Origin of the sequence: Bradyrhizobium macuxiense (genome assembly GCF_001542415.1) — a bacterium.
Taxonomy (GTDB): domain Bacteria; phylum Pseudomonadota; class Alphaproteobacteria; order Rhizobiales; family Xanthobacteraceae; genus Bradyrhizobium; species Bradyrhizobium macuxiense.
Map to the genome: position 1 here is coordinate 68,605 of NZ_LNCU01000030.1, position 57,671 is coordinate 126,275.

Consider the following 57,671-nt stretch of genomic DNA (forward strand, 5'->3'; position numbering starts at 1 on the left):
CCCGCCGCTCTTCATCGCGACGACAAGCTCGACTTCGTGATGCAGGTCCTTGGTCAACGGCGGATAGGGGATGGTGGCGCCGTCGGGCACCAGCATGTCGGCATGCTTGGCGAAGAAGAACGGCGGGGCGCGCTCGTCATTGCCCATCTCGCGGATGTGCTCGAGATAGTTGCGGCCGACGCACCAGATGCGGCGCACCGGATAGGCGCCCGCCTCGCCGACAACGGGAAGCGAGGCTTGCGGTGGAAGCGGGATGACATAGGAGGCGGCGTTCATGAGGCGGGTCTCGCTGCTCTTGAGGTGGAATTGCTCTAGCCGGTGGCGCTGATCGGCGCCAGCGCCAGCGGGGACGGGTCGTGATAGTGCTGCAGGCGGAAGAACGAGGCGTAGCGGCCGCCGCGGCGCAGCAGCTCCTCGTGCCGGCCGCGCTCCACGATCTCGCCGCCCTCGACCACCAGGATCGCGTCGGCGTGCATGATGGTGTGCAGGCGATGCGCGATCACGATGGTGGTGCGGTTCTGGCAGAGATGCTCGATCGCCTCCTGCACCTGCTTCTCGGATTCGGAATCGAGCGCGGCGGTGGCTTCATCAAGCAGGATGATCGGCGCGTTCTTGATCAGCGCGCGGGCGACCGCGATGCGCTGGCGCTGGCCGCCGGAGAGCTGGGTGCCGTGCTCGCCGACCGGGGTGTCGTAGCCGAGCGGGAAGCTCATGATGAAGTCGTGCGCGCAGGCCGCCTTCGCCGCCTCGATGATCTCGGCCTCGGTGGCGCCCTGCTTGCCGAAGGCGATGTTGGCGCGGATGGTGTCGCGGAACAGATAGACGTCCTGGCCGACATAGGCGGTCTGCTCGCGCAGCGACCTGCGCGACACCGAGAGGATCGACTGCCCGTCGATCAGAATCTCGCCTTCGCGCGTTTCGTAGAAGCGCAACAGCAAGGCGAGCACCGTCGACTTGCCGCCGCCGGAGGGGCCGACCAGCGCGGTGACCTTGCCCGGCTCGGCGACGAAGCTCATGCGGTTCAGCACCGGCTCGCCCTCGCGATAGGCGAAGCTGACGTCGCGCAATTCGATCCTTGCGTCGGAGAGCTTCAGCGCCGGCTTGTCGTCGTCGCACTGCTCGCTCGCCGGGCTGTCGACGACCTCGAGCAGCATCCGTGCGCCGACGAGCTGGCTGTTGAGGTCGATATTGAGCCGGGCCAGGCGCTTGGCCGGCTCGGTCGCCATCAGGAAGGCGGTCAGGAAGGAGAAGAACTGGCCCGGCGTGGCGCCGAGCGCCACCACGCTGTAGCCGCCATAGAGCAGACAGCCCGCGACCGCAAAGCCGCCGAGCATCTCCATCAGCGGATTGGAACGGTTGGCGACGCGCGCCATCTTGTTGGCGTTGCGCTCGACGATCGCGATGTTCTCGTCGATCCGCTGCTGCATGGTGTCTTCGAGCGTGAACGCCTTCACGGTGCGGATGCCCTGCAGCGATTCCTGCATCGTCTCCAGGATGTCGGCGGTGCCGGTGAATTGATTGTAGGCGAGCCCCTTGATCCGCTTCACCAGCTTGCGCAGCACCAGCATCGCCGGCGGTACCGCCACGAGCCCGATGAACGACATCAGCGGGTCCTGCCATACCATCACACCGATCATGGCGACCAGCATCAGGAAGTCGCGGCCGATCGCGTTGACCAGCATGTTGAGCACGTCGGTGATCGACTTGGCGCCGGCCGTCAGCCGCGCCAGGAACTCCGACGAATGCCGCTGCGAGAAGAAGCCGATGCTTTCGTTCATCAGCTTGGCGAACAGCCGCCGTTGATTGCTGGCGAGGATGGCGTTGGAGATCTTGTTCAGGATCACCATGTGGCCGTAGGTCGCGACGCCCTTGATGAACAGCAGCACGACCGTGATCCCGGCAAACATGGCGATGCCGCGGATGTTCTTGTCGATATAGGCCTGATTGATCACCTGGCCGAGCACGTAGGTGGCGCCGGCGGTCGAGCCCGCCGCAACGGCCATGAACGCGAACGCCATCAAATAGCGCCGCCAGTAGATGATCCCCTGTTCCGTGACCAGGCGGCGAATCAGGATCGCCGCGCCGTAGGGATCGTCGGTAATTTTCTTTGGAAACTGAGCCATCCGCGTTCCATTGACGGCTGGCCACGCCGGCCGTCAGGGTTGCGGAAACCTCCTTGCCCGCTTGTCGGGGCTTTTTCAAGCCCAATAACGGCTTGATTTCAGGCCGATTCTGCCTGCAGCGGCAGGCCGCCACGCTCCCTGAACAGCTTCTCCTCCCAGGCCAGCGCATGGGTCGCAATGGTCTCGAGATTGTCGTAGCGCGGCGTCCAGTCGAGGGTCGAGCGGATCCGGGCGGTGTCGGCGATCATGGTCATGATGTCGCCGGGCCGCCGTGCCGCATAGGCGACGGCAAAATGGCGCATCGATACGCGGCGTACCGCCTCGATCGTCTCGAGCACGGAATAGCCGCGGCCATAGCCGCAGTTGAGCGTCACCGATTGGCCACCGGCGCGCAGGTAGGACAGCGCTGAACGATGGGCGTCGACGAGGTCGCTGACATGGATGAAATCCCTGATGCAGCTGCCGTCCTGCGTCGGATAGTCGGTGCCGAACACATCGATCTTGGCGCGCTGCCCGGTCGCGGCCTCGACAGCGATCTTGAGCAGGTGAGTGGCGCCGACGGTGGCAAGGCCGGCGCGTCCTTTCGGGTCGGCGCCGGCGACGTTGAAGTAGCGCAGCACGACATAGCCCATGCCATGGGCGGAGGCGACATCGTGCAGCATGATCTCGGTCATCAGCTTCGACGAGCCGTAGGGCGACAGCGGTCGCGTCGGCGCGATCTCGGGCACCGGCACCTGGTCCGGATTGCCGTAGACCGCTGCGGTCGAGGAGAAGATGAATCTGTTGACGCCGCCTTTCACCGCCGCATTGAGCAGGCTGCGCGTCGTCATGGTGTTGTTGCGGTAATAGCCGAGCGGATCGCGCATCGAATCCGGCACCACGACGGAACCGGCGAAATGGATGATGCTCTCGACCTGATGCTGGGCGATCACGCCCTCGACGAGGTTCTCGTCGCCGGCGTCGCCGATGAACAGCGGCACGCCCTCCGGCAGGAACGCAGAGAAACCTGTGGAGAGATTGTCGATCACGACCACGCTCTCACCGGCATCCACCAGCGCATGAACCATGTGACTTCCGATATAGCCGGCCCCGCCGGTTACGAGCACGGTCATGGATGCAGCTCTCCCGTTCTATTTGCCGGGAATGCTAGCGGCGTCGCGGTGAAGAGGGAGTTTCGTCGCGGCTGAACTGGCCACTATGCTTAATGTTGCGTATAGGAACTGGCGCGAAACGGAGACTTGCGTGCCGATCGAGAACACATCTGCCGGCGAGCTCGAGCTCATCGTGCCGAACCTGCACAGACGCTATTCGGGCGTCACCGCGACCAACCGCATGGTCGCGCCGAAACTCGCACGGATGTTTCGCGCGGCGTGGTTGGGAACGCATCGGCCCGACGGCATCGCAGCGATGGGATTTGCTGATCTGCTACGATTATGGCGCCGCCGCACGCCGCTCATCTGGCACGCCCGCCGCAACGACGAGATGATCGCTGGCCTCTTGCTGCGCGGGCTCGGTTGGCCGCTGAAGCTCATCTTCACTTCAGCGGGGCAGCGTCACCACACCTGGCTGACGCGCTGGCTGATCGGCAAGATGGACGCGATCATCGCGACCAGCCCGCTGTCGGCATCCTATCTGAAGCGTGAATCGACAATCGTGATGCACGGCGTCGATACCGATCGCTACGCGCCGCCGGCCGATCGCGCGGCGGCCTTTGCCGAGAGCGGATTGCCGGGCCGCTATGCGATCGGATGCTTCGGCCGCGTGCGCGCGCAGAAGGGCACTGACGTGTTCGTCGACGCGATGTGCAGGCTGCTGCCGCGCTATCCCGATTTCACCGCCGTCATCGTCGGCGCCGTCGTGCCGGAGCAGCAGGCATTCGCGAATGACCTGAAACGGCGCATCGAGGCCGCGGGTCTGCAGTCGCGCATCATCATCACCGGCGAGCTGCCGATCGAGGATGTCGTGCGCTGGTACCGGCGGTTGACGATCTACGCCTTCACTTCGCGCAACGAGGGCTTTGGCCTGACCTTGATCGAGGCGATGTCGGTCGGCGCGGCGCTGGTAGCGGCGCGCGCGGGGGCCGCGGAGTTCGTGGTCGAGGACGGCGTCACCGGTGTGCTGACGCCGACCGGCGACGTCGACGCGCTGGTGACTGCGCTGGAGCCGTTCATGCGTGATCCGGCCGCGGCGACGGCGATAGGCGCACGGGCGCGAGCGAGAGTTGTGGAAAAGTTCAGCCTCGATGCGGAAGCGAATGCGATCGCTGCGGTCTATCGAACGCTGATCTGAGCCAGCACGCGTTCGGCGGCCTCAACAACCTCGACTGCGGAGAGGTCGCGCATGCAGCGATGGTCGTTCATCCGGCAGATGGTGCTCTGGCACGGCTGGCACGAAAGCTTGGTCTTGGTCTGCTGCATGGTTGCGGCGAGACCATTGATCGGAGCCCAGAGGTAGGGGCTGGTCGGGCCGAAGATGCCCATGGTCGGCGTACCGATCGCGGCCGCGATGTGCATCAGCCCTGAGTCGTTCGAGATCGCGACGCTGGCCGCGGCCATCGCCAGCACGCCGTTGCGCAGATCGGTGCCGGTGAGGTCGCGGACCCGCGCGCCGCCGACGGCGACGATCTCCTGTGCGAGCGCCTTTTCGGCGGGGCCGCCGACCACCCAGACGTCAAATCCGCCTTCGGCGAACAGCCGCGCGGCCTCCGGATAATAGGTCCAGCGCTTGGAGGCGCCGACGGAGCCCGGCCCCAGCGCGATGGCCGGTCCGATGCCGAGGCCGTTGGCCTGCCGCCATCGTGCGACCTCGTCGGCGGGGACCTGGAGCTGAGGCACGGGCCATTCCGGAGGCAGCGCCGCGCCGTTGGGCAGCGCCAGCGATGCATTCTGGTCGATGAAGCGCGGCAGCTTCTTCTCGCCCCATCGCATGGCATTGATCAGGCCGAACCGGCCTTCGCCGAAGAAGCCGGTCCGCTCCGGGATACCGGCCAGGGTCGGCGCGATGGCCGCCTTCCAGGTGCCCGGCAGCACCAGGGCGGTGGCGTAGTTCCGGGCCCGGAGCTCGGCCGCGAGCGTCCGCTGTCGGCCCAGTGCGAGCCGGCTGCGGGGCAGGTCGGACACGATTCCGGCACGAACGCCCGGCATATAGCCCACCAGCGGGGCGCACTGCCGGGTGGCCAGGAGGTCGACCGGTCGGTTGGGCCAACGCTTCCGGAGGACCCGGACCACGGTGTGGCCGCGGACAAAATCCCCGATCCACATATAGGGGACGATGAGAATGGGGCGCGTATCCGCCTCATCCTCAGTCTCAATTCCTAATACTGAATCATTGTTCATATTTAAAGTTGTGCCAAGCCGACCCGGTTCTTGTCCCGTCGGTAACCGGTTCGCGTTTGGAGGTAAAGCCGTCGTTGCTTGCGGCGCAGGAGTGGGGCAAAGCTGGCGGCTGCAGTGGACTTGGGTGGGATTTCGCAATGTTTCTGGTAACCGGGGGTGCCGGTTTTATCGGATCGAACGTCGTCGCCGCGTTGAATGACGCCGGGCGCAGCGACGTTGCGGTCGCCGACATCCTTGGGCACGACGGCAAGTGGCGGAATCTGGCCAAGCGCGAGCTCGCCGACGTCGTGCCGCCGGCTGAGCTTGGTGACTGGCTGAAGGGGCGGCGCCTCGACGCCATCATCCATCTCGGCGCCATCTCGGAGACCACCGCGACCGACGGCGACCTGGTGATCGAAACCAATTTCCGCCTCTCGGTGCGGCTGCTCGACTGGTGCACTGCCAACGCCACGCCGTTCATCTACGCTTCCTCGGCCGCCACCTATGGCGACGGCGACCAGGGCTTCGACGATGATCCATCGGTCGCCGCGCTGAAGCGGTTGCGGCCGATGAACCTCTACGGCTGGAGCAAGCAACTGTTCGACCTCGTGGTCGCCGAGCGCGCGGCGAAGGGAGAGCGCCTGCCGCCGCAATGGGCGGGGCTGAAGTTCTTCAACGTGTTCGGCCCGAATGAATATCACAAGGGGTCGATGATGAGCGTGCTGGCGCGCCGCTTCGACGACATCAAGGCGGGCCGCACCGTGCAGCTGTTCAAGTCGCATCGCGACGGGATCGCGGACGGCGACCAGCGCCGTGACTTCATCTATGTCGACGACGTCGTGCGGGTGATGATGTGGCTGCTCGCGACGCCGTCGGTCAGCGGGCTCTTCAACGTCGGAACCGGCACGGCGCGCAGCTTCAAGGATCTGATCGTCTCGGCGTACAGCGCGCTCGGCGCGCATCCGAATATCCAGTACGTCGACATGCCCGAACAGATTCGCGGCAGTTACCAGTACTTCACCCAGGGCGAGGTCGATCGTCTCCGGCGCGCCGGATATAACGGCGGCTTCACTGCGCTCGAAGATGCGGTCGGCGCCTATGTGAAGGGTTTCCTCAACCGCCCAGATCGCTATCGCTGAAGCGGGTCACGGTCACAGATGTTCGATTTTGAAGCCCTGTTGCATGCGATTTCCGGCCAGACCGTGCTCTGCGTCGGCGACCTCATGCTCGACGAGTTCGTGTACGGCGACGTGTCGCGAATCTCGCCGGAGGCGCCGGCGCCGGTGATCGCGGTCCGGCGCAGCGAGACCAATATCGGCGGTGCCGGCAATGCCGCGCGGATCGTCGCCTCGCTTGGCGGGCGCTGCATCTTCGTCGGTCTGATCGGCGAGGACGACGCGGGCGCGAAGCTGCAAGCCGTGCTGGGGCGGGAAGGCGGGATCGAGAGCATCCTGGTGCGCGATCCCGGGCGGCCGACCACGCGCAAGGTGCGCTTCGTGTCCGAGCATTTCTCGACGCATATGCTGCGCGCCGACTGGGAACAGGCGGTGCCTGCCGTCGCCGAGATCGAGCAGAAGCTGATCGACGCCATCCTTCCGCAATTGGAGCGCGCCGATATCGTCCTGCTGTCTGACTACGCCAAGGGCGTCCTGACCGCGCGGGTGATCCGCAATACCATCGATGCCGCGCGCAAGCTTGGCAAATCCGTGATCGTCGATCCGAAGAGCCTCAATTTCGCGATCTATCGCGGCGCCACGCTGCTCAAGCCGAACCGCAAGGAATTCGCCGAGGCGACCCGCAGCCGCGCCGATTCTGACAACGCGATCGAAGCAGCCGCGCAGGACGCGATGCGACTCGCCGACTGCGAGGCCTTGCTGGTGACGCAGGGCGAACACGGCATGACGCTGGCGCTGCGTGATGGTGGCGTGGTCCATGTGCCGGCGCTGCCGGTGAAGGTGCGCGACGTGTCCGGTGCGGGCGACACCGTCGCGGCGACGCTGGCGCTGTCGCTCGCCGCCAAGGCGGACTGGGAGGCGGCGCTGAGGATGGCGACCGCGGCGGCCGCTGTGACGGTCGGCAAGACCGGCACCGCAATCGTCAAGCCGGACGAATTGCGGCGGCGAATCCTGCCGCATGCGTCGCTTGCGGCGGAGGACAAGATCGTCGCAGCCGGCGGCGATATCGACGCGCATCTCGCGGAATGGCGCAGGCAGGACTTGCGCATCGGCTTCACCAATGGCTGCTTCGACATCCTGCATCCCGGCCACGTCAAGGTGCTGACCGCGGCACGCGGCACCTGCGACCGCCTCGTCGTCGGGTTGAACAGCGACGCCTCGGTGAAGCGGCTGAAGGGCGAGGGGCGTCCGGTGCAGGACGCGCAGGCGCGGGCCGAGGTGCTGGCGGCGCTGGAAGCCGTCGACCTCGTCGCGATCTTCGAGGAGGACACGCCGATCAACCTGATCACGAAGGTGCGGCCGAGCGTCCTGGTCAAGGGTGGCGACTACACCCGCGAGCAGGTGGTCGGCCACGAGATCGTCGAGGCATCCGGCGGCGAAGTGGTGCTGGTAGATATCTTGCCCGGGCACAGCACGACGTCGCTGGTCGATCGGGCCCGCGGGGGCAAGACGTGAACGCGAGCATGGCCTCCTCGACATCGGCTGCCGCTGTCCCCGTCTGGCGCGATCCGGCGCGGTGGGCGATGACGACCGATGTGATCGCGGTCCTGATTGCGCTGTCGCTGCCGTGGTCGACCTCGCTGGTCGGCATCTTCGGCGTGCTGTTGCTGATTGCGATCGCGCCGACGCTGGACCTGAGGGCCTTCTGGACGTTGTTGAAGCAGCCGATCTGCGCGGTACCGGCCGCGTTGTTTGGTCTCGCACTGGTCGGCACGCTCTGGTCGGACGCCGCCTGGGGCGCGAGACTATATGCGGTCGAGCCGACGGCGAAGCTGCTCGTGCTCCCGTTCCTGTTCTATCATTTTCGGCGCTCGACGCGCGGCACGTGGGTGTTCACGGCTTTCCTCGTCTCCTGCACGCTGCTGATGATCATGTCCTGGCTGGTGCTGGTACATCCCGGCCTCTCGCTGAAGCCGCCGGGCGGTGAGCGCGGCATCTTCGTCAAGGACTACATCAACCAGAGCCAGGAATTCACGCTCTGCGCCGTTGCGCTGGCCTATCCGATCGTCATGACGCTGCAGGCCAGACGCATCGCGCTGGCGGTGCTGCTGATCGCGATCGCCTTGAGCTTCTTCGCCAACATGGCCTTCGTGGTGGTGTCGCGCACCGCGCTGGTCACGGTCCCGATCATGTTCGCTGTGTTTGCGCTGCTCCATCTGCGCTGGCGCAGCATCGTCCTGATCCTGTGCGTGACCGCCGCGTTCGCCGTGGTGGTGTGGCACACCTCGCCACAATTGCGACGAACGGCCGAGTCATTTACTCGCGAATATGAGCTGTACAAGGCGCACAACTCGCCCACATCGATCGGTCTCAGGCTCGAGTTCTGGCGAAAGTCGCTTGGCTTCTTCGCCGAGGCACCGATCATCGGCCATGGTACAGGAGCCACGCGAGGTTTGTTCGAGCGCGTCGCGACCGGTGGCGTGGACCATGCCTCGGGCGAGGTAATCGGAAATCCGCACAATCAAACGTTGAACGTCGCGGTACAGTGGGGCATGGTTGGGGTTGTGATCCTTTATGCAATGTGGATCCTGCACCTCTTGCTGTTCCGCGGCGGTGGGCTAGCCAATTGGGTCGGGCTCCTCGTCGTGGTGCAGAATGTTTTTACTTCGCTGTTCAATTCGCACATCTTCGATTTTCACGAGGGCTGGATGTACGTTCTGGGCGTCGGGGTCGCCGGTGGCATGGCGCTGAAGGCGCGGTCTCCAGCGAGCGTGGAACCTGAACGTCCAATCCATCCATGATCGCTGGCATGAGTGCCGCAGATACGCTATCAGCCTTGAAGTCCTGTCACAAAACCCGTAGTTGCCGCTGAGCCGCCCGCATACATGACCCGCCTTTCACAATTCACTCTGCGCAACTTCCTGATTCTGATCCATGACGCGCTTGTGACGGCGTTTGCGCTGGTAGCGAGCTTTTATCTGCGTTTCGAGGGCAGCCTTCTCACGGACCGGTTGCCGCTCCTGATCCATGTCCTGCCGTGGTTCGTGCTGTTCAGTGTCGTCGTCAGCTATCTTTGCAACCTGACAACGGCGAAATGGCGCTTCACGTCGCTGCCGGACGCAGTGAACATCCTGCGTGTCGCCGGTGTATTGACGCTGGCGCTCGTGGTACTGGACTATGTCTTCATCTTCACCGAAACGAGTTCGCGCGGCGCCGTTTTTCTCGGGCGTGTCACAATCATACTGTTCTTCTTCCTCGAGGTGTTTGGGCTGAGCGCGCTGCGCCTCGGCTATCGCTATTTCCGCTACTCGCGCACGCGACTCCATGCCCGCTCCGACAACGCCGCACCCGCGCTGCTGATCGGGCGCACCGCGGACGCTGAGGTGGTGCTGCGCGGCATCGAGAACGGCGCGATCAAGGGGCTGTGGCCGATCGGTGTACTATCTCCTTCGGCCTCCGATCTCGGCCAGAAGATTCGCAACATTCCGGTCGTCGGCGGCGTCGACGACATCGAGCCCGTGATTCGCGACTTCGGTGTTCGCCAGCGGCCGATCAAGAGGGTCGTCATGACGCCGTCGGCGTTCGAGCCGGAGGCTCATCCGGAAAGCGTGCTGATGCGCGCCAAGCGACTCGGCGTGATCGTGAGCCGCCTGCCATCGCTGGAAGGCGGCGACACGCCGCGGCTCACCAACGTCGCGGTCGAGGATCTGCTGCTCCGTCCGAGCCNAGCCACAAGATCGACTATGCCCGGCTCGAGACCCTGGTGAAGGGCAAATCCGTCATCGTGACCGGTGGCGGCGGCTCGATCGGCGCGGAAATCTGCGACCGGGTCGCGACCTTCGGCGCGGCGCGTCTGTTGGTGATCGAGAATTCCGAGCCGGCGCTCTACGCGGTCACCGAGGCACTGTCCGCGCGTGATACCGGCCCGGTGATCGAGGGCCGGATCGCTGACATCAGGGATCGCGAGCGCATCACGCGCCTGATGAGCGACTTCAAGCCGGACATCGTGTTCCACGCCGCGGCGCTGAAGCACGTGCCGATCCTGGAGCGCGACTGGAGCGAGGGCGTCAAGACCAACATCTTCGGCTCGGCGAACGTCGCCGACGCGGCACTCGCCGCCGGCGCCTCCGCGATGGTGATGATCTCGACAGACAAGGCGATCGAGCCGGTGTCGATGCTCGGGCTGACCAAGCGGTTCGCGGAGATGTACTGTCAGGCGCTCGACCATGACCTGATGGCCAGTGCCGACGGCAAGCCGCATATGCGCCTGATCTCGGTGCGGTTCGGCAACGTGCTGGCCTCCAACGGCTCGGTGGTGCCGAAGTTCAAGGCGCAGATCGAGGCCGGCGGCCCGATCACTGTGACCCATCCAGACATGGTCCGTTACTTCATGACGATCCGCGAGGCCTGCGACCTCGTGATCACGGCGGCCACGCATGCGATGACGCCGGCACGGCCCGACGTCTCGGTCTACGTCTTGAACATGGGACAGCCGGTCAAGATCGTCGATCTTGCCGAACGGATGATCCGCCTGTCCGGCCTGCAGCCCGGCGTTGATATCGAGGTCGTGTTCAGCGGCATCCGCCCCGGCGAGCGGCTGAACGAGATCCTGTTCGCGAGCCAGGAGCCGACCATCGAGATCGGCGTTGCCGGCATCATGGCCGCCAAACCAAATCAGCCGCCGATGTCGACCTTACGCACGTGGCTTGCCATGCTCGACGACGCCGTTAGCAGGGAAGATCGCGCCACGATTATGAATGTCCTGAGGAACGCAGTGCCCGAGTTTGGCCAAGTCGCTTGACCTAACGGATCGCGCCGGATTCACCATCCCAGCTGCCGTATCTGAAGGATACGCCTGGCGAATCTTAGAAAGAATGCAGCATCAATTGGGGGCGCGTTCAAGTGGGTACGACGCGACCGCAGGCACTCAAGATTTCCCCGGATCGTCACGCCGAGCCCCTGAGTGCTGATCCCTCCCATTTGGAAATCTGCGATCACGCGCGGCAGGTAACGCACTCGGAAATCGTTCAGCGCCATCGCACGCAACATGTAGTCGTAATCTGCGGTCGTCTTGTAACTTAGATCGTAGTCGCCGACTTTTCTGATGACTTCGCGGCGCACGTAAAAGGTCGGATGTGGAGGAACCCAACCAAGCTGAAATGAATAGCGTCCGAACTTTCCACCGCGCCACTTTCGGACGATGCGTTTCGAAAGGTGATCCGTGACCATGTTGAGATCGCCATACACGATATCGGAATCCGACACGCCGGCGGCAATGTGCGCGAGCGTCGATGAATCGTGAAAGGTGTCGTCCGAATTCAGGAAGCCCACAACGTCACCCTCGAACAAGCGTAGGCCCTTGTTCATTGCGTCGTAGACGCCGGCGTCTTTTTCCGAGAAGACACGAATTTCATCGGATTGAAATGACTCGACGATCCTCAGCGTTCCATCGGAGGATGCCCCGTCGATGACGAGCATCTCCTTCTCTCGATGATTTTGTGCCAGGAACGACTCGATTGTGTGGCCAATCGTTGCTTCGGAATTGTAACTGGCAGTTACGACGCTTATCTTCATTGCAATCTCGTAACGCAGTGCGCCTTGTCGCCTCAAGATTCGGTTGCAGCTTAGTCTCTAGATTTTTCCGGTCGAGCCGTCGACGGACGCTCAATCCCGGGAGTTTGCCAGCGAATCCGTCGGGCGCCAGCCTGACTTTTCATTGTCGAGCGTTTTTTCTGGACTCGATATCCATACGAGACCACCAAATGCTCCGACCAGGAACGACACTGCGCCGAACAGCAGCGAGACGTTGACGCCTTCGTTGGCGATCAATCCGGCATATCCGAAGGCCAAGCCCATTGTGGCTTCGCGCACGCCCCAGCCCGCGATCGAGATCGGCATCATCGTGATCAGCATCACCGGCGGCAACAGCTGGAATATCTGCCCGAACGTGACCGGAGCCGCAATCGAGCGCACCACGCACCAGCCGATCACGGCGGTGACCACATGAATCGCCAGGGAGAAGACGATGACCTTCAGTCCCCGCTTGCGGCTGAACAGCACCCGGTTCGTGATGACGGCGCAAGCATGGACATGATGGGTTCCCCACCACTGTTTCAGCCACGGCCACGGCAGCACGCCGATCAGAAGGAAGCCGAATCCGGCCGCGAGCGCGGCAAGATCCAGCAGCAGCAAGGCCGTCCAGCCGTGAGGATCGGAAATCAACCTATAGCTCCACGGCAGGGTCGCAGCGATGAGAACGGCAAGCGCAATCAGTCCGATGGCGCGATCAACGAAAATCGAATAGGTGGCCGCGCGCCAGCCTGCGCCATTGCGCGCGACTAGCCACAGCCGCACCGCGTCGCCGCCGATCGAGGACGGCAGCGTCTGGTTGAAGAAGGTGCCGATCATGTTGAAGCGCATCGCTCGCCTGGTCTCCAGCGGCGCGCCGCACTCCGCGCTGATCTCCTGCCAGCGCAAAACGCCGAGAAAGATCTGGCCGAGCGTGACGGCGATCGCGAGCCCGAGCCAGCCCAGGCTCTCGACCCGGACACGCGAGGCGAGGTCATACAGATTGACCTTGCGCAACGAGAGATAGAGCAGCGCGGCCGAGATCAGTATCTTGAGGGTAGAGAGCAGGATTCGGCGCATTTCGTCCGCGCTTGCCAGGTTTCGGAATGTGTCAAAAACCGCGCAAAACGCCTTCGCGCGCCCAAATTCGCCGCCTTGGTATGGTTTCCGGGCCGATCTGGCAATAGCCGTCCGGTTGTTATTGCGGCCAGCTTGACGGGGCGGGTAAAGAGGCTGGAACGGGGACTGCCAACCGCACACCGCGTGTTTACAATACCGGTAAAATCCGACCGGGCGCACGGGATCGCGTGATGCCGCGTCGTGATAGTGCTTCCCGGGCAACAGGGGCGTCGATCATGGCCGCCTTCGCGCAATTTTGATGTGTCATCCGCGGACACGACAGGACTTGAGGCATCGATGGACCGACGAATTATCCCCCTGATCATGTGCGGCGGTGCAGGTACGCGACTGTGGCCTGCCTCGCGCGAGGTGCATCCGAAACAGTTCCTGTCGCTGTTCGGGGCGCGCTCGACCTTCCAGGAGACGCTGCTGCGGGTGTCGGACGCGACGCTGTTCGCGCGGCCGATCGTGATCACCAACGAGGCCTATCGCTTCATGGTGCAGGAGCAACTCGCCGAGATCGGCCGCGAGGCCGACGTGCTGCTCGAGCCGATGCGGCGCGACTCCGGTCCGGCGATCGCGGCCGGCGCGGTGTTCGCGAATGCGCGCGAGACGGACGCGATCGTGCTGGCGCTCGCCGCCGATCATCTGGTTCGCGACACCAATGCTTTCGTCGCCGCGTGCCGCGAGGGGCTGGTGGCGGCGGAGCAGGGCCGCATCGTGACCTTCGGCGTCAGGCCGGAACGGCCCGCGACCGAGTACGGCTATATCAGCCCGGGCGAGGTGGTCGCCGGCGAGGTGAGGGCGGTCGCGAAGTTCGTCGAGAAGCCGGACGAAGCGACTGCGGCCGGCTACATCGATGCGGGCTATCTCTGGAACAGCGGCAACTTCATGTTCCGCGCCGCTGTCCTGCTCGATGAATATCGCAATGTCGATGCGGACAGCGTCTCCACCGTCGAGCAGTCGGTTGCCGAGGCCGCGCGCGATCTCGGCTTCGTCAAGCTCGACCCGTCGGCGTTCGGTGCGGCCAAGGCGATTTCGATCGACTATGCGGTGATGGAGAAGACCGCGCATGCGGCCGTGGTGCCGGTGGCCTGCGGCTGGTCCGACATCGGCTCGTGGCGCCAGGTCTGGGAGCTCTCCGACAAGGACAGCCAGGGCAACGCGGCGCGCGGCACGGCGGTGTTCGAGGATTCCCGCAACTGCAACGTCACGACCGACCGTGCGCTGGTGGCGCTCGAAGGCGTCGACGACCTCGTCGTGGTCGCGACCCAGGACGCCGTGCTGGTGTCGCGTCAGCAGGACGCCAACGGGCTGAAGCGACTGGTTGCAAAGCTGAAGGTCACGGCGCCCGAGGTCACCGAGAGTCACGTCAAGGTGCATCGCCCCTGGGGGTCCTACCAGTCGGTCGACAATGGCGACCGCCACCAGGTCAAGCGCATCATCGTCAGGCCGGGCGGGCGGCTCAGCCTGCAGAAGCACCATCACCGCTCCGAGCACTGGATCGTGGTGCGCGGCACCGCGCAGGTGACGGTCAACGAGCTGATCAAGACGGTGCACGAGAACGAATCGATCTACATCCCGATCGGCGCCGTGCACCGGCTGGAGAACCCCGGCAAGATCCAACTCGAGTTGATCGAGGTGCAGACCGGCAGCTATCTGGGCGAGGACGACATCATTCGCATCGAGGACGACTACCGGCGCACCTGAAGGACGGGCTCCCGTGCTCAAGAAGGGCACACGGGACGATGTAACTCTTTGAATCAAAACGTGTCCGGATTTCGTGCTTGGCAATCGCCACATTTATGGCGCCGTGCTATAGCGGCTGCCAACGAAGCGGGTCGTGGTTCGCGCCAAAGCGCCAAACATGGGATGCAGCCGTGACGCTGATTCCCCTCGGAGCCGGGGTGGCTCCCTGAGAAGCCGGGACAACCGCCAGAACGTTACTTGGGGTCTACAATATGAATGCAAAAGTCTCCGCATCGGGCGCGAAGGCCGACATCAAGCGCGCACTGCGCGTCGGCGTGATCGGCGCCGGCGTGATGGGCAGCAATCATGCCCGCGTGCTGGCCGGGCTGCCGGGTGTCGTGCTGATCGGGATCGTCGACCCGCTGCCGGAACACCGCTCGCGCGCCACCGATCTGGTCGGCTGCCGCGCCTTCGAGACCCTCGATCAGCTGCTTGCCGAAGGCGTCGATGCGGTCACGATCGCGGCCCCCACCCATTTGCATCACGACATCGCGCTCGCCTGCATCGCGCGCAACATCCACATCCTGGTGGAGAAGCCGGTCGCATCCACGGTCGATGAGGGCCGCGAGATCGTTGCTGCCGCGCAGCGTGCCGGCGTGACCCTGATGGTCGGCCATGTCGAGCGCTTCAATCCGGCGGTCGCCGCGATCAAGCAGGCGATCTCGGGCGAGGACATCCTGTCGATCGGCATCACGCGTGTCGGCCCGTTCCCGCCGCGGATGTCCAATGTCGGCGTCGTGATCGACCTCGCTGTCCACGACATCGACCTGATCCGCTGGTTCACAGAGTCCGATATCGTCGAGGTGCAGCCGCAGCTTTCGAGCGCGGTGGCCGAGCGCGAGGACATCGCGCTGCTCCAGTTCCGCACCGCCTCCGGCGTGCTTGCCCACATCAACACCAACTGGCTGACGCCGTTCAAGGCGCGCAACGTCACGGTGGCGACCCGCGGCAAATACGTGATGGGCGACCTGCTGACGCGCCAGGTCACCGAGTGCTTCGGCTTCAAGCCGGACGGCAGCTATTCGATGCGCCATCTGCCCGTCGGGCACGACGAGCCGCTGCGTGCGGAGCTGATCGCCTTCCTCGATGCGGTACGCACCGGCAAGCTGCCGGCGGTGTCCGGCGACGAGGGCGTGGCCAGCCTCGAGATTGCGATCCGCTGCCTGGAATCGCCTGCCAGGCCTGCCGCCACGACGGCGCTCAAGGGACCGCGCCGCGTCGTCGGCTGATGTCATCTCCAAATCACCCGCGAAGAGCTCCATGAACCAGCACATGCGTCCAGAACCCATTCCATTCATCGATATCTCCGCGCAACGCCAGCGGCTAGGCAAGTCGATCGATGAGGCGGTTGCCCGCGTTCTCACCCATTGTCAGTTCATCAATGGCCCGGAGGTCACGGCGCTGGAGAAGGCGCTGGCGGAGTACAGTGGCGCCAAGCACGTGGTGACCTGCGCCAGCGGTACCGACGCGCTTCTGATGGTGCTGATGGCGAAGAACGTCGGGCCGGGCGACGCGGTGTTCTGCCCATCCTTCACCTTCTGCGCGACCGGCGAATCAGTAGCGCTGACTGGCGCGACGCCGGTTTTCATCGATGTCGACGAGGCGACCTTCAACATCGATGCGAATTCGCTCAAGCGCGGCATCGCGACTGCGAAGGCACGTGGCCTGAAGCCGGTCGGCGTCATTCCGGTCGATTTGTTCGGCCAGAGCGCCGATCACGACGCGGTGGCTGCGGTCGCCAAGGCCGAGGGCCTGTTCGTGCTCGACGACGCCGCGCAGGGTTTCGGCGCCAGCTACAAGGGTCGCAAGCTCGGCACCTTTGGGCTTGCCACCGCGACGAGCTTCTTTCCGGCAAAGCCGCTCGGCTGTTTCGGCGACGGCGGCGCCATTTCCACCGATGACGACGACCTCGCGAACACGCTGCGCAGCATCCGCGTGCACGGCCAGGGTTCGGACAAGTACGACAATGTCCGCCTCGGTCTCACCGGGCGGCTCGACACCATGCAGGCTGCGATCCTGATCGAGAAGCTGAAGATATTCGAGGACGAGATCGCCGCGCGCAACGTGATCGCCGACCGCTATTCGCGCGGCCTCGGCAATGTCGTGACCGTGCCACAGCTCGCCTCAGGCTCCACCTCGGTCTGGGCCCAATACACCATCCGATTGCCCAAAGGGACCGACCGCGACGCCTTTGCGGTAGCGCTGAAGGCGCAGGGCGTTCCGACCGCGATCTACTACACCAAGTCGATGCACCAGCAGACAGCTTATCGCGACTTCCCGGTTGCCGACGGCGGCCTGCCGGTCAGCGAAAGCCTGTCGGAGGACGTCATCAGCCTGCCGATGCATGCCTATCTCGACGAGGCGGCTCAGGACCGTATCATCCAGGCCGTGCGCGGCGCGCTCTCGTCCTGAATGCGCAATTTGTTGGTCCGGTGATCATGCGCTAGAAGCACCGCATGCTTGGGCGCATTTTCACCGTTGGCGGTTACACCCTGCTTTCGCGGCTGACCGGGTTCGCGCGCGACATCATGCTTGCGGCGATCCTTGGCGCGGGTCCGGTGGCGGACGCGTTCTTCGTGGCGCTGCGGCTGCCGAATCACTTCCGCGCGATCTTTGCCGAGGGCGCCTTCAACGCCGCCTTCGTTCCGGCCTACGCCCACGTCCATGGCGAGCGCGGCGAGGCGTCGGCGCGGCTGTTCGCCGACCGCATCTTCACGCTTCTCTTCGCCTCGCAGGTAGTCCTGCTTGTCGTGGCAATGCTGTTCATGCCGCAGGCGATGAGCATCCTGGCGCCCGGCTTCACCGACGACATCGAGCAGCGCAAGCTCGCGATCGCGCTGACGCGGATCACCTTTCCCTATCTGCTCCTGATCACGCTGGTGACGCTCTATGGCGGCATGCTCAACGTGATGCACCGCTTCGCCAGCGCCGCCGCGGCGCCAATCTTTCTCAACCTGGCGATGATGATGACGTTGGCGCTGGCCGCGTTCTTCCCGAGCGCGGGTCATGCCGCGGCCTGGGGTGTGCTGATCTCGGGTTTCCTGCAGTTCTTGCTGCTGGCTGGCGACCTCGCGCGCCACGGCGGCTTGCCACGCTTTGCGCCCCTGAAGCTCGATGAGGACGTCCGCGCCTTCTTCCGCGCGCTGGGGCCGGCCACGCTGGGCTCGATGGGGACGCAGGTCGCGCTGTTCGCCGACACTATCATCGCGACCTTCCTGCCGGCCGGTGCGCTGTCGGCGCTCTATTATGCCGACCGTCTCAATCAGTTGCCGATCGGCGTCATCGGAATCGCGATCGGCACCGTGCTACTGCCGGAAATGTCGCGGCGCCTGACTGCCGACGATCACGCCGGCGCCAAGGCGGCACAACGCCGCGCCTTCGATTTCACGCTGTTGTTCTCGGTGCCGTTCGTGGCGGCGTTCCTGACGGTCGCCGACCCGATCATGCGCGCGATGTTTGCGCGCGGCGCCTTCTCCAAGGCCGACGCCGCAACAGCGGGCGCAACACTTGCCGCCTATGCGGTGGGGCTCATTCCCTTCGTGATGATCCGCAGCGCGGTCGCGACCTTCTATGCCCGCAAGGACACGGCGACACCGGTGAAGGCAGCCTTGACCGGGGTCGCGGTCAACGTCGCGCTCAAGGTCGCGCTGGTCGGCTCGCTGGCGCAGGTCGGGCTCGCGTTCGCGACCGCGATCGGGGCCTGGATCAATCTGCTGCTGGTGCTCTTTTTCGCCGTGCGCCGCGGCTTCCTCGATCTCGATCACACCCTGATCAAGTCACTTGGCAAGTTCGCGGTCTGCGGCATCCTGCTGGCGGTGAGCCTCTGGCTCACCTCGCACTTCGCCGCTGTCTGGTTCGCGCCGATGCAGATATTCCGCGACGAACTGATCTTGCTTCTGCTCGTCGCCGTCGGCCTGTTCGTCTACGGTTTCTCGGTGTTCGTGCTGTTTGGCCGCGGCTGGCTGTTCGCGCTTCGCCGCGTCTAGTTTTGCCCTGTCAAATCAACAGCATAGGGGTGAGATGCGCGATGGCGTCGCGCCCTGCGCAAAGCGGTTTGCGCTTCTCTGACAACCACGCCAATATGCGGATCAAACAAACCAAGACAATTGGAGAGACGATGGCAGCTCCCATCAAATTTGGCGTCGGTCAAAGCGTGCGCCGCAAAGAGGATGACGCCCTGATTCGCGGCAAGGGCCGTTACACCGACGACGTTGCACCGTCTCCCGCACTGCACGCGCTGGTGCTGCGCTCGCCGCATGCGCATGCGACATATACGATCGACGCGACCAAGGCCCGCGGCATGCCCGGGGTGGCGCTGATCCTGACCGCGGCCGACGTCGCCGATCTCGGCGGCCTGCCGTGCCTGTTCAACCTCGAAACCGATCCGTTCACCGCGCCACCCTATCCGATCCTCGCCAAGGACGAGGTACGCCATGTCGGCGACGCCGTTGCCTTCGTGGTCGCAGACACTCTCGATCATGCCCGCGACGCGATCGAGGCGATCGACGTCAAGTGGACGCCGATGCCTGCCGTTGCCGGGCTTATCAACGCCGTGAAGAAGGACGCACCGCAGGTCTGGCCCGACAAGCCGGGCAATGTGCTGTTCGACGTCTCGATCGGCGACAAGAAGGCGGCTGAAGAGGCCTTCGCCAAGGCCCACGCGGTCGCCGAGATCACCATCGTCAATCCTCGCGTCATCACCAATTTCATGGAGACCCGCGCGGCGGTCGCCGAATACGACGCCAAGAAGGATCATCTGACGCTGACGATTGGCAGCCAGGGCAGCCATCGCCTGCGCGAGATCCTTTGCGACATGATCCTGAAGATGCCGAAGGAGAAGATGCGGGTGATCTGCCCCGACGTCGGCGGCGGTTTCGGCACCAAGCTCTTCCCCTACCGCGAATACGCGCTGATCTCGGTCGCCGCGCGCAAGCTGAAGAAGAGCATTAAATGGACGGCCGAGCGCTCCGACCACTTCATGGGCGACGCGCAGGGCCGCGACAACCTGACCACCGCGAAGATGGCACTGGCCGCGGACGGCAAGTTCCTCGGCATGGACGTCGACCTGATGGGCGACATGGGCGCCTATCTCTCGACCTTCGCGCCCTATATCCCGCATGGGGGCGCCGGCATGCTGCCGGGCCTCTACGACATTAAGGCCTTCCATTGTCGGGTCCGCACCGTGTTCACCAACACGGTGCCGGTTGATGCCTATCGCGGTGCCGGCCGTCCCGAGGCGGCCTATGTGATCGAGCGCCTCGTTGACGCTGCGGCCCGCAAGCTCGACATGACGCCAGATGCGATCAGGCGGAAGAATTTTATTCCGCCGAAATCGCTGCCCTACAAGACCGCGACCGGCAAGGTCTACGACTCCGGTGATTTCGTCGCGCACATGAAGCGCGCGATGGAGATCGCCAACTGGAAGGAGTTTCCGAAGCGTGCCAAGGCGGCCAAGAAGGACGGGCTGGTGCGGGGCATCGGTATGGCGAGCTATGTCGAGGTCTGCGGCACCATGGGCGAGGAGACCGCCAATGTGGCGCTCGATCCCAATGGTGACATCTCCATCCTGATCGGCACGCAGTCGAGCGGGCAGGGCCACCAGACCGCGTATGCGCAGATCGTCGCCGAGCAGTTCGGCGTGCCGCCCGAGCGCGTCCATGTGCTGCAGGGCGACACCGACAGGATCGCGACCGGTCTTGGCACCGGCGGCTCGTCATCGATCCCCTCAGGCGGTGTCAGCGTCGAGCGTGCGACGCGCGACCTCGGCAACAAGCTGAAGGAGCTCGCCGCGCAGGCCCTCGAAGCCGGCGCCGGCGACCTCGAGATTGCCGACGGCCGCATCCGCATCGCCGGCACCGATCGTTCGGTCAGCTTCGCCGATCTCGCCAAGCGTCCCGGCGGCGATTCCTCGAAGATGAATGCCAGCGCGACGTTCGCGAGTGCTGACGGCACCTATCCGAACGGTACGCATCTCGCCGAGGTCGAGATCGATCCCGCAACCGGCATCATCAAGATCGTCAGCTATGTCATCGTCGACGATTTCGGCGTGACGCTCAATCCGCTGCTACTCGCCGGTCAGGTGCACGGCGGCGCGATGCAAGGCATCGGCCAGGCGTTGATGGAGCGGGCGGTCTACAGCACGACTGACGGCCAGCTCGTCACAGGCACGTTCATGGACTATGCGATGCCGCGTGCCTCCGACGGACCGTCCTTCGTGTTCGAGACCAGCAACGTTCCCTGCACGACCAATCCGCTTGGCGTGAAGGGGGCAGGCGAGGCCGGTGCGATCGGCTCATGTCCGGCGGTGGTCAATGCGATCGTCGAAGGACTGTGGCGCGAGTACAAGATCGACCACATCGACATGCCGGCAACGCCCGAGCGGGTCTGGATCGCCATCCGCGAGGCACAGCGCCAGCACAAACTCTGACAAAGCGCCGCAGGCGGAATGAACCTCTGCCTGCGGGGTTCGCGAACGAGCCGGCCTGCTAGTCCATGGGCCGGAGCAACCGAAATCGAGGAAAATTGCCGATGAAGCGGATGGTCGTCGTTGCAGCGATGCTTGTGTTCAGTGCAGCTGGTGTCGTTGCGCAGCAGGATCAGGTCAAGCAGACCCAGGCTCAGATGAAGGAAACCGGCAAGAACGCGGGCGCGCTGGGAGCGATGATCAAGGGCGAGAAGCCTTATGATCAGGCAACGGTCGACGTGGCGCTGGCGAAGTTCGAAGACACCGCCAAGAAGCTGCCGACGCTATTTCCCGAAAGCATCAAAGGCCTCAAGCCGGACGGCGATTACTCCGCCTCGCCAAAAATCTGGGAAGACAAGGCTGGGTTCGAGCAGCATATTGCGAGCTTTACCAAGTCCGTCGCCGACGCAAAGGGCAAGATCAAGGATCTCGATACCCTGAAGGCCGAACTGACTGTCATCGGCAAGCAGTGCGGCGGCTGCCACGAGACATTCCGCGTCAAGAAGAGCTGATATAGGTGATCGCGCAAAAAGGGCGGGCGCTGCGAAAGCGTCCGCCCTTTTCGTTGTGTCGGCCGTTTCTTGCTTGGATCACTTCGTGACCTGACCGCGGATCTCGCCGCCCGGATTCGCCGCGGTGTGGATGTTGACGTAATACTTGCCGGCGAGCAGATCGGCGGCCTGCGCGTCGGTCAGCGTCGCGCTGCCGTCGGCCGGGCTTGAGCCGGCGTTCGGGATCGCGACTGCGACGCCCGCGTTCTTGCCCGGTTCGGCAGGACCATGGAAGTGCGCGGCGGTGGCGGGGCCGCTCAGGCCGGAATAGGACAGCTTCCAGGTCAGCTTCTTGGTCGCGGCGTCGTAATCGACGTCGGCGGTACCGGTGGCTGCGCTGGTGGTCGGCGGCACTTCCGACTTGCCGGTCAGCGTTGCCTTCAGCTTCTCGGCGAAGGCGGGGCCGGCGAAGGCGACCGCGGCGCTCAATGTCAGCGCGGCAAGCATGGTCTTGTTGGGCATTGTGTTCTCCCTGTTGACGTCAAGCGACGGTATCAGCCTCAAAACAGCAGCCTTCCAGATTTATTCCCAAAATCGCCTCGAGCGGGCGAAATTTGATGGAAGCATATGCATCGCTCAGCGTTCATACTAGCGGTAGTTGAAGGGCCCAATGACGGATCAGTGAATGCTTCGACGAATTCTCCTGCTGGTCATTCTGGCCGGCATCGCCGGCTTCGGCGTGTACTGGTGGCTGGCGATCCCCGCGACCATTGCTGCAAGTGCACTGCCAGTCTACCAGCCTGACCTGGCCAACGGGCTCACAACGTTCAATGCGGGGGGATGTTCCTCCTGCCATGCCGTGCCGAAGCAGGACGACCGCACCAGGCTCGGCGGCGGGCTTGCGATACCGTCGCCGTTCGGCACCTTCTATGCGCCGAACATCTCGCCCGATCCGAACGACGGTATTGGCCGTTGGAGTGAGGCTGACTTCGTCACCGCGCTCATGAAGGGCACCTCCCCATCGGGGACGCACTACTTCCCCGCGTTTCCCTACACCTCGTATCAGCACGCCAAGGTCCATGACGTGCGCGACCTCTTTGCCTATCTGAAGACGTTGCCGCCCGTCGCGGGCAAGGTGCGCGACCATGACGTGCCATTCCCGTTCAACATCCGCCGCAACATCGGCGTCTGGAAATGGCTGTTCATGGACGGCAAGCCGTTCGTGGCCGATGCCGGCCGCTCGGCGCAGTGGAATCGCGGCGCCTATCTCGCCAACAGCTTCGGCCATTGCGCCGAGTGTCACAGCCCGCGGAATTTTCTCGGCGGCATCGTCAGTGCGCAACGCTTCGCCGGCGGCCCGAACCCGGAGGGCAAGGGCTGGGTGCCTAACATCACGCAAAAAGGACTTTCTGACTGGAGCGCGAAGGATATCGCCTACTTCCTTTCGACCGGGCAGACCCCGGACGGCGACAGTGCCGGTGGCTCGATGGTGCGCGTGATCCGTAACACCTCGCAGCTCTCGTCCCAGGATCTCGACGCGATCTCCGACTACATCAAGTCGCTGCCGCCGGTCGAAGGGCCGCCGAAGCCACCGAAGAAGCCTGATAAGGAGTCCTGAAGCGCGACCAATCCGGACTTTTGACCGCTCACCTCACTTCGTCCCGAACGCTTTGAAGGTGATGATGGTCAGCGTGTCCTGGATACCCGGGATCACCTGCACCTTCTCGTTGATGAAATGGCCGATGTCGGTGTCGTGGTCGACGTAGAACTTCACCAGGAGGTCGTAATTGCCTGCGGTGGAATAGATCTCGGATGCAATCTCGGCTTCCGCCAGCGCGTTGGCGACGGTGTAGGACTGGCCGAGCTTGCATTTGATCTGGACGAAGAAAGGAACCATCGCTGTGTCTCCGGGATACCGGCGACAATAGGCCAAAAACGGGGGGCCAAGGCAAGGCCAAGTCGAGATCAAGTTGAGGTAATGTCAGGCGAACTTGCTGCCAATGGACGGCCGGGCTAGGAACAGGTCATGATCCCATTCGTTTCACCCGCAGGCGCAGCAAAATGACGCCGATCGCGCTCACCATTGCCGGCTCGGATTCCTCGGGCGGCGCGGGTATCCAGGCCGACCTGAAGAGCTTTGCCGCGCTCGGCGTTTACGGCGCCTCGGCGATCACGGCGCTGACCGCGCAGAACACAACGGGGGTGAGCGGTATTCACCCTGTGCCAGCGGCATTCGTCGCCGCGCAGATCGATGCAGTGTTCTCCGATCTTGTCGTCGGTGCGGTCAAGATCGGCATGGTAACGCAGGCTGAGACGATCGCGGCGATCGCCGATGGATTGAAGCGCTGGGCACCACGCCATGTCGTGCTCGATCCCGTGATGGTCGCGACCTCGGGTGACCGCCTGCTGGCGGCAGAAGCCGTCGATGCGCTCAAGGCCATGCTGTTTCCGCGTGCGTCGCTGATCACGCCGAACCTGCCGGAAACCGCGGCGCTCCTGAACGAGCCGGTCGCAGAGAGCGAGGCCGCCGTCGAGGACCAGGGCAGGCGGCTGCTGGCGATGGGATGTCGCGCCGTGCTGGTCAAGGGGGGCCACGCGCACGGCGCTGAGAGCATCGACTATCTGATTGATGGCGAACGTACCATCGCGCTTGCTGCGCCGCGCATCGCGACAGCGAACACGCACGGCACCGGCTGCTCGCTGTCGTCGGCAATCGCGGCGGGACTAGCCAAAGGCGAGGACATGGAAACCGCCGTGCGTAACGCCAAAGCCTGGATCACGGCGGCAATTGCGGCAGCGGATCGTTTTGCCGTCGGGCGCGGCCACGGACCCGTGCATCATTTCCACAAGTACTATCCGGATTGACACGACGCTGCCGCGCTAGCCTCTAGATCCCCGCGTGCCGTCGGCCACCCCCAATCTGAGGGTGGCGAGAGGAGCGGCGTTGGTTTTCCGCAAGTCTTTCGGGACCTATTGGTGAAGCATGAAGTTGTGAAACTCCGCGAGGCGGGCATCCACGGATGCGACAACGTGGGGGAGCTCGACATGGTCGGGTGCCGGCGAGACGTGGAGGCGGTCCAGCTGCGGCATCGCCGGGTTATTGACGGGCTCAAATGTGAAATCGGCCGCGCCTGCCGATGAGCCGGCACGGTCGAACACAAAGTTGTCTCCCGCCGTCCGCGCGGCTGTCGCAGCTTGGGGGGCCGGTGTCGGCTGCGGCGTCGAAACCGAACCGAAATCAGATCCGTCCTTGGGTGGATCAATCACCAGTGTCCCGCCGCTCCCGTCGTTCGAAAGCTTGAACGTCGAGTTCGTGTAATCGCCGCTCAGCGAAAGGTTCGCAGTATGATTTTGAGCATCAAACACGGTCAGCACGCCACCGGATGTATCTCCTGAATAGGATGCGGACGTTGCACTCGTGAAAGCAATGTCCTTCAGGTCGATCTGGTTCGAGGTGGATGGGGTTCCGTTACCGCTGAGATTGATCAGGTTTCCGCTGAACTGGGAGGCGTGATCGAGCACCAGCGTGCCGGCTGTGGCGTTGAACGTGACCGCCCCGGATACGGCGCCGGTCAATTCCAACGTGGCTCCGGTCTCGATCGTGACCGGCTGGCTCATATCGGCGAGGTTCAAGACCATTTTTCCGGTGGCATCGACAACCGTCGATGGCGTGTTGATCACGCCGTCCCCGTTGAGGTCCTGGTGGAAGGCGGTCTCGACCGACTTGAGCGATGCATCGGTTCCGGACGCGCTGTTGATGATTTTGGACGCGAAGTTGCCGTTGCTGTCGGTGGACCATACCGCGTACTGCCCACTGATGGAATCCTGCCAGGCGACATCATATCCGCTTGAGGTTGCTTCCGCCGCAACCGGCGACCATGTGCCGAACTGCCCCGCCGTGACCGGCGCACCGGCATACTTCAGCTGCACCCCGGCGTCGGCGACCGACATGTAATAGTCGTCTCCGACCTGGGTAAATGACGTCGTGCCGGTCGCCTCGATCGTCGTACCGATCACCTCCGCCAGGACATTGGAGGACGGGCTTTGATTGCCGACCTCGTCGGTCGCGATGGCAGAAAGCTTGTGCAAGCCGGCCGCCAGCGCATCGGCGTTGATGCTCCACGAATCGTCGGATGCCGCGACCGTCGTGCCCAGCAAGACTGTCCCGTCATACAAATTGACGGTGCTTCCGCCTTCCGCCGAACCGGAAGCTATGATGCTGCCGGAGGCAAGCCCGGCGGAGATCAAGTTGGGAGCCAGGGGAGGCTGCGTATCGACCGTTACGTTCAACGCGGCAGAAGCTGCGCTGAGATTGCCGATGGCATCCGCAGCCTCAGCAGTGAAGAGGTGGCTGCCATCGGCCAGTGTTGCCGTCGCGAACGACCAGGCGCCGGTTGCGTCGGCGACGGCGGTCCCGATGAGGGCGGCCTGATCAAAGACTTCGACGGTGACACCTGCCTGGGCACTTCCGGTCAGGGTCAGGTGATTTGTGGCGGTGAGGTTCGAAGCGGTGACACCGCTATCATCCGAGAACGAAGCCGTCGGAGCGGCGAGCCCCGCCATGGTCATCGGCGTGTTCCAGTCGGTAACGAATGTGACGTCCGATGCGGTAAGCTGGTTCACGCCGACGAGCTGCAGCGTGTCCGTCCCACGCGCATAATGGACGGTCCAAACGTCACCGACGTTCGTCAGGTAGGCGGAAGGGTCGTAGCCCTTCAGCGAGAGCTGGTCGTGCTCGGCGCTGGTGGTGGTCAAAGGATGGAAATCGGCGATCGTGACGTTGCCGCTGCCCGGGGTGTAGACGAAGGTGTCGTTCCCCGCGCCTCCGGAGATCCAGTCGTTGCCGCCGCCGCCGTTGAGGACGTCGTCGCCGCTTGATCCCACGATGCGATTGGCCAGCTGATTGCCTGTGCCGGTGAACCCTCCCATCATCATGGTCAGGTTTTCGACGTTGTCAGGCAGGGTATAAGAGGTCGAGGCCTCGACGGTGTCGATGCCGCCGCCGGGATTCTCGATGATCTTCTGGTTCGGGTTGTTGACGACATAGGTGTCATCACCGCTCCATCCGATCATCGTGTCGTCGTAGTTGAACGCCGTAATCTTGTCATTGGCCGACGTGCCATAGATCGTGTGGCTGGCGGCGCTCCCGTTGATGAAGGATGCGCCGATCGGGCCGCCGACCGGGAGCGAATCGGGAAGCTGGAAATCATCCGTGGTGAACGACGAGATCGTGGTGTTGCGCAAGACCAGCGTATCCTGGCTCGTCAGCGCCAGATAGACATCGTTCCCAACCTGGGTCATCGCCGCCTGGATGTCGCTGAACGAGGTGAAGGCGTAGCCGTTCAGCTGGATGACGTCGTGCCCGGCTCCCGAGCCCGGCGTGAAATCGGTGATGATGTCCGAGCCGTCGCCGGCATTAAATACGAACGTATCCGCGCCGCCACCGCCGGTCAGTATGTCATTGCCGCGCCAGCCGGTGATGACGTTCGCAGCATCATTGCCGATGATGATGTTCGGCGCCCAGTTGCCGGTGGCGTTGATGGCGGCTGAGCCGGTGAGGGTCAGGTTCTCGACATAGCTGGGAAGGCTGTAGGTGACGGACGACTTGATAGTGTCGATGCCGCCGCCCGCGGCTTCGACCACCTTGGCGTTCGGGTCGGAGACGATATAGGTGTCGTCGCCGGCGCCGCCGCTCATGGTGTCGGCGCCTCCCGCTCCGTCGATCAAATCGTTGCCCGACGTGCCGGTCAGGGTATCGGCCCCTGCGGTCCCTGTGATCGTTTTGGTCGGCGCTCCGCTCGTGAGCAACGTGTAGTTCGCGAGCGTGTATTCTGGCAGCTGATATGCGGTAATGGAATCGATTGACACACTCGCCGTCGCGTCGGGGGCGGCATTGGTGGCCCAGTCGCCTCCCATGGCAAGGTTGGCGATCATGTACATCGGCGTGTTCATGTCGGAGGGAGTAGGCACCTGCCCCACCTCCGCATCATCCACGAAATAGGTCAGCGTGTACGGCGTCCACTCGACCCCGAAGGTATGCTGTCCAGCGGTCAGATCGGCGGTATTCGCCCAGTATCCCTGATCATAGGTGGTCGAGGATCGGAACCCCCAATGCGACTGGTCGGGATGGGTGCCGAACGCTTCGAGCACATCGAGTTCTGTGGCAAGATTGTGTGGATCGGTCGGCAGCATCCAGAAGGCAGGCCATGCGCCGGGCGTGCCGGACAGTGTGGCCGTCATTTGAAAATAGCCGTAGGTCTGGGCGAAGCTGTTCTGGGTCGAGATCATACCCGACGAGAACTGGTGGCCGCCGACATAGGGTGCATCGCTTGCCGGCAGTGGCTGCGCGGTGATGACGAGATGACCGTCCTGGATCGAGAATGGGTTGAGGCCGAGCGGTGCTGATGCCTGGCTTCCCGGCAGTCCCGCAAGGCTTCCCGGCAGTCCCGAAAAACTCGGGTCGACATAGACCTGTTGCTCGCCTGAGAGCGAGTAACCGTCCGGGCCGCCCCAGGCATAGCTCGTACGCCAAGTCAGATGCGGGTCCTGGCCCGCCGAGAGTGTGTTGAAATCATCGTTGAAGGTCTGCACCATGTCAGTCGGCGGCGTGACGATATTGACGTTGGCCGTGGTGAAATCCCCGACCTTGGTATTATTCATCCTGATGGTTTCGCCACTGCTGAGGGTGAGCACGGTATCAGTGCCGACCTGTTTCATAGCCGCGGTGACGTCGGACAGACTGTGGAAGCCGGTGCCGTTGAGTTGCAAGATGTCGCCGTCGGTGCCAGTCTTGAAATCGGTAATGACATCGTTGCCGTTGCCGGCGGCGATGACAAAGGTGTCGATGCCCGCGCCACCGCTGAGCACGTCATTGCCCTTGCCGCCGTCGATGATGTTGTTGCCGGCATTGCCGATAATGATGTTGTCGAGATCGTTGCCGGTGGCGGGCGAAGCGTAGTTGCCCACCAAGATCAGGTTCTCGACATTCGGCGCATTGACGAGGCTGTAGCCGTCGACCGTCTTGTCGTTGACCGCCTCGTAGTTGATGGTATCGATGCCCTGGCCGGGCTGTTCGACAACCTTGGTGTTGTGGTCGTACACGAAGTAGCTGTCGTCGCCCACGCCTCCAATCAGGGTGACCCCGGTTCCAAGCGCCTTCAGGGAGTCGTTCGCCGCACTGCCGGTCAGCGTGCCGCCGGCCTGCACCGAGAGCGCCGCCGTGTTCGGTGGGGCGCTTCCCTGAAGAGGATTGTCAAGGACGACATTGGAGGCGACCAGGGAGGAGAGTGCGACGCTCTGCAACGTCAGGGTTTCGGTGCTCGACAGAGTAACGATCGTGTCGGCGCCTACCTGCTTGGCTGCGGCGACGAACGAGGCGAAGTTCGCAAACCCGTAGTTCTGAACGCGCAGGATGTCACCGCCGGCGCCGGCCTGAAAGTCGCCGATCGTGTCGGAACCGTAGCCCTTCGAAATTGCGAAGACGTCGCTGCCAGCTCCACCCATGAGAAGATCGTTTCCAGTGCCTCCGAAGAGAACGTCTGATCCGGAAGTTCCAACGATGACGCTCGCGTAGTTTGAGTTCATTGCCATGATAGGTTGTGCTCTTAGTGAGGTTGTGCGCCTAATAGAACACATCCAGTACGACGGAGTTCAGGCGAGTTTACGAACTTTGGCAAAAATCGAAGTATCAGTCGGGACGCACTCGCGTGCCATGAATTATGCATCTGTTCCTCGAAGGGAACAGCGGACAAACCTACAATCAGCTCTGAAGTCACGCTCTCAGCGCTGATTTACCGTGCAATACTGCGAGTAAAAAATGATCAGGCTGCGTCGATGAGCCGTGATGGAACCTTCGCGCTCATAATGTGTGCTGAATTGTCGCGCGACGACAATTTTAACGTGTGTAGCCGCGAACGGCGGGCACGCGAAGTTCCGCGACAAGGCGTTATTGGAGTCCGCGAGTAGACTCGCCGGTGCTCACTCCGCGCAAACCTGGCCGGCCTTTGCTGCCGGATTGTGCGTCTCCAATGGAACGAGGATGGCGAAAGGACGTGCTGTGGTGCCGATTGATGTATGGTCGGTCACTCCAATAGTGGCGAGAGGATGCATCCTGAGTCCCTGCGTTGCCGGCGATATCCGCAAACGCAGTGGTCGCCTCGCAAGCATCCATTTCTGAGAAAACGATAGGACGACGAGGAGGTAGGGAGAAGGCCGCCAGCGTAACGCTCGACCTTTACGAGCCCTCAAAAATGGGAACGATTCGAGCATGTCGATAATGCGCAAGATTTTGATTGGTGTGGGAGTCGTGGTCGCCATTGGAGCCGTCGCTGACACGACCGTTTACTATTTCACCAAGGGCATAGCCGAGTCAGCCACCAACTTCTTCGCAACTATTGCCTCAGACGGACCGGAAGCGGCCTACCGCAGTGCTTCGCCGGCATTCCAACAGGCCATGAGTGAAAGTGACTTTACTGCGCTCGCAAACCGGGCAGGCCTGACGCGATACATGAGTGCATCATGGCCCGAGCGCAAGGTCGAGAACGGCCAGGGCAGCGTCTCCGGCACGCTCACGCTGGACAATGACGTAGCTCTGTCGCCAAGGTGCAACTGACCAGGAATGGTCGGGGTAAGTGGCAGGTGTTCAATTTCAATTTGCAGATGCCCGGCGCTGGAGCAGTTCAACAGCCGTTACCTCGACCGGCCCCGAGCCCGCAGTCTCAAGGCCAACCGCCCAAGATCGTATCGACCACCGGCGCAGGCGACGAGATATCGGCACAAATTGGAGACAAGCCATGGTCAGCGAGCAGAACGTCATTGATCGTTCTGAAGCTGGGTAACGCCGTGCTCGTGAACACGGCTCCGATCGTCAAAGCCGCCCATACAATCGATATGACCTCTCCTCGATTGCAGTTTGATGGCAGCGCGACCGGAACGCAGAAACTCACTCGCAATTGCCAACAAAATGCCCCATGCCTCGAATTCAACGCCGCCGGTAATCACTACAAGATTGACGAAGGCGAGAACGCACAGGCCACACTGACCATCACGAAGATGGATGCCGACAGAATCGAAGGCGACTTTTCGGCCGACATCATTGCCCTTGAGGGCAAGCTCGCGATTCAGAAAGGCCACTTTGCCGTCACCGTGAAGTGACGAGAAATCATCGCGCGATCAAGTCCCATCGCAATGTAGAGGGCACATCCAGCGAAACTTCACTACATTACATTCTTGCTGGCCTCCTGCAGATTGCTGTCCGGTTCGCCTCTGCGCAATCGGACAATCAGATTGCGGCATGCGTCGATCGCTCGAACGGCGTGTCAACTAAAATGCCCGATGCGAAAAATCGAGATCGACGAGTGGAATGCCCGGCTGAACGCCGCATATCAGACACCGCTGCATCGAGAAGACGGGGGCAGGGCGTCCGAGGCTGCAGAAGGCCTGGCTCCATCATCACGTGAGCGAAACGCTCCGTCTTGCAAGCGAGCCCGACACCGAATCTGACACCTTTATGATCTGGCGGGCTCATCCCCATCCCTGCGGGCCTGATTCTCAAGGCCTACCGGATTCATCAGGCCTGTATTTTTATTGGGCTCCTGTTGATGGCTTATGGATTGCTGGCGATCGTTGCATGGCAACGCCTGAGACGCGGATCGTTGATCTCGAAGGCACCGTGGCGCGAAGCTAAGTTTCGGCGGCGTGCATGCGGCCCGTCTGGATCGGACGGCAGCGAGCAGCGAAAGCACCGATCTCTGGCCGCAGAAGATCGCGGTGATCTTGAACTCTTCGACGGGGGCGTTCCGTGCGCATTAGCGGTCCTACCCTCAGAAGAGGGCAAGGTGTTCGCGAGAATTGAGGAACTCTTCGTTGCATTAGCCGTTAAGTTATCCGGTTGATCGATGTGGTTCTCGCGCCATCCAGCGCCGATACGACGAGCGCCGAAAGCGACGAGTGCTGATGAGCGACCAGGGTCCGACGGGACCCAGTGTCCAAACAGCGAGTGTCCTTAGGCCAGGGTCCAAAGGCCAGTGCAAATGCGGGCGGTCGACGCTGCGGCAGCTAGCCAGTCTGCTTGCAGTTCCAACTGGCATGAGGGATCACTGGGGACAGCTCCGGTGATCCCTTTGCTGCTTGCATATGCCTAACTGACCCTTGATGTATGGTCCGGCGGACAGACATCTGGCGTGTCCTTTTTTCGATCGGCGTGACCGCAGCGGTGGGCGTCAGCGTTTTTCCGATCCGGCCCCATTTGCACAGGCGGTGCACCTCAGAACGAGAACGAAGAGTGTGACGGGACACCCCTTGGCGGAGGTGATCATTGAAGATCGCGAGCAACGGAACATTCGGTGAGTGAGTTCCAGCCGGAAATGTGCAACTCGCAAGCAATCCGCGAATCGAAGGGGCCGCGCGGCAGCCGCACCTTCGTCGAAACATCTTCTTCCGAGTAACTTCTAGGAATGAGATCTAGCCCGCGGAATGAGGCAATCTGTCGCCTGTCGCGGGCCAAGTGGATTTCGGATCAATACCGACGTGATACTGACCAATGCAGGGAGGCTGCCCTATGTTATCAGGACATGAGCCAAGCTGCCCACGATGACGGTCAACCGGATCAGTGATGGCCTAAGGTAGAGAAGATCACGGTTCATCCGTCGAACGTGTGTGGTCTCCTCATTGCATGTCATCATGCTTTGCAGTTGGTCTTGGTTGGTGGTTCGTGCGAACCGGTTGCGTCCTGCTGTGATGGGCTTTTGAGCGACATCCGCCCTCCAACGGTTTTGGCGCGCCGCCCGATGCGGGTGTCTTGGATAGCGGCACGGCATTGTCAGACGAAGTGCGCAAACAGCCGACGAGATCGGCGCGTTGTTCGGGGTTCACGATCCACCGACTCTGTTTTTCCGGGTCATGCTCTGGGTGCGGAACACGTCCACGAGAGGTTTGGGACCAAGGTCGGGCACGCGCGTTATCGAATATCCCTTCTCAGCCGGGGATTTCGGTATGGTGAGGCGCATGGCCATCATGCTCGTTCTCGTGGGCGTCGCCTTCGCGGCGATCTTTGGCTTTGAGGCCTTCAAGGCGCGGATGATCCAAAAGGCGATTGCGGGCCTGCGGAATCCTCCGCAAACCGTGTCCACCATCACCGCCGCTACGCAACCATGGCAGAAGCGCCTCGAGGCCGTCGGCAGCGCGAGGGCGGAGAAGGGCGCCGATCTCAGTGCGCAGGTTTCCGGCATCGTCAAGGCGATCCACTTCAAATCTGGCGCGAAGGTCGAGCAGGGAACGCTGCTTGTCGAACTGGAGGCTGCCGACGATATTGCGCATCTCGAGTCCCTTAAGGCGATGCAAGCGCTCGCGCAACTTAACTATGATCGCGACACCCACCTGCGGCAGACTGATGCGGTCAGTCAACAGACAGCTGATACAGATCTTGCAACATTGAAGAGCGACCAGGCGCAGGTTGCTCAGCAGCAGGCGCTGGTCGGATATAAATCGATCACGGCTCCGTTTTCGGGCCAGCTCGGTATCAGACAGGTCGATCTCGGCCAGTATATCGCGCCTGGCACTCCGATCGTGACACTGCAGCAGCTTGATCCGATCTTCATCGATTTGTATCTGCCGCAGCAGGCGCTCGCACAGATCAAGGTCGGGCAGGAGGTCTCCGCCAAGGTCGATACCTACCCCGATCAAAAATTCACTGGAAGGATTTTGGCGATCAATCCGCTCGTCAACGCGGCGAGCCGCAACGTCCAAGTCCGGGCGACATTCGACAATCCCGATGAGAAGCTGCGGCCAGGCATGTTTGCGACCGTCGATATCGACGTCGGCTCAGTGCAGCACTACGTGACGCTGCCGAAGACGGCGATCTACTACAATTCCTACGGCGATATCGCCTACCTGATCAAAGAGGGCCACGAGGGTAAGGGAGAAAGCAAGGGCGGCGAGAAGCAGTATGTCGCCGAACAGGTGTTCGTGAAAACAGGCGACGCGCGGGGCGACCAGGTAGCGGTCCTGGATGGGGTCAAGCCTGGCGATGTCGTGGTGAGCTCGGGGCAGAACAAGCTCCACAACGGCTCGCCCGTGCTGATAGACAACAAGACCCCAATTCCGTTCAGCGCCAATCCGCAAGTTTCCGAAGAATGAAGCTCGCTCATGCATTTCACCGATCTCTTCATTCGCCGGCCCGTCCTCGCCACCGTCGTCAACCTGATGATCCTGGCGCTCGGCCTGCGTGCCATGGGCTCGCTGCCGGTCCTGCAATATCCGCGGACGCAGAACGCAGTGGTGACTATCACCACGACCTATTACGGCGCCGACCCCGACGTCATCGCTGGGTTCATCAGCACGCCGCTCGAGACCGCTATCGCGCAAGCGAACGGCATCGATTACATGAGCTCGCAAAGCGCCAACGGCACCAGCACCATCACCATTTATCTGCGTTTGAACTACGACGTCGACAAGGCGCTGACCGAGATCAACACCAAGGTCTCATCGGTGCTCAACCAATTGCCGTCCGGAACGCAGCAGCCTGTGCTGACGGTCCAGATCGGCCAGACCATCGACGCGATGTATCTCGGCTTCGACAGCGACGTGCTGGCGCGCAATCAGATCACCGACTATCTCACCCGGGTCGTGCAGCCGAAACTGCAGGCGGTCCCGGGCGTGCAGACGGCGGAAATTCTCGGGATGCAGAATTTCGCGCTGCGGGCGTGGCTCGATCCGCAGAAACTGGCGGCCTACGGCCTCACGGCCGCTGACGTCTCGGCTGCGCTTACGCAGAACAACTACATTTCAGGACTCGGTACCACCAAGGGTCAGATGATCGAGGTCAACCTGACCGCCTCGACCGGCCTGCACACTGAACGCGAATTCGCCAATCTGATTGTCAAGCAAACCGGCGGAGCGATCGTGCGCCTGAAGGATGTCGCTAACGTCTCGCTTGGAGCTGATGATTACGAGACCCAGGTCGCCTTCGACGGCAAACCGGCCGTCTATATCGGCATCCAGGTGGCGCCGGCGGCCAATCTGCTCGATGTGATCGCCGGCGTGCACAAGATCTTTCCGGCCATCCATGCGGCGTTGCCGAACGGTCTTCACGGCCAGATCGTCTATGATTCGACGGATTTTGTGCACGCGGCCATCCGCGACGTTGCGCGGACGCTGATCGAAGCCCTCTTGATCGTCAACCTTGTCGTGTTCCTGTTTCTCGGTTCGGTGCGATCGGTGGTGATCCCGATGGTCGCGATCCCGCTGTCCCTGGTCGGCGCCTTCACGATGATGCTTGCGTTCGGCTTCTCGATCAATCTCCTGACCTTGCTGGCGCTGGTGCTGGCGATCGGGCTTGTCGTGGACGACGCCATCATCGTCGTCGAGAACGTCAACCGTCATCTCGAGCAAGGCAAAGCGCCGTTTGCCGCGGCGATAGAAGCAGCCGGCGAACTCGGCCGCCCGATTGTCGCCATGACCGTCGTCCTGATCGCGGTCTATGTGCCGATCGCCTTTCAGGGCGGCTTGACCGGCGCGTTGTTCACGGAGTTCGCATTCACCCTGGTCGGGACTGTGACCATATCGGCGGTCGTGGCGCTGACCCTGTCGCCGATGATGAGCTCGCGCCTGCTCAAGCCGTCGAGTGCGACACAGGGCTGGCAGCAACGCCTGACCGCCTCGATCGATCGCGGCTTCGAGGCCATCCGGGTCTTTTATCTTAGACGGTTGCACAACAGCCTCGATTTTCTCCCCGTGACCGCGGTCTTTGCGCTGCTGGTGCTGTCCAGCATCTATTTCCTTTACACGAGCGCGAAGAGCGAACTTGCACCGCAGGAGGATCAGGGTGTCGTCATCGCATCATCGACGCTGGCGCCGGATGCCACCTTGCAGCAAAAGGTGCTTTACGCAAAGCAGGTCTACCAGATCATGAAGAGCTATCCGGAGACGGGTCACGTGTTCCAGATCAACTCGCCGCAGCGGGTGGTCGCCGGCATGGTGCTCACGCCCTGGGACGAGCGCGCGCGAACCAGCAACCAGCTCCAACCGATCGCTCAGCAGCAACTCGACAAGGTCGTCGGCGCGCGAATTGCTGCGTTTCAGCTGCCGCCGCTGCCCGGCAGCCAGGGCTTGCCGGTGCAGTTCGTCATCAAGACCACCGATTCCTTCGGCAAGCTCAACGATGCGGCCCAGCAGTTTCTCAAGGCTGCGATCGGCAGCGGGATGTTCATCTTTCTCGATACGGATTTGAAGATCGACAGCCCCGAGTCGGTGGTTGAAATCGATCGCGACAAGGCCTCGCAGCTCGGGCTCAAGATGAGTGACGTCGGCAGCGCCATGGCCGGGATGCTGGGCGGCGGCTATGTCAACTATTTCAGCCTTGATCAGCGCTCGTACAAGGTGATCCCCCAGGTGCAGCGGCGCTTCCGTCTGAACACGAATCAACTGCTCAACTACTATGTGGCAAACGTTTCCGGCACCCCTGTGCCCCTGTCGACGATTGCGCGGATCACGACCAAGACGGTGCCGGAAACGCTCAATCATTTTCAGCAGCTCAACAGCGCCACGATCCAGGGTGTTGCGGCACCGGGCGTGGCGCAAGCCGACGCGCTGGAGTTTCTCAAAAACCTTGCCGCCAAGACGCTGCCTCCGGGCTATACCGTGGACTACAGCGGGTTGTCCCGGCAATACATTCAGGAATCCTCTGGTTTCGTCGAGACCTTCGGATTTGCGCTGGTCATCATCTTCCTGGCGTTGGCGGCCCTGTTCGAGAGTTTCCGCGATCCATGCATTATCCTGGTCTCGGTACCGATGTCGATCGCCGGCGCGCTGATCTTCGTGAGCCTCGGCATCGGCGGGGCATCGCTGAACATCTATACTGACGTTGGCCTGGTGACGTTGATGGGCCTCATCAGCAAGCATGCGATTCTGATTGTCGAATTTGCCAATGATCTGCAGCGCAGCGGCATCTCCAAGCGTGAGGCGATCGAGCAGGCTGCCGGAATCCGGCTGCGTCCGATACTGATGACGACGGCGGCGATGGTACTTGGCGTTGTGCCGCTGATCGTCGCCAGCGGCGCCGGCGCCGTGTCTCGCTTCAACATGGGACTCGTGATCGCGAGCGGCCTTTCGATCGGGACGCTGTTTACACTGTTTGTGGTTCCCGCGGTCTACCTACTGATCGCAGCCGATCATTCCTGCCAGGCCGAGCCGGGCGCCTCCCGGTCCGCTCCATCAACTGATGCGATAGGGAGGACCTGAGGCGGCGATGGAGAATTTCGACCGCGGTACGCCCAGGATCGACAGCACAAGTGTGCGCCTGCAGGCGAGCGAGGGCCGCGGGGAGCTTACTCCTACAGAATGGCCGCTCTGTGGGCAAACTCGCGCAGGATCTGCCAGGTGAGAGCCGCAAAGGCCAATGTCCAGGCGGCCAGTGCTACCACGAACGCCGCCGTCGTCAGGGGAGCAAGGAATGGAAGCTGGAGCGTCGCGGCCATTTGCTTTGTCGCGACCGCATACATGCCCAATGGAAAGACTGCGCCCCAGAGGAGAGGATCGTAGCGCAGTGGAAATCGCTGGATCAGGTGTTGCCAAGTCGTGAGCACGAGCAACATCGGAATCCACCACGTGCCAGTGGCCCAGTAGAAGACGGTGAATCCGTTGAGGAACGGCAGCAACAGGCCGAGAAACGGCGCGTCCGACGCGTTCTGCGCCAACTCTGTGCCAGCCAGCGTTGAGATGGCCATTGCACCCATGTTGATCCAGTAAGGTGGCGTCAGATCTCCGGGGGAGAAAGAAAAAAAGGTCTCACGATAGAAAATGAGCGAGATGATCCAAATGTAGAGCATTCCGCCCCATGACCACATCGACAGGGCGAAAAAATTGAGCTCGAGCCGAAGCGGTTGCGGCCAGTCACGCGCAATCAGGGCCGCTAGGACGGCGATCGACTGGGCGGCAACTACGGCTATGAGCCAGGCGCCGGTGAGACCTTCCTGCAGCGGAGGCTTGTCGTGCTTGACTGTAAGTGCAGTGAAGATGGTGTAGGTAAGGCCGACCCACAGCACCGCGCTGAACGCCAGCAACACAGTCGCAGCCGTCAGGCTGTGTGCCATCAAGAACTGAGCACCCAAAATGCAGGATGCTGCAACCGCAGTAAAGAAACCAGGCCCGCGCCGATGATCGGTCATGTCGGCTAGGATTAGCTCCGGATAGCGGATCGAGCGCAAGGTGGTCAAGCACGTCAGCACGACATAGGCGGCGAAGTTGAGAACGAACAGTCCTGTCGCGAGCCATACAAGCCCGAAATCCGACGCTCCGATCGATACGACGCCGGTAGCCATCACAAGCGCGAAATAGGCTGGCGATAAATGTTTCACCGGGAGCTTTCCGACCTTGGACGTTCCTTTTCCGGTCGACGAACTAAGCGCGCGCCGCCTTACGATGCGGAGATAGAGCGCGGTCAGGAGCTGCGCTACCAACGCGATTGTTGCGCGCGTTGTCGTGTCCCTTGCGAGGGCGCCCAAGTTTCACGTCAGTCGAACATGGGCCGGCAAGCTTTGATCCTTGGATACTAAGTCGGATATGCCGCGTGATCAAAGCGATGCCGGGAGCCATTGAGGACGACCTGGCGCGTCCAAAACTTACGGTTGTTGATCGCCCTGTAGGCTCCGCGCCGGCGTGGTTCCGCCATTCAGGGCGCGTCCTGCTCCGATGGGCCCGATAAAACTGGCTTCCCCTCCAATCATTAACTGTTGCTTCGTGGGCCGCGTTCCAAAGCAACTGGTGCGAGCGGTCTACGCATAAAGTCTCATTCGCCAAGCATTTCCTGATTAAGTGGAAGCACCACCGGCCGATGGGCAGGCTCTGCCGCGGCCTTGAAGATTGAACGCCGAAAGCGGTCAATGTTCGAGGCCACGGCACAATCGGAACGCGTGCGACACCGACCCCAGAAAGCAGAGCCGGCATGATCCATTCAAGCCAAATGAAATGCATGGGTTGGTTTAGTCGGTTGGCATTTGCGGTCTGATTGACGGGAATTGCTGGTTCGTGCTCGCGGCGCAAACCAGACCGTGAGATGACTTCGGCACAAATCGTCGACCCCAGGTGGGATGACTGGCGCTGCGGTCCAACTCAAGCTTGTCGAGGACGCGCTACAAACCAATCCAGACGCAAGTGCTGGGGGGCCTCAACCTCGACGCTTGCTCTTGACGCGTTTGACGGGAGCTTGAACCGACCGGCCGTAGGTGACGGAATGATCAGCCATATGCGGTATGCGCCGTTCAAGGTGTTTCACGACACGTAGAAAGATGCGCATCGAATTTGTGTCGAGACCGGCGGTCAAATTGTCGTGCCGCCGTAGAATTTCGTCGAAGCTGCGGTCGAGGAGGGCGATACCGGCCGCCGTAAGGCTAATCTCGTTGCGATTTCGCCGGCTCGCTTTAACGGGGGTTAACTCAATCAGTCCCTTCTCCTTGAGCGAGGAGGTTTCTCGGCTCACCACGGCTTTGTCTAAGTTCGCTTTCGTCCAGATGTCATAGGCGCTTGCCGGCTCATGCTCTCGTAGAAAAGACAAGATGCGCCACTCCGCCAGCGAAACACCGTGGGCCTGCGGAAAGAAGACATTCGCATTAGCGCGCAACTTCGCAACCAGGCTAGACAAGACCGTTGGAACGTAGCGATCGAAGTCGATCACTAGTTCACCAGGCGTGGCACGCTCCGATTTTGCTCGCGCGCTCGTCCGCTTCGAGCGTCGTGATGTGGATTGACCTTTCAATTCCTTATCAACCGAGCGCGCGCGACCTGAATGAGGATAGCGGCGAAGAGGAGTACGCCCGCGACAACAAGAAACCCAACGGTGAAGCTGCCCGATGCATCTTTTGCTCGCCCGATTGCCACCGGTATAGTAGCGCCGCCGATGCTACCGAGCATACCGACAAGACCGATCGCACCGGGCGCACTCTGCCGCGACAGATAGGATTGCGGGATAGTCCAGAACACCGCTTGCGTGCCGTAAACACCGACATTGGCTACCATGAAACCTACGATGATCCAAGTAGGCGTGGTCGCGACCGCCGCGATGGCGAAACCAGCGGCTGCGATCACGAACGTCATTGTGGCATAATGGAAGCGCTCACCGACGTGATCAGAGTGCCGCGAGAGCACGATCATGCCGATCAGCCCAGCAACCGGTGGGATCGCAGTGACGAGACCAACCTGGGAGGAGGGGAGACCGAAAGACTTAATGATCTGCGGCAACCACGGGAAGAGCGAGGCAAGGCCGCAGAACAAGCCGAAATTGCACAGACCGAAGAGGATCACCATTGGATTGGAAATCGTCTTCAAAACTCCTTCACCATGAACCACGCCGGTCGCCTTAGCATCTCGCTCGAGCGCGCCCACAAGCCAATCTCGTTGTTTGGCTGTAAGCCAGGTTGCCTGATGTGGCCGATCGGTAAGGTAAAAGATGCCTATGATGCCCAAAATGATCGGCGGAATACCCTCCAGAATGAACAGCCACTTCCAGCCCGCAATTCCGAGCGTTCCGCTCAACTCCAGGATGGCGCCCGAAATGAGCGAAGCAAATATGTAGGAGATTGGCACCGCGTAGTTGAACATCGCGTTGTAGCGAGCGCGGTAGACGAACGGGAACCACATGCTGAGAAGCAGCATAACGCCAGGAAATAGCCCAGACTCCGCGAATCCCAGAAACCCACGAAAGACATAGAGACTCAATGGCCCCTGAGTAAACGCCATCAAAATCGTGGCAATACCCCAGAGGATTGCGATGCGGGTCAACGTCATCCGCGCGCCGTAACGATGAAGGATGAGGTTGCTAGGGATTTCGAAGAGCGAGTAAGTGAAGTACATGATGCCAACTGCAATGCCGAACATCTCGGCACCGAGCCCGAGCTCCTTGTTCATCTGAAGTGCAGCAAAGGAAATGTTCCCGCGATCAAGGATCGCGAGAAAATACAATGCCATTACGAACCACATCAGACGCGCCGCGACCTTGCGGATTGTCGTGCGTTCAACGTCGGCATCGGTGCCGACGTCGATCAGCTTGCTCACTGCGACTTCCGTCACTTCCTGTCCCCTATTTTTTGTCCTGCTTCTTGATAAAATGGGTGGTTTAGGGTGGCAGACACACTTCTAGCTGATCGCCGGCCACGCGCACCGGATAGGTCGGGATGTCGATCTCAACCGGGCTGGTGAGTGCTTCGCCGGAGCGGATATCGAATCGTCCCATGTGAAGGGGGCACTCGATCTCGCAACCGTCTAGCGTGCCATCGGAAAGCAGCGCGTCGGCGTGAGTGCAGATGTTACCCGTTGCGTAAAACTGTTTGCCGATGCGGTACAGTGCCACGTGAAAACCTGCGATCTCCAAGCCCAGCGGCTCTCCCTCGCGCAAGTCCTCAACAGCCGCTGCAGCGTGCCACGTGCCATTCGTGTTCATGCGATCCTCAGATACTGTAGAAGTCGAGCACGGTGGCTACGTTGTCGTTCGCCAAAGTGATGATCTTGCGCGCGATCTTCCACTCTCCGCCGTCGAGCGTCAGCGTATGCTGATAGCTCCCGTAGCGGGCGTGCTCCTTTGATACGCGGGGATCGTAGACGTGGACTGCGAAAACCGATTGGCAAGAGATCTCGCAGGGGCCGGTTTCCCGCGCCTCCAGATTGGAGATTTGATGCACCGTTCGAGGTAGTGGAAGCGCTGTGATAGATTTGCGCGACTCGATGCGCGCGATCCGTTCCTCTAGTCCACGTCGGGAGGCATGGTAGAGAAGCGAGACCTGCGTGGTGGGATCTTGCGTGGTCTTGTACTCGTCCAACCAGGCGGGCACCCAGTAAACGGCGTCCTCCCGGTACATCGCGACCCATTCGCTCCAATTGCCATGGTCGAGTAGGCGGGCTTCCCGGAAGAGAATGGCTTCAGCTACCCGACGCGCGTCGACCAGTACCGAGGCGTTGCTGCTCATACCTTGGCCTCCTGTGCGGCGCGTTCCATAAGGCGACGCCATTCACGGTAGCCTGGGTAAAAGTTCGCTTCACCGCCGAAGCTCGGAGCACCGAAGGACCATTCGCGTGGATTTATACCGAGTTCGCGTGTGTGAACGCTATTCCCTCTACTGACTCCAGCGGCGCCGCGTAGATAGCCTTGTGTTGGTCCCGCGGTCGTGGCCTCGTAGCCGGTCTGACAGAACTCGTACATGACATTGTCATCCGAGCTTGCAAGCCCCGAAGCGTTGAAGAAGTCTTCGTAATTTCGGATGCGTAAGGTCCGTGCCGCGGTGCTCTCGCCAACGGGAGCCAGACAATGCGAGACCATTTCGGTCTTGTCGGGTGCCACCGGACGCCATGTACGGACCTGCGCCGACAAAATGTCAATCACCTGAAGGTTTGGAAAGATCGTCAGATTGCGCTGGCGCAACATCCACTTGGCACGCGCGTTACCGACACGTTGACGCACCGCCTCGAGCCGCGCCGGATCCACCCCTAAAGGCCGACCATATAGTTGCGTTCGCTTGATGGACCAATTTACGGCATGACCATAGTCGAAGCTAAAACTGCCTTGCCCTTCCTGTTCGTCCTCGGGCTCCGACGTAAAGCCGGCCTCGGGTCCAGCTGACACGTTGCGCTTCTTAAGGATGTCGACGTAGGAGCTATGAGTAGTTGAGAAGTGATAGTAGTCGAGCCCGTTCTCGAACTGAAGTTTCCAATTGCCGTCGAATGTGTAGGTGCTTGCGCCAGGTACAAACTCGACCTCGCCAGTGTCGCTTTGATCTACGATCAGGTCGAGGAAGGTCCGCGCGTCGCCTAAAAAGTCGTCTATAGGAGGAACGTCGGGGGACAAGCTGGCGAAGATAAAGCCACGATATGAGCCCAGCCGAGCAACCGGGATCAAATCGTGGTTCTCGTTTGAGAAGGAGCGTGGATATTGTCCGCTTGCCTCCTCGGTAATGGATACGTTGCGACCATTCGAGTCGTAAGCCCAGCCGTGATAGCGGCAGACATGAAACTTCTGCCGACCCTGCTTGAATGGACAAACGATTGTCCCGCGATGCCTGCAAGTATTGAGAAACGCGCCAATCTTGCCATCCGTGCCGCGCATGAGAAGGATCGGGTGGCGTCCGATGTTCGTAGTGACGAAATCGTTGGGCTTCGAGATCTGAGACTCAAGACCGATGAAGTTCCAGGTGGCTTCGAAGATGTAGCGCAGCTCCGCCTCGAACACGTCGGGATCAGAGAACAGACGGCGATCGATTTGGAAAATTGCTTCGTCTGGTCGATCGTCGATCAACTTCGAGATGGCCATCAACCGCGTGGCCTGACCTTGCTGAGTGTTGTTCACGACTTCCTCCTGCGAAAGACAGATGTGGCGCTCGCGCACGAACAGCTACGATACAATGCGCAGGAGATCATCGCGCGTCCTCCGGTGGCCTTCGTTGTCGGCGTGCTCGCCAGCCTTAGAGCAACTCTATAGTTGGCATGACAACTATAGTCAAGGTGAGGCTCGGCTCGAAAGGCCAAGCACCAGTCGAAGCGACGTGGCGAAGAGTCTCGTGCGGTTCCGCTCGATCACTCGATTGCACCGCACGGTTGGTGGAATTGGTCAGCGGTTGAAGCGTGACGATCTCATCGAGACGCCAAAGTCGACCTATCGCCAGACCGGTGCAGCATGCCTATCTCGGAGAGATGAAATCGGGAGCAGCCGGCGCCACCGCGGGTTAGGTGGATGATGCGAGCGACCGTCGCCCGGGGCGTCATCCTGCTCCTTCGCCATTCCGGGGCTGGCGAAGCGAGAACCCGAATTCATTCCACCACGTGCAGGCCGAATAGGCCGCCATTTGTTCACTCCATTCCTGCCTGGGTCGCATCGTGAAAGCGCGGCGCTGCGCCAGGCGCTTCTCGAATTGCGGCAAGGTTCGCGGCAGGATGGCGCCGTCATCAGATCCTCGCGCGGCGGCAGAATGACGCCGCTCAGCGTCGTGGTCTGGTTTAACCGCGCCTACAAGGAAATCAGTCTCGAAGGCTGCTCATCCGATTCTGGTCGAAGAACGTTCATTGCTCGCGCCGCCCGTATAGTTCGCAGAACAGGCGGCTCGCTCCGTGACGTTCAACTTCTGGCCGGCGATCCGCAAAGAGCTTGAGGACGAGAAGCCGCGCGCGACCGCGAAACGACGCAGGGACAATCTATTTCCGCTATATACTGAACGACGGCTCCTTTCCGGTGGCGCCGGTCGGTCATGTGGCGTCCTGCCTAAGCTCTATCGACGACATGCAGCGGATGGCAGCGCTCAGCGTTTCCGCGGAGATCGACTCAGGATTCTTTGTTTCGACCCCCGAGTTTTTGGCAGCCAACGCCAAATCAATGAGTTAGGCGATGCGCCTTTCTAGTTGGTCCCGACAGGTGCTCCAATTCGCTGTCACTTCTCGCCGAGGACTAGGTAAACGGGAGGGGTTCAGCCTGGAGGTTGGAACGGAGCGATCGCCTGGCGGGCTTCCAATCGAAAGTTAGCCGCGTCGTGAGCGTTTGCGAGCGAGCAGCGCCTCTGCAATGTGGTACAAATCGTCGTCGGAGCCACGACCTCGGCAGGCCGTGATGCCGTAGACGACCACGCGGGTGTTAGCGTCATCGTATGAGCCGTCGCAACTGATGAGATCGATGCTCGGCATGGTCGGCCCGAACTGGTCAGCGTCGTCGTTCCAGAATTCGAGCCCCGTGAGCGCGCAGGCGTAAGCGTTGGCTTCTAGTTTGGCCATGATTTGATCGAGCGTGACCGTCACTGCGACGGCAGGTCGTCCTTTGGCGGCTCTCTTCGTCTCGCGGGCCTTGGTTGCCTGCAATGCTCTTCGCATGCTGGTCCGTAGTCGCTTGATGTACGCGGCGTGGCGGGCGGCGGCGGCCGTCGCTTGATGGGTCATTGCGCTGTTGCGGCTTTTCGACAGCACGGCTAGGCAGCCTCGACGGTGAAGTCGAGGTGGACGGTTTTGGTCATTGCTTATTCTCCATGTCTTGCCAGAAGTCGTTGATCAGTTGGTTCAGTAACGAGGGCTCCCCTCCCGCCGGCATAGCGCCGATCGCCGTTGCCCGCCTGGTTGACCTAGCGCATGACACCGACCATGCGCGAGGTCTTTCCACGATTGCATCACAACGATTTCACAACCAAAGCGCCGCACCGCAATTGTCCGAACCCGCAATCCGTCGAAGATTGGGTTATCCTTGGCAAATGACGGTTCTCGCGCAATCCCCGCATGGCTGCCAAGCCACAATGCGTCGGGGTCGTCATCGACGGGGAGCTGTGTTTGGGCAACTACGATCGCGCAGAATTTATAAATATTCAGATTCGTGTATAAATCTGATCTATACGCGATGTCACATAGCGTGCTGGCATGCCTACGGTGCATTCCCCAACGGGATGAGCCATCAAGGCGCTGATCTCACTCTAAGCAAGGAACGCCGAGTGTTAGTTGCCCTGTCAACGTTTCGCAAAGGGCCATGCCCCCTCGTTGACCTTCGAGTCTCGTTCATTGTTCTCCTCTCCTAGGACAAACGTCCTAGCTAAGGCAGCATCGAGTTTCTAGATGTCGATAATGCGAAGGGTGCTGGCGACTGCCATCATGGTGTTGCTGCTGACGAACGTGGCCCACGCTGGAGCAACAATAGTGGGTGCTGGCTCTCAAACTTGCACCGCTTGGATAAATCGCAAGAAGAACGCCGTCATCAAAGGATCGTTCGAATCCTGGGTCGTTGGATTCATCAGTGGGTTGAACGTCAGCGGCGACCGAGAAATTGTCGGCGGCGGCGACTTCGATGCAATAGTCGCATGGATGGATCGGCGTTGCGCTGCTGAACCCTCGCTGCGGATTGGCATTGCCGCTTTGGACCTGGCGATGGAGTTAGCTGCTAAGTCTGCAACCGGGAAGCCTTGAAGGGTGCGGCAGACGCAAGTCGCGCCTGCAACGCCCGATGTGCAGGCAGCACAACGCCTGTTTCGCACACCCGCAAATCGCCCATGTCGCCAGATTGTCGCATCGCGCTGTTATCCGCAATGAAGGGGCGTGCAACTGATTCTCGCTAATTTTCCGGAGTCTTTTGGTCGCGGGAATCGTCATCGCCTTGTCACAGGAACCTGTTAGGTGCACAGGCATGGGAAGCGACTCCTTGAGTGAAGAGAGCCCCGAGCGGCGCTTTCGCACTTTGTTCATCTCCGACGTTCATCTCGGAGCCCGCGGCTCGCAAGCCGACCGTCTGTTGGACTTTCTTCGCTCTCACGATGCCGACACGATCTACCTCGTTGGCGATATCGTCGACGGTTGGGCGCTGAAGTCGAACTGGTACTGGCCGCAGACCCACAACGACTTCGTGCAGAAGATGCTGCGCAAGGCGCGCAAGGGCGCCAAGGTGATCTACGTCCCGGGCAACCATGACGAGTTCCTGCGTAAATACTATGGCACACATTTCGGCGGCATCGATGTAGTGGAGAACACAGTCCACACCGGCGCCGACGGCAAGCGCTATCTGGTGATCCACGGCGATATTTTCGATCTCGTGGTTCAGAACGCGCGCTGGCTCGCCCATCTCGGCGACAAGGCCTACGACTTCGCGATCCAGATGAATCGCTTCGTCAACTTCTTCCGCAAGATGTTCGGCGTGCCGTACTGGTCGCTGTCGCAATGGGCCAAGCTCAAGGTCAAGAAGGCAGTGAACTATATCGGCGCATTCGAGGCCACGCTTGCAGGCGAGGCGCGTCGGCACGGCTGCGACGGCGTGATCTGTGGCCACATCCACTACGCCACGATTCATGATGAGCACGGCATCCGCTACATGAATTGCGGCGACTGGGTGGAGAGCTGCACCGCACTTGCCGAACATGACGATGGCCACTTCGAGATCATCACCTGGACCGATCCGGTCCGCCGTATAGCCCCGGTCCCACGAGTAACGGCACGCGCTGCATGACGCATATCCTGGTCGCGACTGATGCGTGGCATCCCCAGGTCAACGGGGTGGTACGCACGCTGACCATGATGGCGCAGGCGGCAAAATCGCTCGGCGTCGAGGTGAGTTTCCTGACGCCGGAATCGTTCCGCACCTTTGCGATGCCGAGCTATCGCGACCTGCGGCTGGCGCTGCCATATCGGGCCAAGGTCGCAAGGCTGATCGAGGCGGCAAAGCCGGACAGCATCCATATCGCGACCGAGGGGCCGATCGGGCTGTCGGTTCGCCGCTATTGCCGCAAGCACGGCCTACCGTTCACGACGAGCTTCCACACCCGCTTTCCCGAATATGTCTCGGCGCGGTCGCCAGTTCCGGAAGCTTGGATCTGGCGCGCGCTGCGCTGGTTCCACAAGCCGAGCCAGGCCGTGATGGCGGCGACGCCGACGCTGGCCGGTGAGCTGCGGCTGCGCGGCTTCCGCAACGTCGTGCTGTGGTCGCGCGGCGTCGATACCGCGTTGTTCCATCCGCGTGATGTTGACCTTTGCTTGCCACAGCCGGTCTATCTCAGCGTCGGCCGCGTCGCGGTGGAGAAGAATCTCGAGGCCTTCCTCGATCTCGATCTACCCGGCACCAAGGTCGTGGTCGGCGACGGCCCGGCGCGTGCGGCGCTCGAGCGGAAATACCCGCAGGCCGTGTTCCTCGGCGCGCGCCATGGCGAGGAGCTGGCCGAGATCTATGCTGCGGCCGACGTGTTCGTTTTCCCGAGCCGGACCGACACGTTCGGCCTGGTGCTGCTCGAAGCACTGGCCAGTGGCCTGCCAGTTGCCGCCTTTCCGGTCACTGGCCCCGTTGACGTGATTGGCGCGGCTCCGGTCGGTGTGCTCGACGAGGATTTGCGCCACGCCTGCCTGGAGGCCCTGAGCATCCCGCGGCAGGCCTGCGTCGATTTTGCCGCGCTCCATACCTGGCAGGCTTCGGCGCGGGTGTTCATCGAGCGCGCCATGAATGTCCGGCCGGTCCCACCGGACAGTGAGGGGGAAGCGATGGAGCTCGGTGCCGAAAAGCACCATTTCGCCGTTCTGCCGGCCACCCAGCAGGCTTCTCGCCAAAGCGCGATGAAGTCAGTTTAGAAGCGTCACCGCGCTTTAGCCTGTTGTTTGGGCATGATCTTTCCCGAAAGCCGCTTCGGCTTTGCCGGATTATGCTTTAGCCCATCTCACGCTAAAGCGTCTTGCCGGGCTGCCGGCCGCCGCGATAGAAATTGCGGATGACGGAAACCGCCATAAATCCACCCGTCGCTGCCGCGGACATTGATGCCGCCGCAAGGGTGGTCGCGCCGTTCGCGGTGCGCACGCCTCTCCTGACCTTCCCCGTTCTCAACGAACGCGTCGGCACCAAGGTTTTCCTGAAACCCGAGATGCTGCAGCGGACCGGATCGTTCAAGTTCCGCGGCGCCTTCAACAAGCTGGCCTCGATCCCGCAAGCTCAGCGGGGCGGCGGCGTCGTTGCGTTCTCCTCGGGCAACCATGCCCAGGGCGTCGCGGCCGCGGCCAAGATCTTCAACATGCAGGCGACCATCGTGATGCCTGCGGACTCGCCGCTGACCAAGCGCGAGCGGACCAAGTCCTATGGCGCCGAGGTCGTACTCTACGATCGCGACCGCGACAACCGCGAGGCGATCGCCAACGGCATCGCTGCCAAGCGCGGCGCGACGCTGGTACGTCCCTATGACGATCCCTTCGTGATCGCGGGGCAGGGCACCGCAGGCCGCGAGATCGCCGAGGACATGGCGACGCTCGGGCTCACACCCGACATCGTCGTGGCGCCGGCCTCCGGCGGCGGCTTGATCGCGGGCGTCGCCACCGCCGTGAAATCGAAATTTCCGCAGGCCAGGGTGATCGTCGCCGAGCCCGCGGGCTATGACGATCATGCGTTGTCGCTCAAGGTCGGGCACCGCGAGGCGCATCCGGTTGCGGCACGCACCATCTGCGATGCCCTGATGGCGGCGATGCCGGGCGAGCTCACCTTCGCCATCAACAGCAAGCTCTTGGCAAACGGCGTCAGCGCGTCCGACGACGAAGTCGGTGCCGCCGTTGCGTTCGCCTATCGCGAGCTGAAGCTCGTGGTCGAGCCCGGCGGCGCGGTCGGGCTCGCCGCACTGCTGGCCGGACGGATCGACGCCAAGGACAAGAACGTCGTGATCGTGCTCTCGGGCGGCAATGTCGACGCGGAGCTGTTCGCCAAGCTGGTCGCCTGACACGACCTGATCAAAATGGAATTGGGCAGGGCGTTGGCCGCTCTGCCCATTGCTGTTGGTGGCGATCGATGCCGTCAGCGCACGACGCGGCGCAGGATCACGAGAAGAACGCGATCTTCTCGGCCTGGGTCATGCGGCGGATCGCCGCGAGCGGATCGTTTGCCGCGGCGTTCGGCTTCTTCACGAGCCCGCTTGCGATGATCGTCGAGCCAAGCGAGACGTTGGCCGCAGGAGCAGGAGCGGTCTCCGCGTCAATCTGGGGCGGCGCGGGGCTTAGCGGCGCCTCTGCAACTTGCAGCTCGGCCGCCGGTTGGGGGGCGGTCACCGGCGCGGGCGATTGTGCGGGCGCTGGCTCGGCCGCCATCGCCATCTCAAGCACCGGCGCAGCCATTGCGGGCTCCGTTGCCATCGCCTCAGCGGCGCGCATCTCCGCCACGAGTGTGGCCTCGTCATCCTCGATTGGATCGCTCGCCCCCATCTCGATTGCGATGAGGTCGAGGACCGCTTCGTCCTCCGCATTTGCCGCGGCCTCCTGGCTGACGCGGGCGAGCTCGGCAGCCTCGGCTTCGGCCAATGCGGCCTCGGCTTTTGCGAGAGCGTCCTCGACGGGCTGCGGCGGCACTTCGGCCACGGCAGCTTCCACGCTCGGCGTCGCCGTTACGTCGTGAGCTGCGGCAACCTCGGCGACCGTGCCATCGGGCCTTGCGCTTTCGGCTGCCGGTGCCGGCGCGGGAGCAGCGACTGGCGCCTCCGCGACAGGCGTCTCAGCGACAGGCGTTTCAGCGACCGGCGCCTCGGCGAGGGCCGGTTCCGCCGCGGGCGCGACCGCCTCGGCTGTCTTGAACTCAGCGAGCCGGCGGGCCAGGCTTGCGAAGGCGGCATCCAAAACGCCCTTGGCTTCATCAAACGAGACCTGCGCAACGCCGGCCTCGATGGCGCTGGCCTGCGAATCCATGATGTCGCAGATCCTGCCGTCATTGCCGATTTCGCGCAGCCGCCAGGAGATTTCGCGGATCACGCGCACACCCTTGCGAATCGGCGCCAGCCTCTGCTCGAAGCTCAGCTCATCGATCGCGGCAATGGCGGAAGCCTGGACCGCCTCGACCGCGCCGCGCAGGGCGGAGAGCGCCTGTTCGAGCTGCTCGTCCCTGAAGGCGTCTGCGGCAGCCTGCCGCTGTGCGCTGAGGCTTTCCTCGATCCGCGCTACGGCGTCGAGCACCATGCGGGTATCGGCGTTGCGGTTGCGTTTGGCGTACTCGCCAAGGAACCAGCGGCCCCGCGAGGTCTCCATGAAGGCCTCGCGGATCGCGACATAGTCCTCCTCGCTCGGCTGGGCGGCGCGGGCGGAAATCGGCGACAGGGCGAATGCTTCTTCGGCCATCACAATCTCTTCGCGCAAATCACTGCGCGTTACGCTAACGATCACCACGATATCGCGCGAATCGCAATTGAATTGATGTCTTCCGAATCACAAATCCCCATCGCAGCCAGGGTTGCGCCGCGGCGATTCGCGAGGAGCCTGGCGGCATTTTACGCCACGCTGTTTGGAGTGACGGGCGTTCATCTGCCGTTTTTCACGGTGTGGCTGAAGGCGATCGGCATCGACGCCACCTGGATCGGCTTCATCACGGCGGTACCGCCGGTGACGCGCTTCACCGTGCTGCCGCTGGTCACGGCCGCAGCGGAGCGGCGCCAGATGCTGCGCGGTGCGATCATGCTCACGGGCTTTGCCACCGCGCTCGGGTTTGTGGTGATCGGCACCCAGCACCAGCCAGCGCTCGTCTTGCTGGTCTATGCGCTGACCTGTTGCGTTTGGACGCCCATGGTGCCTCTAACCGATGCCTATGCGCTACGTGGCGTGGCGCGTTACGGTCTGAGCTACGGCCCGCTGCGGCTCTGGGGTTCGGCCGCGTTCGTGGCTTGTGCGCTCGCAAGCGGGCTATTGCTCGGCCATGTCGCCGAGGTCCATCTGATCTGGATCGTCACGGCTGTGACCGTCGTCGGTGCGATGGTCGCCTTGACGCTGCGGCCGCTGGACCGGCCGGCTTCGGCGCCCGCGGCCAGCGCCGGTGCGCGGAAGCTTTTGGGCGACCCCGGCTTCCTTGCCATCATCATATCCTCGGCGCTGATCCAGAGCAGTCACTCCGCCTATTACATCTTCGCATCCATCGCCTGGCGGCAAGCCGGTTTCAGCGGCCTGACGATCGCCGCCCTGTGGGTGATCGGCGTTCTCGCCGAAATCGTCTTGTTCGCGCTGTCGCCGCGCTTCACGCTGCCGTCTGCGATGCTTGTGGTGATCGCAGCTGCCAGCGCCGTGGTGCGCTGGACGATCACCGCGCAGGATCCGCCGCTTGCGGTTCTCGCCGTGGTTCAGCTCGCGCACGGACTGACCTTCGGGCTGACCCAGGTCGGCATCATGGGGCTGATGGTGCATCACGTGCCGGTTCACGTGATGGCGCGCGGGCAGGGCTACCTCACCGCCTGCGGCGGCATCGTCGCAAGCACCACGTCGATCGTGAGCGGCATGGTCTATGCGCGCTATGGGCTCGGCGTCTACGACATGATGGCTGCGATGGGGGCGGCGGGCGGGCTTGTGATGTGGCTGTCGCGCAAACGCTTCACCCACTAGCCCCAGAGCGCGGCGTCCGGCGGATAAACGAGGCTGTCCTCGTAGCGCAGGCCGTGCTCGCGGTCGCGTGCCAGCAGCAGCGGGCCGTCGAGATCGACGAAGCGGGCGGCTTGCGCGATCAGCATCGCCGGGGCCATCGAAAGCGAGGTCGCGACCATGCAGCCAATCATGATCTCGAAGTCCAGTGCGCGGGCGGCGTCCGCCATTGCCAGTGCCTCGGTCAGTCCACCGGTCTTGTCGAGCTTGATATTGACCGCGTCATAGCGGCCGCGCAGGCCCTCGAGCGAGGCGCGATCATGCACGCTCTCGTCGGCGCAGACCGCGACCGCTCGCTTGATCCGCGACAGCGCCTCGTCCTTGCCGGCCGGCAGCGGCTGCTCGATCAGGGTGACGCCGGCATCGGCGCAGGCCGAAAGATTGGCCGCAAGGTTGTCCTCGGTCCACGCCTCGTTGGCGTCGACGATCAGCTCGGAGGCCGGCGCGGCCTTGCGCACGGCGGCAATCCGCGCGCCGTCGCCTTCACCGCCGAGCTTGATCTTGAGCAGCTGGCGCTGTGCCGCCCTGGCGGTGGCCTCCGCCATCGCTTCGGGTGTTCCCAGCGAAATCGTATAGGCGGTGGTGCGCGGGGTGGGCGCCGGCCGGCCGAGCAGGTTCCAGATGCGCTCGCGGGCAAGCTTGGCCTCAAGATCCAAAAGCGCGCAATCCAGCGCGTTGCGCGCGGCGCCGGCCGCCATCCTGGCCTGCAGGGCGCCCCGGTCCATGCCGCCGGCGAGAGGTTCCTGCAGGGCCTGGATCGCCTGCAGGGAGGCTTCCGGCGTCTCGCCATAGCGGGGGTAGGGTACGCATTCGCCGCGGCCGGTCAGGCCGTCCCGGCTGACCTCGGCCACCACGACCGCCGCCTCGGTCTTGGCGCCCCGGCTGATCGTGAAGGTGCCCGCGATCGGCCAGCGCTCGATCCGGGCGTTCAGGGAAATTGTTCGGGGCGGGTGGGAAGTCATTTTAAAGTCTACTATTTCCTGAACCGTATGCTTGCGAGACGCAATCAACTATGGCTGGTTAGTGACAGATTCGACAAGCCGTCCCGGCAGCGCCGGAAACATGCTTTCGAACGGCAACGCAGCCGAGGGGCAAAAGGTGAGCGGCGACCCGACACTGGAGCGGATAGCGCAGGGCGAGGGACTGGCGTTGTGCGCGGCGGGCAACTGGACGGCCCGCTTTGCTCCGGCGCTCGAACGGATCGTCTCGGATGCCGAGAAGCTGCGTGGCACCCGTCCGCACATCTTCATTGATGTGTCGCAGGTCTCCAGCCTGGATACTTTCGGCGCTTGGCTGATCGAACGGCTGCGCCGCAGTCTCAGCGATGCCGCGACGGAAGCCATGATCGCCGGCCTGTCCGCCAACTATTCGAGCCTGGTGGATGAGGTTCGCCGCGTCGGTACCGCGCCCAAGGTCGACAGCGAGCCGCTGTCGATCACGGTCATGCTCGAGCAGATCGGCCGCACCGTGGTCGGCATCGGTGGCACGATCGTCAGTCTGGTCGACATGCTGGGCGCCGTGATCGCCGCGACCGGCAAGGTGTTGATCCATCCACGCAGCTTCCGCCTGACCTCGACGGTGCATCACCTCGAGCAAGTGTGCTGGCGCGCGGTGCCGATCGTGGTGCTGATCACATTCCTGATCGGCTGCATCATCTCGCAGCAGGGCATCTTCCATTTCCGACAGTTCGGCGCCGACATCTTCGTCGTCGACATGCTCGGCGTACTGGTGCTGCGCGAGATCGGCGTGCTGCTGGTTGCAATCATGGTCGCGGGCCGATCGGGCTCGGCCTATACCGCCGAGCTCGGCTCGATGAAGATGCGCGAGGAGATCGACGCGCTGCGCACGATGGGTTTCGATCCGATCGAGGTGCTGATCCTGCCGCGCATGCTCGCGCTGGTGCTGGCGCTGCCGATCCTGGCCTTCCTTGGCGCGATGGCAGCGCTCTATGGCGGCGGCCTGGTGGCCTGGCTCTATGGCGGCGTCGATCCGGAGGCCTTCCTGCTCCGCCTTCGTGATGCCATATCGATCGACCATTTCATCGTCGGCCTGGTCAAGGCGCCGGTCATGGCCGCGGTGATCGGCATCGTCGCTTGCGTCGAAGGCTTTGCGGTGCAGGGGTCCGCGGAGTCGCTCGGACAGCACACCACCGCGTCGGTGGTGAAAGGGATCTTCTTCGTGATCGTGATGGACGGCGTGTTCGCGATCTTCTTCGCCTCGATCGGGATGTGACCATGCCGGAGCAGGCAGACGACGCCATCATCCGGGTCCGCGACATCACCGTGCAGTTCGGCAAGACCCGCGTGCTCGACGGTCTCAACCTCGACGTCAGGCGAGGCGAGATTCTCGGCTTCGTCGGCCCGTCCGGCGCCGGCAAGTCGGTGCTGACGCGCACCATCATCGGTCTCGTGCCGAAAGTCTCCGGCCGCATCGAGGTGTTCGGTGTCGACCTCGATGCAGCAAGTTCGGGGCAGCGCCGGGCGGTCGAACGGCGCTGGGGCATCCTGTTCCAGCAGGGCGCGCTGTTCTCGTCGCTCACCGTGCGGCAGAACATCCAGTTTCCGGTGCGCGAATATCTGCGCGTCTCGCAGCGGCTGCTCGACGAGATCATGGTCGCCAAGCTCGTGATGGTCGGTCTGAAGCCGGAGGTCGCCGATCGCTATCCGTCGGAATTGTCCGGCGGCATGATCAAGCGCGTGGCGCTGGCGCGCGCGCTCGCGCTCGATCCTGAACTGGTGTTTCTCGACGAGCCGACGTCGGGCCTCGATCCGATCGGCGCCGGCGATTTCGACGAGCTGGTGCGCACCCTGCAGCGGACTTTGGGGCTGACCGTTTTCATGGTAACCCACGATCTCGACAGTCTTTATACCGCGTGCGACCGCATCGCCGTTTTAGGGAACGGTAAGATCATTGCTGCAGGATCGATCGCCGACATGAGGGCATCGCAACATCCGTGGCTGCAGCAGTACTTCAACGGCAAGCGCGCCCGCGCCGTTGTGGCCGAGCCATGATCCCGAACAACAGAGGCCGGTTTTCGGACGAGATCATGAGCCAACAAGGGGTTCGACAGGCCCTGACGCAGGCTGGCTGCGACAGGACCTAGGAGCAATCGATGGAAACGCGGGCGAACTATGTGCTGATCGGAGCGTTCACGCTGGCGGTGATCGCGGCGGCGTTCGGCTTCGTGCTCTGGTTCCAGAGCCTGCACACCACCAAGCAGCGCAGCCCCTTGAGGGTGATCTTCGAGGGCCCGGCGTCAGGCCTGCGCAATGGCGGCGCTGTGAACTTTAACGGTATTAGAGTAGGGGAAGTGATCTCGGTGAAGCTCGACAATCCGAGGCGCGTGGTTGCGCTCGCGATGGTCGAGAACAACGCCCCGATCCGCAAGGATACCCGCGTCGGCCTCGAATTCCAGGGCCTCACCGGCGTTGCCGCGATTTCGCTGCGGGGCGGCGAGGAGGCGGCTCCGCCGGTGCCGATCGACGAGGACGGCATCCCGGTGCTGACGGCCGATCCGAACTCGCTGCAGGACGTCACCGAGGCGATCCGCGCCACCCTGCAGAACGTCAATCGCATCGTCGCCGACAATCAGGAGTCGGTGAAGAACTCGCTCAGGAATCTCGAGACCTTTACCTCGGCGCTGGCGCGCAACTCCGAGAAGATCGACAACGTCATGCTCAAGGTCGATGGCGTGATGGGCAAGGCCGACAGCTTGATGCTCGGACTGAACGCGATTGCCGGCGGCAACAATGGCGGCGAGCTCAATCTGACTGTGAAGTCGATCCGCGAGCTTGCCGACAATCTCGACAAGCGTTCCAACGCCCTGGTCCTCGATGGCCGCCGGACGCTGTCCGACATCAGCCGCGCCGTCAACAATTTCGACCGCAACCCGAGCCGGGTGATCTTCGGCGGCAGCAACAACGCGCCGGAACCGCCGGCTCCGGTACCGGCCGGGCCGGGTCCGCGACGTCGGCAGTGATGTGATCGGCGAGTGGGGCGTGGCGAATGCAGTTCGCCGCGTACCAAACGCGTCATAGCGAGCCGACGGGTCGGCGCAAAACGCGCCCGATGACAGGCTCCGCGAAACAATCCATCGCTCCGCTTGCCGAAGCATGGATTGCGCCGTCGCTTCAGCACGCAATTGCTCTGCAATTTTGTCGCGAGCTCCTCGCATTGACGGTGGCCAGCGCTGGCATGTCAACGCTACCGCGCGCGCCACGTCGTCCAAAACGAAAACGGAGGCCCTTCGGCCTCCGTTTCCATTCGCTATGTGCCAACTCGCCTGCTCACGCCAGCCGTCCCGCTGCGTGCGCGAGCAGGGTATAGACCAGCCCGGTCTCCGAGGTCAGGTGGCTGCGCAGCTCATGCGGACCGCGACCGTCGCGGGCCACCTCGTCGAGCAGCCGCTCGAACTCGGCAATGTAGCGGTCGACCGTCTGCTTGAAGCCGCGGTCGGAGCGATACTTTCGCGCCACCTCGTCGAATGCCTTCTGGCCGGCCGGCGTATAGAGGCGCTTGGAGAACGCCTTGTTCTCGCCGCGCTGGTAGCGATCCCACATCTCGGCGGCGAGGTTGCGGTCCATCAGGCGAGCGATGTCGAGCGACAGCGACTCCAGCGGATTGGCGGGCTGCTGTTGCGGACGCAGGCGCGGGGCCTCGCGGCTCGGCGAGGGCGGCGCGGCGTCGCTGCGGTTCAGCAGATCCGACAGCCAGCCGTCGCCGGCGCCATTGTCGGTGCTCGCCGGGCTGACCGGCGGCGCCTCGGTGCGACGCGAGGTCGGCATGCCCAAGTTCTGCAAGCCCAGGTTCTGCACGCCGAGATCCGGGGGCGGCAGCGTCGAGGCGCTGTTGCCATTGTCGCGCATCCGCGCATCGTTGCGCCCGCCGCCGCCGGCAGCGGCTGCCATGATCGGCTCCTCCTGGCGAATGCTGGCGCGGCTGGCGCTGACGACATCGAGCCCACGGCCATGATGTGCGACGATGCGGTTGAGCTCGGCCAGCGCCTCGATCTGGTCGACGATCACCTTGCGCATCTGCGCCGTGTTCTCGGCAGCCTCCTGCGGCATTTCGAGCACGCCGCGGCGCAGCTCGTTGCGGGTGGCTTCGAGCTCGTTGTGCATCTCGGTGGCCATCTGCTTCATCGCCGTAACCATCGCGGAGAACTTCTCCGTCGACTCCTTGAACATCGTATCGGTCTCGGCGTTGCTCTGCTGGTACAGGTCGTTCATGGCGTCGATCGTCTGCTGACGCTCGTTTTCGGCGGCAAGCCGCACCGCCTCGAACTGCCGGCTGATCGCCGCCGAACCAGCGCCGGCGGTCTCCGCCACCACGCGCGCGATGTCGCGAGCACGCTCTTCGGCCGCAGCCAGCGATTCATCGAGCAGGCCGGTGAAGCGCGACAGCCGCTGGTCGAGATCGGTGGTGCGCAGGTCGATGGTCGTGACCAACGATTCCAGCGCCTCCTTGCGTTCGCTGACGGAAGCCGTCGTCGAGTGGTTGGCTTGCTCCACCACGGCAGCCGCATCGATCAGTGCCTTGCCATGGGTCTCGAACTGGCTCGACAGCTGACCGAGGTCCTCCAGCGCCTTGCCGGTTTTGCTGTTGAACACCGTGAGCTGGTCTTCCAGGGTCTGGGTCGCCACGCCGTTGCGCGAGGTGACGTCGTTCATGGCGGACACGAAGTCGGCCACGCGGGTCACCAGCGCGCGCTCCAGCGAGTTGAGGTTGTCGTGGGCGCCGGTCAGCACTTCCTGCAGCAGGATGTTGCCCTCGCGCAGCCGCTCGAACAAGGCCACCGTGTCGGTGCGCAGGATCTTGCTGGTCTCCTGCATTTCGGTGACCGCCGAGATCGAGACCTGGCGCGACTGGTCGATGGCCGCGCGCGAGGCGTG

The 57,671-nt window shown here is 62.6% G+C and carries 43 protein-coding genes and 3 pseudogenes (1 of these 46 running past the window's edge); 26 read left to right on the forward strand and 20 right to left on the reverse strand.

Translation table 11 applies throughout. The annotated features are described in order from the left end of the window. The 3 genes and pseudogenes from AS156_RS44025 to galE form a co-directional block, all read right to left on the reverse strand. A pseudogene (locus tag AS156_RS44025) lies at positions 1 to 276 on the reverse strand (fumarylacetoacetate hydrolase family protein); the annotation flags it as partial. Positions 277 to 311: 35 nt separating this feature from the next. After that, positions 312 to 2,123 carry an ABC transporter ATP-binding protein gene (locus AS156_RS06835; protein WP_066501701.1) on the reverse strand — a complete coding sequence of 604 codons (1,812 nt, stop codon included), beginning with the start codon at positions 2,121 to 2,123 and terminating at the stop codon, positions 312 to 314. 98 nt (positions 2,124 to 2,221) lie between these two features. Further along, on the reverse strand, positions 2,222 to 3,235 hold the full coding sequence (gene galE / locus AS156_RS06840) for a UDP-glucose 4-epimerase GalE (RefSeq protein ID WP_066501704.1): 1,014 nt from the start codon (positions 3,233 to 3,235) through the stop codon (positions 2,222 to 2,224). An 85-nt stretch (positions 3,236 to 3,320) separates the two neighbouring features. Between galE and AS156_RS06845 the strand changes: the two genes are divergently transcribed. Next, positions 3,321 to 4,412: a glycosyltransferase family 4 protein gene (locus AS156_RS06845; protein ID WP_082747368.1), complete on the forward strand. Its 1,092-nt coding sequence runs from the start codon at positions 3,321 to 3,323 to the stop codon at positions 4,410 to 4,412. On the opposite strand, the gene waaF is transcribed toward AS156_RS06845, so the two are convergent. Further along, positions 4,394 to 5,458 carry a lipopolysaccharide heptosyltransferase II gene (gene waaF / locus AS156_RS06850; RefSeq protein WP_066501712.1) on the reverse strand — a complete coding sequence of 355 codons (1,065 nt, stop codon included), beginning with the start codon at positions 5,456 to 5,458 and terminating at the stop codon, positions 4,394 to 4,396. The two genes, AS156_RS06845 and waaF, sit on opposite strands and share 19 nt — an antisense overlap. Before the next feature lie 137 nt (positions 5,459 to 5,595). On the opposite strand from waaF, the gene rfaD reads away from it, so the two are divergent. The 5 genes and pseudogenes from rfaD to AS156_RS44035 form a co-directional block, all read left to right on the forward strand. Beyond that, entirely contained in the window at positions 5,596 to 6,576 is a 981-nt protein-coding gene (gene rfaD, locus AS156_RS06855) for an ADP-glyceromanno-heptose 6-epimerase (RefSeq protein WP_066501717.1), read from the forward strand. An 18-nt stretch (positions 6,577 to 6,594) separates the two neighbouring features. Beyond that, the gene (rfaE1, locus tag AS156_RS06860; RefSeq protein WP_066501719.1) at positions 6,595 to 8,067 is read left to right on the forward strand and encodes a D-glycero-beta-D-manno-heptose-7-phosphate kinase; all 1,473 of its coding nucleotides are present in this window, start codon (positions 6,595 to 6,597) and stop codon (positions 8,065 to 8,067) included. Positions 8,068 to 8,075: 8 nt separating this feature from the next. Next, positions 8,076 to 9,353, forward strand: coding sequence for an O-antigen ligase family protein (locus tag AS156_RS06865; protein WP_066501841.1), 1,278 nt, complete (start codon positions 8,076 to 8,078; stop codon positions 9,351 to 9,353). Positions 9,354 to 9,437: 84 nt separating this feature from the next. After that, on the forward strand, positions 9,438 to 10,278 hold an 841-nt coding region (locus AS156_RS44030), incomplete at its 3' end, for a nucleoside-diphosphate sugar epimerase/dehydratase (RefSeq protein ID WP_430641782.1). 1 nt (position 10,279) lies between these two features. After that, positions 10,280 to 11,353 (forward strand): annotated as a pseudogene (locus AS156_RS44035) (SDR family NAD(P)-dependent oxidoreductase); the annotation flags it as partial. A gap of 20 nt (positions 11,354 to 11,373) precedes the next feature. Here AS156_RS44035 and AS156_RS06875 read toward each other — a convergent pair. Beyond that, positions 11,374 to 12,126, reverse strand: coding sequence for a glycosyltransferase family 2 protein (locus AS156_RS06875; protein WP_066501727.1), 753 nt, complete (start codon positions 12,124 to 12,126; stop codon positions 11,374 to 11,376). A gap of 90 nt (positions 12,127 to 12,216) precedes the next feature. Further along, positions 12,217 to 13,200 carry a lysylphosphatidylglycerol synthase transmembrane domain-containing protein gene (locus AS156_RS06880; RefSeq protein ID WP_066501729.1) on the reverse strand — a complete coding sequence of 328 codons (984 nt, stop codon included), beginning with the start codon at positions 13,198 to 13,200 and terminating at the stop codon, positions 12,217 to 12,219. Positions 13,201 to 13,536: 336 nt separating this feature from the next. Here AS156_RS06880 and AS156_RS06885 point away from each other — a divergent pair, with 336 nt between their 5' ends. From AS156_RS06885 to AS156_RS06910, 6 genes are all read left to right on the forward strand, one after another. Then, complete coding sequence (locus AS156_RS06885; protein WP_066501732.1) at positions 13,537 to 14,949, forward strand: mannose-1-phosphate guanylyltransferase/mannose-6-phosphate isomerase; 1,413 nt, start codon at positions 13,537 to 13,539, stop codon at positions 14,947 to 14,949. 251 nt (positions 14,950 to 15,200) lie between these two features. Continuing rightward, a complete protein-coding gene (locus AS156_RS06890) occupies positions 15,201 to 16,217 on the forward strand; it encodes a Gfo/Idh/MocA family protein (RefSeq protein ID WP_066501735.1) in 1,017 nt (338 codons plus the stop codon). 31 nt (positions 16,218 to 16,248) lie between these two features. Next, on the forward strand, positions 16,249 to 17,400 hold the full coding sequence (locus AS156_RS06895) for a DegT/DnrJ/EryC1/StrS family aminotransferase (RefSeq protein WP_066501737.1): 1,152 nt from the start codon (positions 16,249 to 16,251) through the stop codon (positions 17,398 to 17,400). 44 nt (positions 17,401 to 17,444) lie between these two features. Beyond that, positions 17,445 to 18,974: a murein biosynthesis integral membrane protein MurJ gene (gene murJ, locus AS156_RS06900; RefSeq protein ID WP_066501739.1), complete on the forward strand. Its 1,530-nt coding sequence runs from the start codon at positions 17,445 to 17,447 to the stop codon at positions 18,972 to 18,974. 131 nt (positions 18,975 to 19,105) lie between these two features. After that, entirely contained in the window at positions 19,106 to 21,415 is a 2,310-nt protein-coding gene (locus tag AS156_RS06905) for a xanthine dehydrogenase family protein molybdopterin-binding subunit (RefSeq protein ID WP_066501844.1), read from the forward strand. Positions 21,416 to 21,516: 101 nt separating this feature from the next. After that, on the forward strand, positions 21,517 to 21,963 hold the full coding sequence (locus AS156_RS06910; protein WP_066501742.1) for a c-type cytochrome: 447 nt from the start codon (positions 21,517 to 21,519) through the stop codon (positions 21,961 to 21,963). A gap of 78 nt (positions 21,964 to 22,041) precedes the next feature. Here AS156_RS06910 and AS156_RS06915 read toward each other — a convergent pair whose 3' ends face one another. Next, the gene (locus AS156_RS06915) at positions 22,042 to 22,464 is read right to left on the reverse strand and encodes a CHRD domain-containing protein (protein WP_066501744.1); all 423 of its coding nucleotides are present in this window, start codon (positions 22,462 to 22,464) and stop codon (positions 22,042 to 22,044) included. Positions 22,465 to 22,627: 163 nt separating this feature from the next. On the opposite strand from AS156_RS06915, the gene AS156_RS06920 reads away from it, so the two are divergent. Further along, positions 22,628 to 23,560 (forward strand): c-type cytochrome, encoded by a 933-nt coding sequence (locus AS156_RS06920; RefSeq protein WP_066501745.1) that lies wholly within the window; start codon positions 22,628 to 22,630, stop codon positions 23,558 to 23,560. 33 nt (positions 23,561 to 23,593) lie between these two features. Here AS156_RS06920 and AS156_RS06925 read toward each other — a convergent pair whose 3' ends face one another. Continuing rightward, positions 23,594 to 23,839, reverse strand: coding sequence for an Lrp/AsnC ligand binding domain-containing protein (locus AS156_RS06925; protein ID WP_066501746.1), 246 nt, complete (start codon positions 23,837 to 23,839; stop codon positions 23,594 to 23,596). A gap of 164 nt (positions 23,840 to 24,003) precedes the next feature. Here AS156_RS06925 and thiD point away from each other — a divergent pair, with 164 nt between their 5' ends. After that, positions 24,004 to 24,807, forward strand: a complete 804-nt coding sequence (gene thiD, locus AS156_RS06930) for a bifunctional hydroxymethylpyrimidine kinase/phosphomethylpyrimidine kinase (protein ID WP_066501748.1) — start codon at positions 24,004 to 24,006, stop codon at positions 24,805 to 24,807. 105 nt (positions 24,808 to 24,912) lie between these two features. Here the strand turns inward: thiD and AS156_RS06935 are convergent, their stop codons facing one another. Together AS156_RS06935 and AS156_RS45930 are read right to left on the reverse strand one after the other, a co-directional pair. Next, the gene (locus AS156_RS06935; RefSeq protein WP_245312576.1) at positions 24,913 to 29,148 is read right to left on the reverse strand and encodes an Ig-like domain-containing protein; all 4,236 of its coding nucleotides are present in this window, start codon (positions 29,146 to 29,148) and stop codon (positions 24,913 to 24,915) included. A 285-nt stretch (positions 29,149 to 29,433) separates the two neighbouring features. After that, positions 29,434 to 29,577: pseudogene (locus tag AS156_RS45930) on the reverse strand (hypothetical protein); the annotation flags it as partial. A 640-nt stretch (positions 29,578 to 30,217) separates the two neighbouring features. Here AS156_RS45930 and AS156_RS06940 point away from each other — a divergent pair. The 4 genes from AS156_RS06940 (at position 30,218) to AS156_RS06955 (ending at position 37,179) form a co-directional block, all read left to right on the forward strand. Then, positions 30,218 to 30,553, forward strand: coding sequence for a hypothetical protein (locus AS156_RS06940; protein ID WP_136626060.1), 336 nt, complete (start codon positions 30,218 to 30,220; stop codon positions 30,551 to 30,553). 203 nt (positions 30,554 to 30,756) lie between these two features. After that, on the forward strand, positions 30,757 to 31,095 hold the full coding sequence (locus AS156_RS06945) for a hypothetical protein (RefSeq protein WP_066501760.1): 339 nt from the start codon (positions 30,757 to 30,759) through the stop codon (positions 31,093 to 31,095). 1,704 nt (positions 31,096 to 32,799) lie between these two features. After that, the gene (locus tag AS156_RS06950) at positions 32,800 to 34,077 is read left to right on the forward strand and encodes an efflux RND transporter periplasmic adaptor subunit (protein WP_347336614.1); all 1,278 of its coding nucleotides are present in this window, start codon (positions 32,800 to 32,802) and stop codon (positions 34,075 to 34,077) included. Between the two features lie 9 nt (positions 34,078 to 34,086). Then, positions 34,087 to 37,179, forward strand: coding sequence for an efflux RND transporter permease subunit (locus tag AS156_RS06955; protein WP_066501764.1), 3,093 nt, complete (start codon positions 34,087 to 34,089; stop codon positions 37,177 to 37,179). A 92-nt stretch (positions 37,180 to 37,271) separates the two neighbouring features. On the opposite strand, the gene AS156_RS06960 is transcribed toward AS156_RS06955, so the two are convergent. The 7 genes from AS156_RS06960 to AS156_RS06990 form a co-directional block, all read right to left on the reverse strand. Then, the gene (locus AS156_RS06960; protein ID WP_066501847.1) at positions 37,272 to 38,294 is read right to left on the reverse strand and encodes a tellurite resistance/C4-dicarboxylate transporter family protein; all 1,023 of its coding nucleotides are present in this window, start codon (positions 38,292 to 38,294) and stop codon (positions 37,272 to 37,274) included. Between the two features lie 809 nt (positions 38,295 to 39,103). Beyond that, the gene (locus AS156_RS06965) at positions 39,104 to 39,610 is read right to left on the reverse strand and encodes a MarR family winged helix-turn-helix transcriptional regulator (RefSeq protein ID WP_066501766.1); all 507 of its coding nucleotides are present in this window, start codon (positions 39,608 to 39,610) and stop codon (positions 39,104 to 39,106) included. A 77-nt stretch (positions 39,611 to 39,687) separates the two neighbouring features. Beyond that, complete coding sequence (locus AS156_RS06970) at positions 39,688 to 40,986, reverse strand: MFS transporter (RefSeq protein ID WP_245312578.1); 1,299 nt, start codon at positions 40,984 to 40,986, stop codon at positions 39,688 to 39,690. 61 nt (positions 40,987 to 41,047) lie between these two features. Continuing rightward, a complete protein-coding gene (locus AS156_RS06975; protein WP_066501779.1) occupies positions 41,048 to 41,371 on the reverse strand; it encodes a non-heme iron oxygenase ferredoxin subunit in 324 nt (107 codons plus the stop codon). A 7-nt stretch (positions 41,372 to 41,378) separates the two neighbouring features. After that, complete coding sequence (locus tag AS156_RS06980) at positions 41,379 to 41,894, reverse strand: aromatic-ring-hydroxylating dioxygenase subunit beta (protein WP_066501797.1); 516 nt, start codon at positions 41,892 to 41,894, stop codon at positions 41,379 to 41,381. Continuing rightward, entirely contained in the window at positions 41,891 to 43,267 is a 1,377-nt protein-coding gene (locus tag AS156_RS06985) for an aromatic ring-hydroxylating oxygenase subunit alpha (RefSeq protein ID WP_245312580.1), read from the reverse strand. Before AS156_RS06985 ends, AS156_RS06980 begins: the two co-directional genes overlap by 4 nt. A 1,163-nt stretch (positions 43,268 to 44,430) precedes the next feature. Then, positions 44,431 to 44,868 carry a hypothetical protein gene (locus AS156_RS06990; RefSeq protein WP_136626061.1) on the reverse strand — a complete coding sequence of 146 codons (438 nt, stop codon included), beginning with the start codon at positions 44,866 to 44,868 and terminating at the stop codon, positions 44,431 to 44,433. Between the two features lie 669 nt (positions 44,869 to 45,537). Between AS156_RS06990 and AS156_RS06995 the strand changes: the two genes are divergently transcribed. The 4 genes from AS156_RS06995 to AS156_RS07010 all read left to right on the forward strand — a co-directional run bounded on the left by AS156_RS06995 (position 45,538) and on the right by AS156_RS07010 (position 49,115). Continuing rightward, a complete protein-coding gene (locus AS156_RS06995; protein ID WP_136626062.1) occupies positions 45,538 to 45,849 on the forward strand; it encodes a hypothetical protein in 312 nt (103 codons plus the stop codon). A 217-nt stretch (positions 45,850 to 46,066) separates the two neighbouring features. Next, positions 46,067 to 46,879, forward strand: a complete 813-nt coding sequence (locus tag AS156_RS07000; protein WP_066501800.1) for a UDP-2,3-diacylglucosamine diphosphatase — start codon at positions 46,067 to 46,069, stop codon at positions 46,877 to 46,879. Then, on the forward strand, positions 46,876 to 47,988 hold the full coding sequence (locus AS156_RS07005) for a glycosyltransferase family 4 protein (protein WP_066501801.1): 1,113 nt from the start codon (positions 46,876 to 46,878) through the stop codon (positions 47,986 to 47,988). Before AS156_RS07000 ends, AS156_RS07005 begins: the two co-directional genes overlap by 4 nt. Positions 47,989 to 48,125: 137 nt before the next feature. Beyond that, a complete protein-coding gene (locus AS156_RS07010) occupies positions 48,126 to 49,115 on the forward strand; it encodes a threonine/serine dehydratase family protein (protein WP_066501803.1) in 990 nt (329 codons plus the stop codon). Between the two features lie 97 nt (positions 49,116 to 49,212). On the opposite strand, the gene AS156_RS42745 is transcribed toward AS156_RS07010, so the two are convergent. Continuing rightward, the gene (locus AS156_RS42745; RefSeq protein WP_066501859.1) at positions 49,213 to 50,496 is read right to left on the reverse strand and encodes a hypothetical protein; all 1,284 of its coding nucleotides are present in this window, start codon (positions 50,494 to 50,496) and stop codon (positions 49,213 to 49,215) included. Positions 50,497 to 50,571: 75 nt separating this feature from the next. Between AS156_RS42745 and AS156_RS07020 the strand changes: the two genes are divergently transcribed. After that, positions 50,572 to 51,744, forward strand: a complete 1,173-nt coding sequence (locus AS156_RS07020) for an MFS transporter (protein WP_066501805.1) — start codon at positions 50,572 to 50,574, stop codon at positions 51,742 to 51,744. On the opposite strand, the gene dgcA is transcribed toward AS156_RS07020, so the two are convergent. Further along, on the reverse strand, positions 51,741 to 52,742 hold the full coding sequence (dgcA, locus tag AS156_RS07025) for an N-acetyl-D-Glu racemase DgcA (RefSeq protein WP_066501808.1): 1,002 nt from the start codon (positions 52,740 to 52,742) through the stop codon (positions 51,741 to 51,743). The two genes, AS156_RS07020 and dgcA, sit on opposite strands and share 4 nt — an antisense overlap. A 136-nt stretch (positions 52,743 to 52,878) precedes the next feature. Here dgcA and AS156_RS07030 point away from each other — a divergent pair, with 136 nt between their 5' ends. From AS156_RS07030 to AS156_RS07040, 3 genes are all read left to right on the forward strand, one after another. After that, complete coding sequence (locus AS156_RS07030) at positions 52,879 to 54,012, forward strand: MlaE family ABC transporter permease (protein ID WP_066501865.1); 1,134 nt, start codon at positions 52,879 to 52,881, stop codon at positions 54,010 to 54,012. A 2-nt stretch (positions 54,013 to 54,014) separates the two neighbouring features. Further along, positions 54,015 to 54,791 (forward strand): ABC transporter ATP-binding protein, encoded by a 777-nt coding sequence (locus AS156_RS07035; protein ID WP_066501810.1) that lies wholly within the window; start codon positions 54,015 to 54,017, stop codon positions 54,789 to 54,791. Between the two features lie 101 nt (positions 54,792 to 54,892). Beyond that, positions 54,893 to 55,759, forward strand: a complete 867-nt coding sequence (locus tag AS156_RS07040; protein ID WP_066501811.1) for an MlaD family protein — start codon at positions 54,893 to 54,895, stop codon at positions 55,757 to 55,759. Positions 55,760 to 56,066: 307 nt separating this feature from the next. On the opposite strand, the gene AS156_RS07045 is transcribed toward AS156_RS07040, so the two are convergent. Continuing rightward, positions 56,067 to 57,671, reverse strand: the final stretch of a protein-coding gene (locus AS156_RS07045) for an apolipoprotein A-IV repeat region-like domain-containing protein (protein WP_066501814.1). The gene runs 4,551 nt beyond the window's last position; only the last 1,605 of its 6,156 coding nucleotides appear in the window; the start codon falls outside the window, past its right edge; its stop codon occupies positions 56,067 to 56,069.

Excerpts from the sequence above, each read along its gene's own strand:
- AS156_RS06835 (WP_066501701.1), bottom strand. The coding sequence starts at position 2,123 with ATGGCTCAGTTTCCAAAGAAAATTACCGACGATCCCTACGGCGCGGCG.
- galE (WP_066501704.1), bottom strand. The coding sequence starts at position 3,235 with ATGACCGTGCTCGTAACCGGCGGGGCCGGCTATATCGGAAGTCACATG.
- AS156_RS06845 (WP_082747368.1), top strand. The coding sequence starts at position 3,321 with ATGCTTAATGTTGCGTATAGGAACTGGCGCGAAACGGAGACTTGCGTG.
- waaF (WP_066501712.1), bottom strand. The coding sequence starts at position 5,458 with ATGAACAATGATTCAGTATTAGGAATTGAGACTGAGGATGAGGCGGAT.
- rfaD (WP_066501717.1), top strand. The coding sequence starts at position 5,596 with ATGTTTCTGGTAACCGGGGGTGCCGGTTTTATCGGATCGAACGTCGTC.
- rfaE1 (WP_066501719.1), top strand. The coding sequence starts at position 6,595 with ATGTTCGATTTTGAAGCCCTGTTGCATGCGATTTCCGGCCAGACCGTG.
- AS156_RS06865 (WP_066501841.1), top strand. The coding sequence starts at position 8,076 with ATGGCCTCCTCGACATCGGCTGCCGCTGTCCCCGTCTGGCGCGATCCG.
- AS156_RS06875 (WP_066501727.1), bottom strand. The coding sequence starts at position 12,126 with ATGAAGATAAGCGTCGTAACTGCCAGTTACAATTCCGAAGCAACGATT.
- AS156_RS06880 (WP_066501729.1), bottom strand. The coding sequence starts at position 13,200 with ATGCGCCGAATCCTGCTCTCTACCCTCAAGATACTGATCTCGGCCGCG.
- AS156_RS06885 (WP_066501732.1), top strand. The coding sequence starts at position 13,537 with ATGGACCGACGAATTATCCCCCTGATCATGTGCGGCGGTGCAGGTACG.
- AS156_RS06890 (WP_066501735.1), top strand. The coding sequence starts at position 15,201 with ATGAATGCAAAAGTCTCCGCATCGGGCGCGAAGGCCGACATCAAGCGC.
- AS156_RS06895 (WP_066501737.1), top strand. The coding sequence starts at position 16,249 with ATGAACCAGCACATGCGTCCAGAACCCATTCCATTCATCGATATCTCC.
- murJ (WP_066501739.1), top strand. The coding sequence starts at position 17,445 with ATGCTTGGGCGCATTTTCACCGTTGGCGGTTACACCCTGCTTTCGCGG.
- AS156_RS06905 (WP_066501844.1), top strand. The coding sequence starts at position 19,106 with ATGGCAGCTCCCATCAAATTTGGCGTCGGTCAAAGCGTGCGCCGCAAA.
- AS156_RS06910 (WP_066501742.1), top strand. The coding sequence starts at position 21,517 with ATGAAGCGGATGGTCGTCGTTGCAGCGATGCTTGTGTTCAGTGCAGCT.
- AS156_RS06915 (WP_066501744.1), bottom strand. The coding sequence starts at position 22,464 with ATGCCCAACAAGACCATGCTTGCCGCGCTGACATTGAGCGCCGCGGTC.
- AS156_RS06920 (WP_066501745.1), top strand. The coding sequence starts at position 22,628 with ATGCTTCGACGAATTCTCCTGCTGGTCATTCTGGCCGGCATCGCCGGC.
- AS156_RS06925 (WP_066501746.1), bottom strand. The coding sequence starts at position 23,839 with ATGGTTCCTTTCTTCGTCCAGATCAAATGCAAGCTCGGCCAGTCCTAC.
- thiD (WP_066501748.1), top strand. The coding sequence starts at position 24,004 with ATGACGCCGATCGCGCTCACCATTGCCGGCTCGGATTCCTCGGGCGGC.
- AS156_RS06940 (WP_136626060.1), top strand. The coding sequence starts at position 30,218 with ATGCGCAAGATTTTGATTGGTGTGGGAGTCGTGGTCGCCATTGGAGCC.
- AS156_RS06955 (WP_066501764.1), top strand. The coding sequence starts at position 34,087 with ATGCATTTCACCGATCTCTTCATTCGCCGGCCCGTCCTCGCCACCGTC.
- AS156_RS06975 (WP_066501779.1), bottom strand. The coding sequence starts at position 41,371 with ATGAACACGAATGGCACGTGGCACGCTGCAGCGGCTGTTGAGGACTTG.
- AS156_RS06980 (WP_066501797.1), bottom strand. The coding sequence starts at position 41,894 with ATGAGCAGCAACGCCTCGGTACTGGTCGACGCGCGTCGGGTAGCTGAA.
- AS156_RS06995 (WP_136626062.1), top strand. The coding sequence starts at position 45,538 with ATGGTGTTGCTGCTGACGAACGTGGCCCACGCTGGAGCAACAATAGTG.
- AS156_RS07000 (WP_066501800.1), top strand. The coding sequence starts at position 46,067 with ATGGGAAGCGACTCCTTGAGTGAAGAGAGCCCCGAGCGGCGCTTTCGC.
- AS156_RS07005 (WP_066501801.1), top strand. The coding sequence starts at position 46,876 with ATGACGCATATCCTGGTCGCGACTGATGCGTGGCATCCCCAGGTCAAC.
- AS156_RS07010 (WP_066501803.1), top strand. The coding sequence starts at position 48,126 with ATGACGGAAACCGCCATAAATCCACCCGTCGCTGCCGCGGACATTGAT.
- AS156_RS42745 (WP_066501859.1), bottom strand. The coding sequence starts at position 50,496 with ATGGCCGAAGAAGCATTCGCCCTGTCGCCGATTTCCGCCCGCGCCGCC.
- AS156_RS07020 (WP_066501805.1), top strand. The coding sequence starts at position 50,572 with ATGTCTTCCGAATCACAAATCCCCATCGCAGCCAGGGTTGCGCCGCGG.
- dgcA (WP_066501808.1), bottom strand. The coding sequence starts at position 52,742 with ATGACTTCCCACCCGCCCCGAACAATTTCCCTGAACGCCCGGATCGAG.
- AS156_RS07035 (WP_066501810.1), top strand. The coding sequence starts at position 54,015 with ATGCCGGAGCAGGCAGACGACGCCATCATCCGGGTCCGCGACATCACC.
- AS156_RS07040 (WP_066501811.1), top strand. The coding sequence starts at position 54,893 with ATGGAAACGCGGGCGAACTATGTGCTGATCGGAGCGTTCACGCTGGCG.